The 57,671-nt window shown below is 27.6% G+C and carries 62 protein-coding genes (2 of these 62 cut by a window edge); 55 read left to right on the top strand and 7 right to left on the bottom strand.

The window, feature by feature from the left end; genetic code table 4:
- Positions 1-805: the 3' portion of a 2,3-bisphosphoglycerate-independent phosphoglycerate mutase gene (gpmI, locus tag E7Y35_RS02755; protein WP_283272824.1), read on the top strand. 773 nt of this gene lie to the left of the window's left edge; 805 of the gene's 1,578 nt are visible here — the last part of the coding sequence; its start codon lies off the left edge, out of view; the stop codon is at positions 803-805.
- Positions 806-911: 106 nt separating this feature from the next.
- Positions 912-1,877, top strand: a complete 966-nt coding sequence (locus E7Y35_RS02750) for a CPBP family intramembrane glutamic endopeptidase (RefSeq protein WP_283272823.1) — start codon at positions 912-914, stop codon at positions 1,875-1,877.
- A gap of 36 nt (positions 1,878-1,913) precedes the next feature.
- Here the strand turns inward: E7Y35_RS02750 and E7Y35_RS02745 are convergent, their stop codons facing one another.
- The 3 genes from E7Y35_RS02745 to def all read right to left on the bottom strand — a co-directional run bounded on the left by E7Y35_RS02745 (position 1,914) and on the right by def (position 5,959).
- Positions 1,914-3,302, bottom strand: a complete 1,389-nt coding sequence (locus E7Y35_RS02745) for an alanine--tRNA ligase-related protein (protein ID WP_283272822.1) — start codon at positions 3,300-3,302, stop codon at positions 1,914-1,916.
- A 139-nt stretch (positions 3,303-3,441) separates the two neighbouring features.
- Positions 3,442-5,202, bottom strand: coding sequence for a ribonuclease J1 (rnjA, locus tag E7Y35_RS02740; protein ID WP_283272821.1), 1,761 nt, complete (start codon positions 5,200-5,202; stop codon positions 3,442-3,444).
- Between the two features lie 175 nt (positions 5,203-5,377).
- On the bottom strand, positions 5,378-5,959 hold the full coding sequence (gene def / locus E7Y35_RS02735; protein ID WP_283272820.1) for a peptide deformylase: 582 nt from the start codon (positions 5,957-5,959) through the stop codon (positions 5,378-5,380).
- Positions 5,960-6,039: 80 nt separating this feature from the next.
- Between def and rsmD the strand changes: the two genes are divergently transcribed.
- The 26 genes from rsmD (at position 6,040) to E7Y35_RS02605 (ending at position 25,690) form a co-directional block, all read left to right on the top strand.
- Positions 6,040-6,612 (top strand): 16S rRNA (guanine(966)-N(2))-methyltransferase RsmD, encoded by a 573-nt coding sequence (gene rsmD, locus E7Y35_RS02730; protein ID WP_502957517.1) that lies wholly within the window; start codon positions 6,040-6,042, stop codon positions 6,610-6,612.
- Between the two features lies 1 nt (position 6,613).
- Positions 6,614-7,189, top strand: a complete 576-nt coding sequence (gene gmk / locus E7Y35_RS02725; RefSeq protein WP_283272818.1) for a guanylate kinase — start codon at positions 6,614-6,616, stop codon at positions 7,187-7,189.
- Positions 7,190-7,212: 23 nt separating this feature from the next.
- Positions 7,213-8,484 (top strand): 16S rRNA (cytosine(967)-C(5))-methyltransferase RsmB, encoded by a 1,272-nt coding sequence (gene rsmB / locus E7Y35_RS02720; protein ID WP_283272817.1) that lies wholly within the window; start codon positions 7,213-7,215, stop codon positions 8,482-8,484.
- Between the two features lie 50 nt (positions 8,485-8,534).
- On the top strand, positions 8,535-10,208 hold the full coding sequence (argS, locus tag E7Y35_RS02715; RefSeq protein WP_283272816.1) for an arginine--tRNA ligase: 1,674 nt from the start codon (positions 8,535-8,537) through the stop codon (positions 10,206-10,208).
- Between the two features lie 45 nt (positions 10,209-10,253).
- Positions 10,254-11,768, top strand: coding sequence for a hypothetical protein (locus E7Y35_RS02710; RefSeq protein WP_283272815.1), 1,515 nt, complete (start codon positions 10,254-10,256; stop codon positions 11,766-11,768).
- Positions 11,769-11,858: 90 nt separating this feature from the next.
- The gene (locus E7Y35_RS02705) at positions 11,859-12,095 is read left to right on the top strand and encodes a hypothetical protein (protein WP_283272814.1); all 237 of its coding nucleotides are present in this window, start codon (positions 11,859-11,861) and stop codon (positions 12,093-12,095) included.
- A gap of 249 nt (positions 12,096-12,344) precedes the next feature.
- Positions 12,345-12,743 carry a hypothetical protein gene (locus E7Y35_RS02700; RefSeq protein ID WP_283272813.1) on the top strand — a complete coding sequence of 133 codons (399 nt, stop codon included), beginning with the start codon at positions 12,345-12,347 and terminating at the stop codon, positions 12,741-12,743.
- Positions 12,734-13,066, top strand: coding sequence for a hypothetical protein (locus E7Y35_RS02695; protein WP_283272812.1), 333 nt, complete (start codon positions 12,734-12,736; stop codon positions 13,064-13,066). The genes E7Y35_RS02700 and E7Y35_RS02695 overlap by 10 nt, the downstream gene beginning before the upstream one ends.
- A complete protein-coding gene (locus E7Y35_RS02690; protein ID WP_283272811.1) occupies positions 13,053-13,799 on the top strand; it encodes a DNA-methyltransferase in 747 nt (248 codons plus the stop codon). Before E7Y35_RS02695 ends, E7Y35_RS02690 begins: the two co-directional genes overlap by 14 nt.
- Positions 13,800-13,928: 129 nt before the next feature.
- Entirely contained in the window at positions 13,929-14,306 is a 378-nt protein-coding gene (locus tag E7Y35_RS02685; RefSeq protein WP_283271868.1) for a hypothetical protein, read from the top strand.
- Entirely contained in the window at positions 14,296-14,616 is a 321-nt protein-coding gene (locus E7Y35_RS02680; RefSeq protein WP_283272810.1) for a hypothetical protein, read from the top strand. Before E7Y35_RS02685 ends, E7Y35_RS02680 begins: the two co-directional genes overlap by 11 nt.
- Complete coding sequence (locus E7Y35_RS02675; protein ID WP_283272809.1) at positions 14,588-14,830, top strand: hypothetical protein; 243 nt, start codon at positions 14,588-14,590, stop codon at positions 14,828-14,830. The genes E7Y35_RS02680 and E7Y35_RS02675 overlap by 29 nt, the downstream gene beginning before the upstream one ends.
- Positions 14,831-15,063: 233 nt before the next feature.
- Complete coding sequence (locus E7Y35_RS02670; RefSeq protein WP_283272808.1) at positions 15,064-15,381, top strand: hypothetical protein; 318 nt, start codon at positions 15,064-15,066, stop codon at positions 15,379-15,381.
- Positions 15,382-15,519, top strand: a complete 138-nt coding sequence (locus E7Y35_RS02665; RefSeq protein WP_283271872.1) for a hypothetical protein — start codon at positions 15,382-15,384, stop codon at positions 15,517-15,519.
- Positions 15,507-15,956 carry a hypothetical protein gene (locus tag E7Y35_RS02660; RefSeq protein ID WP_283272807.1) on the top strand — a complete coding sequence of 150 codons (450 nt, stop codon included), beginning with the start codon at positions 15,507-15,509 and terminating at the stop codon, positions 15,954-15,956. Before E7Y35_RS02665 ends, E7Y35_RS02660 begins: the two co-directional genes overlap by 13 nt.
- A complete protein-coding gene (locus E7Y35_RS02655) occupies positions 15,937-16,404 on the top strand; it encodes a hypothetical protein (protein WP_283272806.1) in 468 nt (155 codons plus the stop codon). Before E7Y35_RS02660 ends, E7Y35_RS02655 begins: the two co-directional genes overlap by 20 nt.
- A 155-nt stretch (positions 16,405-16,559) precedes the next feature.
- Entirely contained in the window at positions 16,560-16,727 is a 168-nt protein-coding gene (locus E7Y35_RS02650; RefSeq protein WP_283272805.1) for a hypothetical protein, read from the top strand.
- 317 nt (positions 16,728-17,044) lie between these two features.
- The gene (locus tag E7Y35_RS02645) at positions 17,045-18,286 is read left to right on the top strand and encodes a hypothetical protein (RefSeq protein ID WP_283272804.1); all 1,242 of its coding nucleotides are present in this window, start codon (positions 17,045-17,047) and stop codon (positions 18,284-18,286) included.
- Between the two features lie 18 nt (positions 18,287-18,304).
- Positions 18,305-19,900, top strand: coding sequence for a hypothetical protein (locus tag E7Y35_RS02640; RefSeq protein WP_283272803.1), 1,596 nt, complete (start codon positions 18,305-18,307; stop codon positions 19,898-19,900).
- 11 nt (positions 19,901-19,911) lie between these two features.
- Entirely contained in the window at positions 19,912-20,928 is a 1,017-nt protein-coding gene (locus E7Y35_RS02635; RefSeq protein WP_283272801.1) for a hypothetical protein, read from the top strand.
- 259 nt (positions 20,929-21,187) lie between these two features.
- Positions 21,188-21,880: a hypothetical protein gene (locus E7Y35_RS02630; RefSeq protein ID WP_283272800.1), complete on the top strand. Its 693-nt coding sequence runs from the start codon at positions 21,188-21,190 to the stop codon at positions 21,878-21,880.
- Positions 21,881-21,896: 16 nt separating this feature from the next.
- Positions 21,897-22,211 carry a hypothetical protein gene (locus E7Y35_RS02625; protein WP_283272799.1) on the top strand — a complete coding sequence of 105 codons (315 nt, stop codon included), beginning with the start codon at positions 21,897-21,899 and terminating at the stop codon, positions 22,209-22,211.
- Positions 22,195-22,383 carry a hypothetical protein gene (locus E7Y35_RS02620; protein WP_283272798.1) on the top strand — a complete coding sequence of 63 codons (189 nt, stop codon included), beginning with the start codon at positions 22,195-22,197 and terminating at the stop codon, positions 22,381-22,383. Before E7Y35_RS02625 ends, E7Y35_RS02620 begins: the two co-directional genes overlap by 17 nt.
- 271 nt (positions 22,384-22,654) lie before the next feature.
- On the top strand, positions 22,655-23,650 hold the full coding sequence (locus E7Y35_RS02615) for a hypothetical protein (protein ID WP_283272797.1): 996 nt from the start codon (positions 22,655-22,657) through the stop codon (positions 23,648-23,650).
- On the top strand, positions 23,650-24,033 hold the full coding sequence (locus tag E7Y35_RS02610) for a hypothetical protein (RefSeq protein WP_283272796.1): 384 nt from the start codon (positions 23,650-23,652) through the stop codon (positions 24,031-24,033). Before E7Y35_RS02615 ends, E7Y35_RS02610 begins: the two co-directional genes overlap by 1 nt.
- A 235-nt stretch (positions 24,034-24,268) precedes the next feature.
- The gene (locus tag E7Y35_RS02605; RefSeq protein WP_283272795.1) at positions 24,269-25,690 is read left to right on the top strand and encodes a hypothetical protein; all 1,422 of its coding nucleotides are present in this window, start codon (positions 24,269-24,271) and stop codon (positions 25,688-25,690) included.
- Positions 25,691-25,699: 9 nt separating this feature from the next.
- On the opposite strand, the gene E7Y35_RS02600 is transcribed toward E7Y35_RS02605, so the two are convergent.
- Positions 25,700-26,110 (bottom strand): hypothetical protein, encoded by a 411-nt coding sequence (locus tag E7Y35_RS02600; protein WP_283272794.1) that lies wholly within the window; start codon positions 26,108-26,110, stop codon positions 25,700-25,702.
- Positions 26,111-26,420: 310 nt separating this feature from the next.
- On the opposite strand from E7Y35_RS02600, the gene E7Y35_RS02595 reads away from it, so the two are divergent.
- The 4 genes from E7Y35_RS02595 to E7Y35_RS02580 all read left to right on the top strand — a co-directional run bounded on the left by E7Y35_RS02595 (position 26,421) and on the right by E7Y35_RS02580 (position 27,874).
- Positions 26,421-26,747 carry a hypothetical protein gene (locus tag E7Y35_RS02595; RefSeq protein WP_283272793.1) on the top strand — a complete coding sequence of 109 codons (327 nt, stop codon included), beginning with the start codon at positions 26,421-26,423 and terminating at the stop codon, positions 26,745-26,747.
- A gap of 166 nt (positions 26,748-26,913) precedes the next feature.
- A complete protein-coding gene (locus E7Y35_RS02590; RefSeq protein WP_283272792.1) occupies positions 26,914-27,303 on the top strand; it encodes a type II toxin-antitoxin system antitoxin SocA domain-containing protein in 390 nt (129 codons plus the stop codon).
- A gap of 26 nt (positions 27,304-27,329) precedes the next feature.
- Positions 27,330-27,626 (top strand): hypothetical protein, encoded by a 297-nt coding sequence (locus tag E7Y35_RS02585; RefSeq protein ID WP_283272791.1) that lies wholly within the window; start codon positions 27,330-27,332, stop codon positions 27,624-27,626.
- Positions 27,627-27,718: 92 nt separating this feature from the next.
- Entirely contained in the window at positions 27,719-27,874 is a 156-nt protein-coding gene (locus E7Y35_RS02580; protein ID WP_283272790.1) for a hypothetical protein, read from the top strand.
- Between the two features lie 16 nt (positions 27,875-27,890).
- On the opposite strand, the gene E7Y35_RS02575 is transcribed toward E7Y35_RS02580, so the two are convergent.
- Positions 27,891-29,612, bottom strand: a complete 1,722-nt coding sequence (locus E7Y35_RS02575; protein WP_283272789.1) for a hypothetical protein — start codon at positions 29,610-29,612, stop codon at positions 27,891-27,893.
- Between the two features lie 108 nt (positions 29,613-29,720).
- On the opposite strand from E7Y35_RS02575, the gene E7Y35_RS02570 reads away from it, so the two are divergent.
- The 6 genes from E7Y35_RS02570 (at position 29,721) to E7Y35_RS02545 (ending at position 36,862) form a co-directional block, all read left to right on the top strand.
- Positions 29,721-30,896 carry an Mbov_0401 family ICE element transposase-like protein gene (locus E7Y35_RS02570; RefSeq protein WP_502957516.1) on the top strand — a complete coding sequence of 392 codons (1,176 nt, stop codon included), beginning with the start codon at positions 29,721-29,723 and terminating at the stop codon, positions 30,894-30,896.
- 378 nt (positions 30,897-31,274) lie between these two features.
- Positions 31,275-32,213, top strand: coding sequence for a BMP family ABC transporter substrate-binding protein (locus tag E7Y35_RS02565; protein ID WP_283272787.1), 939 nt, complete (start codon positions 31,275-31,277; stop codon positions 32,211-32,213).
- A gap of 65 nt (positions 32,214-32,278) precedes the next feature.
- On the top strand, positions 32,279-32,539 hold the full coding sequence (locus tag E7Y35_RS02560; protein ID WP_283272786.1) for a hypothetical protein: 261 nt from the start codon (positions 32,279-32,281) through the stop codon (positions 32,537-32,539).
- Between the two features lie 54 nt (positions 32,540-32,593).
- A complete protein-coding gene (locus tag E7Y35_RS02555) occupies positions 32,594-34,312 on the top strand; it encodes an MSC_0882 family membrane protein (protein WP_283272785.1) in 1,719 nt (572 codons plus the stop codon).
- Between the two features lie 73 nt (positions 34,313-34,385).
- Complete coding sequence (hemW, locus tag E7Y35_RS02550; protein ID WP_283272784.1) at positions 34,386-35,465, top strand: radical SAM family heme chaperone HemW; 1,080 nt, start codon at positions 34,386-34,388, stop codon at positions 35,463-35,465.
- A 53-nt stretch (positions 35,466-35,518) separates the two neighbouring features.
- Positions 35,519-36,862: a Sapep family Mn(2+)-dependent dipeptidase gene (locus tag E7Y35_RS02545; RefSeq protein ID WP_283272783.1), complete on the top strand. Its 1,344-nt coding sequence runs from the start codon at positions 35,519-35,521 to the stop codon at positions 36,860-36,862.
- Between the two features lie 63 nt (positions 36,863-36,925).
- On the opposite strand, the gene E7Y35_RS02540 is transcribed toward E7Y35_RS02545, so the two are convergent.
- A complete protein-coding gene (locus tag E7Y35_RS02540; protein ID WP_283272782.1) occupies positions 36,926-37,189 on the bottom strand; it encodes a hypothetical protein in 264 nt (87 codons plus the stop codon).
- A gap of 191 nt (positions 37,190-37,380) precedes the next feature.
- Here E7Y35_RS02540 and E7Y35_RS02535 point away from each other — a divergent pair, with 191 nt between their 5' ends.
- From E7Y35_RS02535 to E7Y35_RS02480, 12 genes are all read left to right on the top strand, one after another.
- Positions 37,381-37,614 carry a hypothetical protein gene (locus E7Y35_RS02535; RefSeq protein ID WP_283272781.1) on the top strand — a complete coding sequence of 78 codons (234 nt, stop codon included), beginning with the start codon at positions 37,381-37,383 and terminating at the stop codon, positions 37,612-37,614.
- Positions 37,556-37,873 carry a hypothetical protein gene (locus E7Y35_RS02530; protein ID WP_283272780.1) on the top strand — a complete coding sequence of 106 codons (318 nt, stop codon included), beginning with the start codon at positions 37,556-37,558 and terminating at the stop codon, positions 37,871-37,873. The genes E7Y35_RS02535 and E7Y35_RS02530 overlap by 59 nt, the downstream gene beginning before the upstream one ends.
- A 13-nt stretch (positions 37,874-37,886) precedes the next feature.
- Positions 37,887-38,330 (top strand): hypothetical protein, encoded by a 444-nt coding sequence (locus E7Y35_RS02525; protein ID WP_283272778.1) that lies wholly within the window; start codon positions 37,887-37,889, stop codon positions 38,328-38,330.
- Between the two features lie 279 nt (positions 38,331-38,609).
- Complete coding sequence (locus tag E7Y35_RS02520; RefSeq protein ID WP_283272777.1) at positions 38,610-39,320, top strand: hypothetical protein; 711 nt, start codon at positions 38,610-38,612, stop codon at positions 39,318-39,320.
- 20 nt (positions 39,321-39,340) lie between these two features.
- Positions 39,341-40,123: a TrmH family RNA methyltransferase gene (locus E7Y35_RS02515; protein WP_283272776.1), complete on the top strand. Its 783-nt coding sequence runs from the start codon at positions 39,341-39,343 to the stop codon at positions 40,121-40,123.
- Positions 40,123-40,722 carry a ribosome biogenesis GTP-binding protein YihA/YsxC gene (gene yihA, locus E7Y35_RS02510; RefSeq protein ID WP_283272775.1) on the top strand — a complete coding sequence of 200 codons (600 nt, stop codon included), beginning with the start codon at positions 40,123-40,125 and terminating at the stop codon, positions 40,720-40,722. Before E7Y35_RS02515 ends, yihA begins: the two co-directional genes overlap by 1 nt.
- Before the next feature lie 39 nt (positions 40,723-40,761).
- Positions 40,762-41,892, top strand: a complete 1,131-nt coding sequence (locus E7Y35_RS02505; RefSeq protein ID WP_283272774.1) for a formate/nitrite transporter family protein — start codon at positions 40,762-40,764, stop codon at positions 41,890-41,892.
- Between the two features lie 399 nt (positions 41,893-42,291).
- The gene (gene pflB / locus E7Y35_RS02500) at positions 42,292-44,277 is read left to right on the top strand and encodes a formate C-acetyltransferase (RefSeq protein WP_283272773.1); all 1,986 of its coding nucleotides are present in this window, start codon (positions 42,292-42,294) and stop codon (positions 44,275-44,277) included.
- Positions 44,278-44,579: 302 nt separating this feature from the next.
- Positions 44,580-44,843 carry a TIGR04570 family membrane protein gene (locus E7Y35_RS02495; RefSeq protein ID WP_283272772.1) on the top strand — a complete coding sequence of 88 codons (264 nt, stop codon included), beginning with the start codon at positions 44,580-44,582 and terminating at the stop codon, positions 44,841-44,843.
- Complete coding sequence (locus tag E7Y35_RS02490; protein WP_283272771.1) at positions 44,833-45,822, top strand: LacI family DNA-binding transcriptional regulator; 990 nt, start codon at positions 44,833-44,835, stop codon at positions 45,820-45,822. Before E7Y35_RS02495 ends, E7Y35_RS02490 begins: the two co-directional genes overlap by 11 nt.
- A 68-nt stretch (positions 45,823-45,890) precedes the next feature.
- On the top strand, positions 45,891-47,459 hold the full coding sequence (locus tag E7Y35_RS02485) for a PTS transporter subunit EIIC (protein WP_283272770.1): 1,569 nt from the start codon (positions 45,891-45,893) through the stop codon (positions 47,457-47,459).
- Between the two features lie 27 nt (positions 47,460-47,486).
- Positions 47,487-49,136 carry an alpha,alpha-phosphotrehalase gene (locus E7Y35_RS02480; protein WP_283272769.1) on the top strand — a complete coding sequence of 550 codons (1,650 nt, stop codon included), beginning with the start codon at positions 47,487-47,489 and terminating at the stop codon, positions 49,134-49,136.
- Here E7Y35_RS02480 and E7Y35_RS02475 read toward each other — a convergent pair.
- Positions 49,109-50,311 (bottom strand): DUF3137 domain-containing protein, encoded by a 1,203-nt coding sequence (locus E7Y35_RS02475; RefSeq protein WP_283272768.1) that lies wholly within the window; start codon positions 50,309-50,311, stop codon positions 49,109-49,111. The two genes, E7Y35_RS02480 and E7Y35_RS02475, sit on opposite strands and share 28 nt — an antisense overlap.
- A 160-nt stretch (positions 50,312-50,471) precedes the next feature.
- Here E7Y35_RS02475 and E7Y35_RS02470 point away from each other — a divergent pair, with 160 nt between their 5' ends.
- The 5 genes from E7Y35_RS02470 to E7Y35_RS02450 form a co-directional block, all read left to right on the top strand.
- On the top strand, positions 50,472-52,340 hold the full coding sequence (locus E7Y35_RS02470; RefSeq protein ID WP_283272767.1) for a prolipoprotein diacylglyceryl transferase: 1,869 nt from the start codon (positions 50,472-50,474) through the stop codon (positions 52,338-52,340).
- 35 nt (positions 52,341-52,375) lie between these two features.
- Positions 52,376-52,900 carry a ferritin gene (locus tag E7Y35_RS02465; protein WP_283272766.1) on the top strand — a complete coding sequence of 175 codons (525 nt, stop codon included), beginning with the start codon at positions 52,376-52,378 and terminating at the stop codon, positions 52,898-52,900.
- A gap of 124 nt (positions 52,901-53,024) precedes the next feature.
- The gene (locus E7Y35_RS02460; protein WP_283272765.1) at positions 53,025-53,732 is read left to right on the top strand and encodes a GntR family transcriptional regulator; all 708 of its coding nucleotides are present in this window, start codon (positions 53,025-53,027) and stop codon (positions 53,730-53,732) included.
- Positions 53,733-53,846: 114 nt separating this feature from the next.
- Positions 53,847-55,721: a PTS transporter subunit EIIC gene (locus E7Y35_RS02455; RefSeq protein ID WP_502957515.1), complete on the top strand. Its 1,875-nt coding sequence runs from the start codon at positions 53,847-53,849 to the stop codon at positions 55,719-55,721.
- Between the two features lie 2 nt (positions 55,722-55,723).
- Positions 55,724-57,671, top strand: the 5' portion of a protein-coding gene (locus tag E7Y35_RS02450; RefSeq protein WP_283272762.1) for a TIM-barrel domain-containing protein. 311 nt of this gene lie beyond the right edge of the window; 1,948 of the gene's 2,259 nt are visible here — the first part of the coding sequence; the start codon lies at positions 55,724-55,726; its stop codon lies beyond the right edge, outside the window.

Raw genomic sequence — 57,671 nt, 5'->3', positions numbered from 1 at the left:
CCGTCCTGACCGTGCAATTGCTATTGCTTCAGCATTAACAAATGTTGATTTTCCTGTTAATGAGGTAGAAAGTTATTTTATGCCAAAATTAAATGATATTTATTTTGTATCAATGATGGAATATGCGGCAACAGTTGGTTCAAAACATGTTGCTTTTCAACCAATTGAAGTTGTTAATGGATTAGGAGAATGGTTAAGTAAAAAAGGTTATCGTCAATTACGGATTGCTGAAACAGAAAAAATTGCGCATGTTACTTTTTTCTTTGATGGAGGAAAAGACTATTTTAAAAATGGTTTAGCAACTCAAACTGAAATTACATTACCAGGAGCATCAGCTGATTTAATTCCATCGCCAAAAGTTGCAACATATGATTTAAAACCAGAAATGTCCGCATATGAAATTACTGATAAATTAATTGCTGAACTTGATCGTAATGAATTTGATGTTATTATTTTAAACTTCGCTAATTGTGATATGGTTGGTCATACTGGAATTTTACCAGCCGCGATTGAAGCAGTAAAAACAATTGATGATTGTCTTGGTAAAATTTATCGAGCAATTCAAAAAGTTAATGGTATTATGATTATTACTGCTGATCATGGTAATGCTGAAATTATGATTGATGAAACTGGTGGACCAAATAAAAAACATACTTCCCAACTAGTTCCAATTATTATTACTAAAGAAGGTTTAAAATTACGTGATAAAGATCCGGGAATTGCTGATATTGCCCCAACTATTTTGGAATTATTGGATGAAGAAATTCCCGCTGAAATGACACAACCATCATTAATTATTAAGTAAGAAGATATTATGGAATATCTTTTTTTATGAAATAATTCTTAATTTTGCCAGTATTTTGGTCAGAATCGGTATATAATAACAAATAAGGCTTAAAGGAGTAGTAAAAATGAATAATAATGAAAATACTTATAATAATTTTAAAAGACCATGATATGAATTAAAACCAACATTAGTTGATCGTGCTTCGCCATTTGATTTTAAGTTGGTTAATGTTCGTAATACTGGTTATATTTTTATAGGAACAGCAATCTTTGCTCCGTTTTTTATTAGTATTTTAATTTCATATTTATTTGCGCATAATCAATATTCTTTAGTTGGAATGAATTTTGTTAGTTGAATTATTGTCGCTGTTGGTTCTTATTTTGTTATTAATGGTGCGCAAAGTCAAATTATGCGTTCTGGCGCAATTGTGTTTTATTATTTTTATTTTATTCCGAATATTGTTGGTTTACTAATTGGTATCATTGCCAATCTATTTCAACCATCGGCTTCTGCTTTAACAACAATTAATTTATTAACAAGTTTAATTGCTGCTGTAGTAACGCTTTTAATTAGTTATAAAACTTCGCCGTTTATTTTTAAGAAAATTAAATTGACTTTTAAACAAGATTATCAACGATTACTACTAGTTAGTTTAGTTGCAATTATTGTGGTTTTTCTTTTTAATTTTGGTTTTGGTTGATTACAATCATTAATAACCTCAAGTTCATCAAAAAATCAAGATAGTTTAATTAAGGGTCTTGATAAGTGATGAAATGTTGTGATTTTGGTGATTTATACTGTTTTTGTTGCGCCAATTATTGAAGAGTTAGCTTGTCGTCATGGTATATTTAGTTTAAGGGGAAATAAATGAATTGGTTTTGTTGCTTCAACAATTTTCTTTGCTGGAATGCATGTTAGTTCAACTGGTGATTGAGAACATATTATTGGTTATTTGGGTGCAGCACTAGCGTTAGGAATGTTGTTTATTATTGTTAATGGGAATGTCACTTATAATATTATTGCCCATGGTGGTTTAAATCTTATTAGTACCATTTTAATTCTTACTTTGCCAGATTTATTAATTAAGTAATAAATATGAGTAATATAAATATATATTTTGGTCTTTTTATTTTGGCAATGTTGTTAATAAATGTTCTAAGAATGCATTAATTTCATTTTGATATGTAAAACTAATAAAAAATGGTGTGCCACCACCAACAATGCTGAAATGTGCTTTATTTGTTTGCAAGAAATTATTAAGATTAAATTCAGTTTCGTTCTTTTTGCTGAAACTAATAAAACCGTATTTTAAAGCGGTATTAACAAAAATAATTAAAGTATTTTGATATTCTTGTACATATTTATTTAATTTATTGCGAACTAATTCAAGTGTTATTTTCTCATCATTAATCATAATTTCGTGTGTTGTTAAGTTATGATTAACAGTAATTGCTTTAAAAGGAAAAGTAATTTCGTCAATTGTTTGCAATAATATTTTATATTTTGCTTTTGCTGTTTCATTTAACTCTTTTTCCAATTTTTCAATTTCAAGATTCAATTTATTTTTTTCAATTAAAGTTGTTGGAACAAGGAAATCAGGGATTACAAAAGTAAAGGTTGGGTCATAACCCTTAATTTTTTTTACGCTTTGTTCTAAAGCGGTTCTTTTCTGATTAATTCAATCAGTAAAGTATGCTTCGGTTGCTGTTTTATTCGTTGAAAATTGGATGCGAACTTTCTTTTTATCAACTCAACAATCTCAAATTTCAAAAAAATTAATTTCTTGTAAATTATTAACATGTGTACCACCGCACAAATCAATTGTTGCAGTCGGAAATTCAACCACCCGGACAATTGGATCATATTCAAAATTTGGATGGACTATTTTTAATTCTACTGCTTTAGCAAGTGGCATTTGATGCTCAATTTTGGCAATGTTATGGTTAATTAAATCAGTAACAATTTTATGACGAGCTGTCAAAACAATATCTAATCAATTATCAACTCTATTCATGGCCAATAACGCATAGTCAATCTTAATTTGAACTGAGTCTGTTATTTCACCATCATTTAAAATTTGTTCAATAGTATATGATAAGAGGTGTTGGGCAGTATGATTTTTAGTAAGTTTAATTCGCCGTTCTTCATCAATTTTTTGTTCTAACATGTCATTAAGTCTAACGGTTGTTCCTTGCGTGTCAACAAGATGTAGATATACTTTTTGATAGATTTGTTTATTAAGATCAAAGACGATAATTTTATTGTTGTCTTTTATTAAAACACCAGTATCTGAAATTTGTCCCCCACCAAGAGCATAAAAAACAGTATGATCAAAGGCAATAAAACCAACTCCGTTTAATTGTTCAACGGGATGACCAGTTTCATTGAAAAGTGCTAAAACAGTTCCGTTATCAGTTGTTTGTTGATATCCGTGAAATTTTGTTAAGGGAAGAGTGACTTTATTGTCTTGTTTTTTTAAGTTAGTTCATAATAATTCAATTTGTTCATTATTCATAATAATATCCTTTCTTAATATATTAATTAAAATTATATGTTATTTTATAAAATAAAACAAGAATAATTTAAAGAAGATAACTCTTAATTTGACAACTATTTTAGGATTTATCAAATTAAGAGTATTTTTAAGTATTCTTTTATTTTTTATTTAAAATTACAGGAATAATTAGCGGATTACGACGTTTATAACGGTAAATAAACGGTGATAGTGATTGTTTGATTGCATTCTTAAGAGCCCCAAAGGTTGGTTTTTGTGTTTTTAAAACTTCATTAACTGCTTCAGTTGCTAATCGAATTGATTCATTTATAATGTTCCCTGATTCTTTAACATAGAAACTTCCGCGTGAAATAATTCGGGGTGGGGTTAATAACTGATTATTTTGTGAATCAATTGAAATTACAACAGCAATTAAGCCATCTTTTGATAAAATCTCACGGTCACGAACAACAGCTGTTGTTTGACCAGACAAGTCTTTTCCATCAACATAAACTGCTTCAGCTTCAATTCGTTTACCAATGGCTGCCGTTCCATTTAACAACTCAATTTGATCACCATTAGCACAAATAAAAACGTTTTCTTTAGGAACATTAACACTACTTGCTGTTTCACCGTGCTGGCGTAACATTCGATAATCTCCGTGCATTGGTATAAAGTATTTTGGTTTTAATAGTGTAAATAATAATTTTTGTTCTTCTTGCGAAGCATGCCCTGAAGTATGAATCTGGTTCAAAGGACTATTTTCTTGTACAATTGCACCAGCACGAACCAATTTATTAATAACACGTTCCACATCAGCTTGATTACCAGGAATTGGTGAGGATGAAAAAATAACAGTATCACCAGGAGTAATTGAAATATGTTGATGTTGATTATTTGCAATTCTTGATAAAGCAGCCATAGGCTCACCCTGACTTCCAGTACAAATAATTAAAATCTCATTGTCTTTATAATTTTTAGCATCATTAGCTTTAATAAAAGCTTTATCAGAGATTTTTAAATGTCCCATTTGGCGGATAATTTTAATAATTCGATCTAAACTTCTTCCGAAAACTAAAATTTTGCGACCATATTTATTAGCAATTTCAACAATATGTTGAATTCGGTGAACATTTGAAGCAAAAGTTGAAATTAAGATTCGTCCTTTTGCTTTCACAAATAATTCGGCAATATTTTTAATAATTTTTGTTTCAGTTTGAGTATATCCTTCAACTTCAGCATTTGTACTGTCTGCCATTAGTAACATAACACCTTCTTGCCCCATATTTGCCATTCGTTCAATATCAGAACGATGTCCTAATGGTGTTCAGTCAAATTTATAGTCTCCTGTTGAGACTACTTTTCCATTTGGGGTAACAACTGAAATTCCAAAGGCATCAGGAATACTATGGTTAACAGCAAAAAAGTTAATTTTAAAGTTTTTAGTTTTAATAACACTCATATTGTCAACTTCTTTAACAATAGTGGTTTGCTCTAACTTTGCTTCTTTTAATCGGTCACGAATTAAAGCAGCAGCTAACCGAGGGGCATAAATGATTGGAATTGTCACTTCTCTTAATAAGTAGGGAATTCCGCCAATATGATCCTCATGACCATGTGTAATAAATAGCGCTTTTATTTTTCGCTGATTTTCTTTCAAATAATTGTAATTTGGAATAACAGCATCTACTCCAAGCATTGTTGAACTAGGGAATTTAACTCCAGCATCAAGTATGATTAACTCTTCATCATGTTCAATACAGTATGTATTTTTACCAACTTCTTCTAAACCTCCTAAGGCAAAGACCTTTGTTGGAAACTTGTTTTTAATAATATTTGGTGCTGTTGTTTTTTGTATTATACTAGCTGGTTTTGTAGTTGTTGTTTTATTTTTATTGATTTCTTTGTTTTCTTCATTCATTGAAATTATCACCTCATAATTCTAAAAATTTATAGTTTTTTCTTTATTAAATTTATTATTTAATATTATTAAAAAGAAAAAAAGTTAATTTCCTAGTATCCAAAAAATTATAACACAAAGATTAATAAGTTTACAAAAAAAATACTTTTTCTCAAAAAAGTTAAAAGTTATTAATTTATAAAATAATTCAAGCAGAATTCTTCAGTCACGGATTTTTTTTATTAATTAAATCATAATATAATTTACCTTCTAAATGTTCTTGTTCATGTTGAAAAACAATTGCTTCATAGCTCCGAACGGTAAGTGTTACTTGCTGTTGTTTTAAATAGTCATATCCATCAATGATAATTCGAAAACTACGCGGAACTAAACCTTCTTTATCGCCATCAACACTTAAACAACCTTCACCTTCTTCAATACAAGCTAATTGTGCACTTTTACCAATAATTGTTGGATTAATCATTGCATGTTCAATTACTTTTTTGACTCCAGTTTCATTATCAGTATCTTCAATTCTAATATAATACATCTTAATATTATGCCCAATTTGTGGAGCAGCAAGACCAACGGCTGGTCTAATTACTTGTTTGTCATTTTTTTGTGGGTCTTGTGAGTATCGAACAAAATCAATTAGTTTTTGCATAACAAGTTCATTTTCAGGCGATAATGGAAAAGAAACATCACTTGATGATTGTCGAATTGATGGTGTATCATCAAATACTAACCAGTTCTTATTTGGAATTTCATTCTGCAACACTAAAAATCACCTCTTAGAAAATTATAACATATACCATAATTATTAAAGAAATTTAGTATAATAAAAAAGATAGAAAAGGGATTAAAAGGATGCGCGTAATTAGGGGGAAATATAAGGGTTATCAAATTAAAACATTAGAAGGAATGAATACTCGCCCAATGACGGCACGAGTTAAAGAAGATATGTTTAATATTTTAGATAACTATTTTATTTATGAAACTAAAACTGGTTTAGATATTTTTGCTGGGAGTGGACAGTTGGGAATTGAAGGTTTATCACGCGGGCTGCAACAATGTTATTTTAATGATTTTCATCAAGGCGCTTTTCAGGTGATTACAGAAAATCTTCAGAATCTAAAAATTGAAAACGGTAGAGTATTGCAGTATGACTATAATGTGTTATTAAATTGAATGATTCAAAATAAAATAACAATTGATATTTTATTTTTAGACCCCCCATTTAAGCAAATTCAATATTATTATGATATTATTACTACAATATTGAAAAACAATATTATAAATAACTATGGAATAATAGTTTGTGAATCAAATCAAGAACTATCATTTGTTCAATTTGACTTAGTGATGTTACGTTATAAAAAATATAAAAAAAAGTATTTATATATACTACGTTTAGAAAAAGGAGAAAATTAATGTGCAAAAAACAGGGTTTTTAATTATCTTCTCTGGCCCATCAGGAGTTGGGAAAGGAACAATTTGCCAGGAGCTTTTTAAATATGAAGAATTAAATTTAGCCTATTCAGTTTCAATGACAACAAGGGAAAAGAGGCCTGATGAAATTGATGGAGTAAATTATTTCTTTGTTGATCGGTTGACCTTTGAAAATGCAATTAAAAATGATGAATTGTTAGAGTATGCAGAATTTGTTGGGAATTATTATGGAACACCAAAATCATATTGTATTAAGCAAATTGAGAATGGAAAGAATGTTTTATTAGAAATTGAAGTCCAGGGAGCAACACAAGTGTTAGAAAAAATAACTGATGCTGTCTCAATCTTTTTAATTCCGCCAAGTTTAGAAGAATTAGAGAAACGAATTCGTGGACGGAAAAGTGAACCCGAATCCGTTCTTCAGGCCCGGTTAGCAAAAGCAGCTGATGAACTTCCGCTACAAAGTAATTATAATTATGTTGTTGTGAATAATACCGTTGATCAAGCAGTGGCAGAAATTAAAACAATTTTAGAGCAAGAAATTGCTAATCGTTTATAAGTTTAACTAAAGGTGGTTAAGGTATGCGAGCGAGAGAATTAGCCTGGGATATTCTGTGGAAAGTTTTTGCAAAAAATAAATTTAGTAATCATTTATTAGCAAAAACAATTGAACTAAACGCCAGTTTTACTGATCAGGATAAAACCTTAATTTATCGAATTGTTTACGGCACGCTTAAAAACAAATTATATTTAGAATATATTGCTAATCAATTTATTGATAATAGAAAAACTACTCAAAAACTACAAGTCATTTTATGAATGAGCATTTATCAATTTCGTTTCTTAGATCGAATTCCAAATTATGCTATTGTTAATGAAGCAGTTGACATTGCAAAAAAACTTAACCCAAAATATGCGGGGTTTATTAATGCTACTTTAAAGAAAATCTTTGAAAGTAGTGAAGATATTTTTGAAATTAAACTTGTTGATGAAACAAAAAAGTTAAGTATTAAATATAGTTTTCCTTCGTCATTATATTTAGTTCTGCGTAATGAATATAATGAGGAAGTTGCTCAAAAAGTAATGGAAGACAATTTAAGAATTCCAAAAATTGCTTTTCGTGTTAATACATTGAAAATTACGCGTGATGAATTATTAGTAAAATATGCTGATTATAATTTGTCAAAAAGTTTGGTTTCACCAGTTGGAGTTATTGCTGAAAAACCCGTTGTTAATTCAGAAATGTTTGAAAATGGTCTGATTTTTATTCAAGATGAAATGAGTATGCGAATTGCGGAAGTGTTAGACCCTCAAGAAACTGACCGTATCTTAGATATGTGTAGTGCTCCGGGTGGCAAAACGACACATTTAAGTCAGTTAATGAATAATAAGGGTATTATTGATGCTTATGATATTAGTGAAAAGAAACTTACTTTAATTAAAAATAATGCGAAACGATTAGGAATTACTAATATTCATCCTCATTTATTAGATGCTAGAAAAATTAATTTATCAGTTCAATATGATAAAATTTTATGTGACGCACCATGTAGTGGACTTGGTGTTATTAAACGAAAACCAGAAATTAAGTATCATACGTTTACAAATCAAAAATTAGCTAATTTAGTAGAAATCCAAGAACAATTATTAGAAAAAGCTTATGAATTATTAAAGCCAGGAGGTATTTTAGTTTATTCTACTTGTACATTTGAAGTATACGAAAATAGATTACAAATTAGAAATTTTTTAGCAAAATATAATGATTTAGAGGTAATTACAGCGGAACAAACTTTTGGTTATGAAAATAATACTGATGGATTTTATTATTGTAAAATTAGAAAAAAAGATAAGTAATTATAAAAAGTATGTAAAATATATATAAGAATAAGAAAGGAAGCAGAGTTATGAATACGAACGTTAAACTAATTGAAGATCTTTTACAGCAATATTTAAAGGCCCATAATTTAACTAAAGAAGTGATGATTGAAAAACCACGTCAAGAGGGGTTTGGAAATTTATCAACAAATCTGGCTTTGTTATTAGCAAAGGATCTAAAAAAAGCACCACACAAGATTGCAGAAGAAATTATTACTTTTATTGAAAAAAATAATAAAACTTATTTTAAGAAAATTGAAATTGCTGGGGCCGGATTTATTAATTTTACATTAGCTGATGAACAATTACATCGTATTATTAATGATGTTCTAAAGTTACAAAAAAAATATGGTCATTCAGCACCAAAAGATTTTATTTATAATTTAGAAATTGTGTCAGCAAACCCAACCGGGTTTTTACATATTGGCCATGCACGGAACGGGGCAATTGGAGATAGTGTTGCGCGGATTTTACGGGCAGCTGGTTATAAAGTTCAAACGGAATATTATGTTAATGATGCAGGTAATCAAATTAATAATTTAGCGGTGACTGTTTTTGTTAGTTATTTAAATTTACTAGGCAAAAAAACTGAATTGCCACCAGAAGCATATCGTGGTGATATGTATGATGAAGTAGCACAATATTTTGTTGATCATTATCAAGATAAGTTTATTGATTTAACTTTTAGTGAAGATTATAAACTTAGCGATCCAGAAGTGCACGAAATGTTTCGTAAGAAATCGGTTGATTTATTTTTAGATATTATTAAAAAGCAATTAAAATTATTTCGTGTTGATATTGAATATTATTCATCAGAAGCTTCGATGTATGAAGGTGGTAAAATTCAAGCAACATTAGAGCAATATGCTAAATTAAATAAAACATATCATCAAGAGGGGGCATTATGATTAAAGACGACTGATTTTGGTGATGATAAAGATCGTGTTTTAGTTAAATCAAATGGTGATTTAACATATATTACACCTGATTTAGCTGCACATAATGAACGTTTAATGCGAACAAAAGCTGATAAATTAGTTAATTTTTGAGGTGGTGATCACCATGGATATATTATTCGAATGTTAGCTGGTTTACAATTATTAGGTTACAAAAAAGATATTTTAGACATTGATATGATCCAAATGGTGCGTTTAATTAAAGATGGCGCTGAATATAAAATGAGTAAACGAAAAGGAACGGCAGTTTGATTAATTGATTTAATTGAAGAAATTGGGGTTGATCCAATTCGTTATATGTTAGTTTCAAAAAGTGCCCAAAGTCATATGGATTTAGATATTGGAGTTCTAAAAGAACATTCGTCAAAAAATCCTGTTTATTATGCACAATATGCCACAGCACGTTGTAATAGTGTTTTACAACAAGCTAAAGTTAATGATATTAAAATTGATGATGTTAAAACTTTTGAGTTATTAACATCACAAAAAGAATTAGATCTTTTAAATGATATTGATTTGTTTAATCGTTGTATTGAAGGGGCAGCAAAGTTGCGTCAGCCGCATCTAATTTGTGATTATTTACAAAATATTGCGCGTCAATTCCATTCATATTATAATGAATCAAAAGTTATTAATTTAGATAACTTAGAATTAACAAAACAACGTTTAGTTTTTATTAAAGTAATTTATCAAATCTTAGCAAATGCCTTTAATTTATTAGGGGTTAATGTTATTGAACAGATGTAAATTAAGTTGTGCTATAATTTATCATAGAAGAAAGAGGGTCTAGGCATGTTAAAGAATAATTGAGATGTTTTTCTATTTAATCCGTTAATGTTATTATTGTTATTTGTTCTTTACATTTTAATTTTAGCAAAAAACATTAAGATTAAACATGCTAGCCAGAAAGCATTTTTTGTTCAAACTTTTTTATATTGATTCGCTTTATCTACAATTATTGGGGATAATTTTGAATTTAGGAATTTATTTTTCACAGCTTCAATTAACAATTTTGAAGGAGTTGCCTTAATTGCAGTTACTTCTCTTTCATTTTATGCTTTTTTAGCAATGATTCCTTATGTTTTTTTACATAAGGTTTTTTCTCGTGTTGGTTGGCATTTTGTCCAATATGGACTTTTTGCCGGGTCTATGTTAGGCATTGTTATTTTAATTGCTTATCCCTCGTTACCAACTTTAATTATTGCAGCGATTTTTTTAGGATTTGGAATTGTTAGCAAAGCTAGTTATTTTTTATCATATAATGAAGTTTATGGACGCAAGTTTTTTCCGTTTAAAACTGTTAGTTTAATTGCTCCGCTAATGACATTTGCCCTTATTTTTGGAAGTGAGTTTAATAATTTAGTTACAACAAGAGGTAGTGGTTTATCTAATCATTTACAAATTGTAATTATTGGGGTGATTGCCATTTGTGCTATTGGAATCGCAGCACTGTTATATTCGTTATTTTCACATAAAGAATTTACTTCGCAACCTTTTACAATTGAACAACAAAAAATGTTTGAACCATTTAAATGAAAAAAAGTTTTAATTATCTTTTTTATGTTTCTTTTAATTATTGCCTTAAAAGAACTATCCCAATCAAATATTTATATTTGATTATTAGGCCAGCGGACTTGGGAAAAGTACCATGATGTTTGAAAAGTTAACCAATTTGTTCATTTGAATGAGCAACTGTTTTTAATTCCGCAATTTTTTGGTGCTTATTTAGCATGTCATTTACTTTATAATAAAATTGGTGTTAAATATTGTTTTGGCTTAGGATTATTATTATGGTTCGTGTTCTTTAGTGTTGCTGCTTTTAATCATTCGCCAGATGCTTATTTGTTTTTACAAGTAATTAATGGTTTAGCTTATTCAATGTGCTTTAGTATTCTATTTGCAATGACTTGTGAATGAAAATATCGTTCTCCAACCAATCAACCAATTGTGGCCCAATTTCAATTATTATGGTTTGGAGTTGAGTTTATTACAAAATTCTTTGATGACTTTGCACGGGATAAAAAGATTGGGATATTTAGTAGTTATATTCCGGGGCAAAACTATATTCCAGTTGATAATTTTGCTGGTCAAATTGATAATATTACAACAATAATTTTTACAATTTGTGCATCGACTGTGCTAGTTATTCTGTTAATATTTTATTATACTTCAGACCTAATTTTAGCTGAATATCGTAATCATTTACGATTGCTAGTTCCTAAAATTAACTTATTGTTACGAGAAAGTTTTATTAGCCGTGTAAAATCAAATATGGCGATTGAGGCAGATGAAAAAAATAAAAGTTAACATAATATTATAAATTATTCTTTGGTTTAAGAAGTATTGTTTTTATCTTTTTAAAAGGAGTGCATAATGAGAAAAATAATGAAGTTTATAATGGCTCTGCAAATAATTATTTCTTCAGCTAGTTTTTTAACAGCTTGTTTAAAAAAATACCATTATATGAGTAATATTTGAGTTATTAGTAGTAGCACCATTAATGATAAATCTTTTAATCAGTCAGCATGAGAAGGAGCTAGTAAATATATTGTTTCACAGTTCGAACGACCTGTTCGGGTGAGTAAAAAAGATACGGGTTTTTCCGAAAAGGAAGGATCCGTTTTTATTTGTTAAAAATAAGCTTGTTTATTATACATTTAATTAATTTGTTGGAATAGTAGGTTATTCCACTGAGACAAATCGTTTTCAGTGTTTTTTCTACCCCAACATGTTAATTAACATGTTAATTAACAAGTTAAAAAATTAGTTAAATAATATGTCTAATAACATGTTATCTAACATGTTAAAAAACACTCTATTTTTTAACTTAGACTGGAGGTTTTAAAAATTGCAGATTATAAACAAAAACTAGTATATGTTTATATGAACCATAACTACGTCAGAGACTGAAAATATGATACGTTTAATTGTAAAAATTGCATATCGCCAAAAACTTATGGTTCCAGTTGATTACAACCAAAAAAATTAATTTGGCCGGGAAAATTTCCTAACCAGGTAAGATTAGGAATCTATCCAAATCAACTTTACGAAGAATTTACTTTTAAGAATAATAAGAAAATTATTACCTCACATATTTTAGGTTCTGAATTAATAGAACTAATAGAAAAACAAGCAAGGGGTAATCAATCAGTTTATTTGCGTCAGACAAATGATTTGGAAAAAGAAAGTCAATTAAGTTATTCAGAAGATAATAACAAAAGTGCAATAAATACTGATTTTAATATAAGTTTTAGTGATGAGGATGGAACAAAATGGGATTAGTTAAAAATTTATTGTATGCAATATATGACGTAAATGATGATTTAGTAGGTATATATGAATCAGTTGAGGAAGTAGTAATTAATTACTATAAAGTTGATCCGGATAACCCACTTTTTGAAATTAAAAAAATATGTTCATCAAGTTGTTTATCGCACAAAAACAATCACATACACAAAGCATTAAAATTTATTGTTATAAGGAGGAATAAGAATGGAATCAAAACATTATTTTTGGTTAAAGGCATTAGCAAAAAATATAAGGATGATGAAATTATTTCTAAATTAGAAACTATTAGAAAAGAATTAGAAGATGACGGATGTTAATCATAAAACTTTGTTAGGCGAATTATATTTAGGTGATTCAAAAGACTTAATTAAAAATATACCTGATAATTCAGTAGATTTAATTTTAACCGATCCTCCATATTTTTATGAAAGTATTAATAATAAGAAAAAATATGAATCAAAATCAAAAGTAAATGCCGTATTTAATAAATTAAATGATGATTTAAATTTAATACAAGCAAATAAAAATATTGATATTGATTTTTACTTAAATGAATTTAAAAGAATTTCAAAAAAACAACTATTTTTAATTTGAATGAATAAAGAACAAATATTTTATTATATAAAATGAGTAAAAGAAAATGGATATTATTTTGATTTTTATATTTGAGAAAAATTAAATCCGTTACCATCTAATAATTTTATTTATCAGGATAAAGAATTTTGTATTGTTATTTATAAATATGATTGAAATATGCGTGTTCCTAATTATTTAACTGAATATGAAAACAAGAAAACATTTTTTCATAGTCCAATCGGCCAAGAATCAAATGGACATCCTACGCCAAAGCCTATTAAGGATATAGAATTTTTAATTCGTAAATTTTCAGAGAAAGGTGATATTGTATTTGATCCATTTATGGGGAGCGGTACTACTGCAGTTGCTTGTGAAAATTTAGGCCGTAAGTGATTAGGAATTGAAATTATTCCTAAATATTTTGAAATTGCAAAAAATAGAACCACAAACATACAACAAAGATTATTTGAATAGTGAAAATAAAAATTAAATGTTGTTATTGCAATAAAAATATTAATCACGGAAATATTGTAAATAAAAATAATAAGAAATTACATTATTTATGTTATAAGAAATTATTAAAAATTAGAAAGGAAAATAAAAATGAAAATTAAAGTAACGAGAATAATGCGAGGTACTGAACGACCTGTACATAATTTTGAAATAGAAACTAATTTAATAACAGCCTATTTTCCAAATCCATATGGATTTGATGAAACATTAATAATGCTTAAACCTTTTGGAAATAATCCAATAAGTGTTTTAGAAACAATAGAAGAGTTAGAATCTAAAATAAATGGAACATTTAAACCAACTCATTATGTAATTATGAGAACTTATAGTAATGGGATTAAAGAACATGGTATTTATAATTTAGATCAAAAATTAGAAGCGGAAAAAGAATGTCAAGAACAAAACAAATTTGGTCGTTTTAACTACTGAATTGAACCAAGAATTTTAAAGGTATCGTATGAAAATTAATTTAGATATTAAAAAAGAAGATATTGTAATTGAAACACCGAAAAAATTAGGTGGAGATATCATTACAAATCCGCATTGACATATAAAAGCATTATTAGGCCATGAATGGCCTTTAATTGAAAGATTAGATGAGTATTCAAATTGTAAAGAATGTGAATTAACATTTAAAGTAAAAGTTAAAGTTCAAACTGAATTTGGAGAACAAGAAATAAAAATTGCTGTTCCATACGAAAAAATTAGACCAGTAATAGAAGAGTACTCAAAGGAGGAACAAATAAAAAATGAAGGTAAGAAAATATGCACTAAATAATAAATATATTTATGTAACAAAAGATTTTGACGGGTCAAAATATATATTGGCTAATATTTTATGTAAAAATAAAAATAATGATAAATATATTACTAATTATCAATACTATGGTTGTGAAATATTATTTTGTAAGGAATTTGCAATTATTATTAATTCTGAAAATAGAAAAGTATGTGAAAAACATTTAGAGAAGGGGAAAAATGAAAAAAGTTAAATGCAAAGTATGTAATAAAAAATTTCAAATACATTGGAGTTCAGTATCATACGCTTGTTCAGATAAATGTTGAGAATTATTGAAAGGAAAATAATTTATGTTAAATATTAAATCAGTAAGGGAAATATCAGGAAAAACTTATTGCAAATGTTGTGAAAAAGTTCTTTGTTATTGTAATTGTAAATGAGATAAAGAGCAAGTCTGCAAATTGCATGGGAAGAAGGTAGAATATTATGTCAAAAAATAGTTATAAAATTATTCATAAAGGTAAAACTGTTCAGGATATATTAGAATATCAAAAAAAATCTATTCGCTTATGAAATGATGAAAAAACTATAACATTTTGGAAAGATAAATTTGATGATTTTGCAGATGAAGTATTAAACAGACATCAACAAGAAATTGAAAATGCAAATGTCTTAGAAAATATTAATAGACTTGTTTGGCAGACTAACGTTGCAGGGGAAATTATATTTTATGGTAAATTAGATTATGAAATTCAAGATAAAGGTAAGACACTAAAAATATTTGAAACAAAGGAGAATGATTAAATGGAAAATAAAGAACTATTAGAACAATTAGTATTGTGCAGAAAATTAATTGTTTTGCAGTGTGAGTATATTAAAAAAATGGAAGATGAGAAAAATACAAATATTACTCAAAAATTAGTTGAGTCATGAAACAAATAAATTTCATAATTTCTATCGATCCTGCAGGAATTGGTAAAACAGGAATAATAATTTATGATGTTAATCAAAAATGTATTTGTCAGCATACTACTATTGAATCAAAGTCAGATGAAAATGCTGTAGAAAATATTAATAATTGGATTGATAAATTATTGGATATAAAAGATGTGTTAGTTATAATTGAAAATTTTCAAATTCGGCCAAATTTTAAAATTAAAAATGTTTTATCAACTCCATTATGTATTGGTGGATTAAAAACTCTATTTAAATACAAGTTTAATTGGCCCATTGTTCTGCAAGAACCAAATGTTAGAGGTACAATTACAACAAGGTATAAAGGAAATATTAAAATGTCAGAGCATGAATTAGATGCTTGAAAACATTTACAATATTTCTTAAAAAAGGAGTTGGATAGGGATGCCAAGAGTTCAAAGTAACTTAGTAAATAAAAATATCAAGTCATCAATAAAAAAGAAACCAGTTATTAAAAAAGCTACTAATCCTAGTGTTAAAAAAAATGTAGTAAAAAAAGAAGAAATAGAAAAAAAGCGAGAATGAATTAATAAACTAATAATTGATGTTAAAATTCATTCTGATCCAGTAAAAACTAAGATTGTAGCCAAGACAGCCGGTGGTGTGGAAATAGATGCAGGTTCTGCAGGATGTAGTTGATTTGGAATGAATTATAGTACTTTATCAGTATATGAATCTATATTATTAACTGAATTCTTAAAACTTAAAAAAGATGATGAAATTAGAGTAACTGGTAGTATTTGAAATACATTAAATAGAATGACAAAAAAGTACTTTCATTGTATTAGAGTTGAAAGTTTTGAAATTATTAAAAAAGTTCCAAGAACTCGCACCAAAAATAATCAAAAATAAAATCATAATATATAATTTTAACAGTAGCAGTAATGTTACACCCTAAACGAAACGACTTCTCTAAATCAGGAGTTTTTATAGAAAATGCAGATTGTGTTCTGCATTTTTTCTTTTTGCATTATACAATCATCATTGAAAAAGGAGGAATTCAAAATATGGCAATTAGATATGTTTTAGTTAACGATAATAATGAAGCAGTTGTGAATGAGGATGGTAGTTTAGCAATCCAAACAGCAGAATTTGTTTTTGCAACACAAGATGAATTAGATGCACATAATGCAGAATTATTAAAAGTTAAAGCAGAACAAGAAAAAAAGAATTAGTGAATTAGTATCCATTTCTGAAAAACAAGCAGAAGAATTAAAGCAAATTGATATTAATAACTATATTAATTCTTTAACAAACGATGAAGATATTAAAACTGTTTTATTTAAGGCTAAGTATGATTCAAAAGAAGATATTGCTGTAATTAAAGCACAAATTGAAAACAATTATCAAGACTTATTAAAAGTAAAGCCTGTTAATACAGGGGGAGTTATTGATAACTCAAATGTAAAAACGGATGATGATAAAAATAACGATGCTTCATATATTGAAGATGAGCAAAAAAACAAAATATATTTTTAAGGAGGAATAGAAAATGCCAACACCAAACGATATAAGATTAACACCCGGTTTAGATAAAGTAAAAATTAAATATTTAGATAAATTTGCTGGGATTGTAGCAAAAAAATTAAATGAAAGTCCAATCATGCAATGAACTGCAAAAACAGGGATTAAAATTGAAAATGGGAGTTTAATTTATTTTAAAGCAGGAGCAGATGAGGAATTAGAAGCGGCTAGATCAGCAGTTGATGTTAATGCATGAAGTAATATAGAGGGGGAATTAAAAATACCTTTCAATACTGAGTATTCAACGAAAGCAGTTTTATTAGATAAAAATGAATATCAGCAATTTAATTTAGACGGTAATCCTCAAGCACTAAATGATCAATCATTATCAGTAAAAGCAGATAAAGTTAGAAAACTAATAGGTCGTGTAACAATGGGATTATGAATGACAGGAAAAACTGAAGATGGTTTAGATTGTGGAGATGGTCCAGTTACTACACATTCATTTGAATGAAAAACAAATTTAGCAAGTAATACCCGTCAAGAAATTGCTGAAGATTTTGATAAATTCCAAAGATTTATGGATTTAAAAATTGAAGAGATCAAAAGAATTGGTATTAATGATGCAACTGGAAAAAATGTGCAAGACCCGTATAGAACAGGTGTCACTGTAGATAAAACTAATTACAAAGTTGCAACTTCACCTGATTTTCGTAGAAGATATCAAATTTGAGTTTCAGTTTATAATCAAACAGTTACAAATTTACAACAAGATTCATATGGAAATTTAAACGGTTTTGATTTATATGAAGATATATTTTTACCATACGTTGGAATTACAACAAAAGGAATGACAGCAAAAAGTAGTTATGGTAATACTAATAAAATTGAAATTATTGAGGGAACTCAATCAGTAGAATTTATGTTTATTAAAGTTGGAAATTTAATTAAAGGTAATGTTTTTGACTTTATGTGAGATAAAAAAATTGATAGAACTGAGGCTCATTTAGTTGGATGAAGTGGTAAATTAGGTGCAGGAACAATTTTTCCTGATGAAATGTTTGCAATAGATTTTGCAAAAGTAACTCCGCCACCTGCACCAACAAAAGGAAAAACAGATAAAAAAGGAAAAAGTGAAAATGATACAGGATCAAATGAAAATAGCAATGAAGATGTAAAAACTGATATGCAAGATAGTGAACCTGTATCTAAATCGGATACTAATAAAAGTAATAAGAATGTAGATAAAAACAAGGCTACTGGTAAGTAGTCTTTTTCCTTTTAAAATATGCCACTTGGAACAAGCAACACAGCTACTGCATATCCGGTAACGAAACCTGTAAGAATTCCAATTAAACAACAAGAAGATGATTTTCTTAAAGAATTATTTAAGTTTCTAGGAATTCAAGTTTTAGCATTAGCACTATCTACAATTACTGGAGGATTAGCATCCGCAATAGGTTTAGGAGCAGGGTTGTCAAATTTCGCCGCCGCATTTATATCTTTTGGTGTAGAAGTTTTAACAGATTTTGCTGTTAATCAAATTTATGACAAATTAACTTATGGTATTACAACAAAAAGTACAGCATTGAATTTGTTACCTGCAGTTGTGGGTATTGGAAAATTAACTCGTGGGTATAGAACTACAAAAATATTGAAATTAGCACAGAATACAAAATTATTAACCAAATTAGGTATTAGAACTGCAAAAAATTTAGAAGATATAGTAAGACAAGTTAGTGGTAAAAAGATATTAACATCAGAAAAGTTCTTATTTAATTTTACTAAAAAAACAACTAATGAAACAGTACTTTATAGTTTAGGACAATTAGCAAGAAAAGATTTTTACAATGGTTTTAAAAATTATGGTTTTAATCACATAAACGATTTATTAAAAATTGAAAAAAATATTCAAAAAATAAGTCCTAATTTATTACAAAAAATTCCTAGATTAAAAGAAAAATATGCAAATAAAATACTTAGTCAATTTGGACTTAACTCAGATCAAATAACAAAAATTTCAACTGATGAATGATATTATGTTATGAATAAGTTACATAAAGCAGGTATAGGAAAAAATTTAATTTTATATGCAAATTCAGTTAGAACTGCAAAAATATTTAATAGTAAAGTAATTAATTTTTTAGGAAACACAACTCAAAAAATTAATAAGATACTAACATATATTAATCCAAATTTTTATATTAAAAAAATAACTAAAAAATTATTAGCACCAATTGAAAAAAGAATTTTATCTATTAAACAGAAAATTATTTCACAAGTTCATAATAAATTACAAAAGTTATATTCCAAATTTGAATTAAAAGCAATTAAGAAAGGAAAATTATTACCTTTCGCATTTGGATCAGATGTATTTTTGGCAGTTCGTATTGAACCATTATCTATTGTTGGCGAAGTTGCATTAACTATTTATTATAAGAATCCAAATTATGAACCAATTATAATAATGACTACTGCTATAAAAGCCGAAAAATTTGTTTTAGCAAAAGAGCCATTTATTTATTACATGAATAGTGAATGATTTATTGGTTGAGGAACAGAAAGTGGGGGCTTATTTAGTTTAGTTTCATTAGCACCTGACCCGGTTAGAAAAGTTGTATTTGACTCTTTTAAAATTTATAGAGCAATAGCAAAAATTTTAAAAATAAGAGAAGAGTTTAAAAATAACTTTAATAAAAATAAACTTAAAAAAACTGCAGAAGAAAGTATTTTTCAAAGTTTATTAGGTGGTGGTTTACTTTTTGAGGGATATAAATTATTTAGAGAAAAAGGTAGTTTAAAGAATTTCATTAAAAGAAAAGGTATATCAAGTAGTAAAAAATATATTACTAAAAAAATAAATTCTAAAAAGAATAAGTGATAGGAGGTATTAGAATGTTAACTGAATTATGAGAGGGTGTATCATTAACGGCATATACAGATTTTTTTCCATTAACAGGAAAGATAACTGCTGTTCCTGCAAGGTATAATAAATTTTTTAAAGGTGATTTAGATTTATGATTTAAAACGTTTGCTTTACGTGCACAAAATATGATTAATTCTTATTTGAATTATCCATTTTCAAAATTAAAATTTGAAACATTTAAAGATAGATTTTTGAAAAAGACATGTAGAGATATGGTTTTTATTACTGTTGAGCATTGAACATTCAATAGATCTCCTATTGAGTTTTTTACTTCTGCAACTTTAAACTCAGGGGATATTAATTATTCATCACAAAATGACCCTATGGTTACTTGGCAAGGGCTATTACCAACTTATGGTAAATCCTTAGCAAATTTAACTAGTTTAAAAAAGATGTTTAGATTTTGTGATCAAGAGGGAATAGATTTGTCTGAAATTGATTTAGAAGCATACTATACTATTTTTGAGGTGGATGCTATTGTTGAAATTTTAGTAAATGGTGGAACGTATATAGATACTAATACAAATAAAATAATACTTAAAGGTTTAAAAGAATTAGATAAAATTACAACAGATCATGAACTTAGAATAAAAGATAATGAAGAAAATATTAAAGATAATTCTACTGAAATTAAGACTATTAATAAAAATATTGGTGATGTAAAAAAATTGGAAACTGTTAATAAAATAATAGTTCCCTCAATAAATGAACTTAATAAAAATGTGACTGATTTAGCTAGTGTAGTAAAAGTGGGTGGAGATTATAATAATCAAAAGTATATTGGTGAAGACAATTTGCAACCTAAAAAAGATTTAATTAGAGACATATTTATAAAATTGGTTGCGGGTCCAAATATTAGCATTGAATATATTACAGATGAAGATAAAATAAAAATTTCAGGTACAAATGATTTCAGAATTGATTTATCAACTATTACATTTATAGATCAAGATAAAGAAGATAAATTCCTAAATTTAGTGATATAACTGATAGCAATGTGCAAATAGTAGTTAATGAAATTATTAGTTATGTTGATAATGAAATTAAAAATACAATCCACAAGCAACAATTAATGTTGATTGAACTATGGATACATCAGATATTACTACTTCAAAATTAAAGGAATTAGTAGGAAAAATATAATTGAATTACAAATATTAGCAATAGAAGCAAGTACATTTATTAGAGGAAAAATAAAATTAATATATTATTTGATATACCAATTCAACCACCTTTACAACACCATTGTATAGTGGAACTCCAAATACTCAAGTTGAATCAGTAGCATCTAATAGTAATAATGCATATATGCAAATAAATGATGATATTTATAAAATTATTGATCCAAATACATCAATAGTAAAATTTCCTAGTTCAATGTATAAAGAAATAGCAGTTGACGATACAGACAAAATATATACAATACAAAATGATAAAATATACTCTTCTGATAATCCAAATACTCCTATTGCAACATTACCAAGTGGAGGACAATATAACGCTAGAATAGCAGTAGCAAATAATAAAGTTTATGTAAGTAATGGGTCAAATATATATTCTTCTGATAACTGAAATACTCCAATAGGAAATTGAAATGTCGCCTATATTTTTAGTTCAAATAATAAAATATTTATGGTCATTAATGCAGGTAATAGTAAATATAACATTGTATCCTTAGATGATCCAAATACAATAATTTTTACTTACACAATTACAATAAATTTTCAACCTAGTTATTTTGCAACAGCAGATGGTATTGTATTTTATTTACTAACTTTTGCATCTAATAATACAGCACAAATATATTTGTCTAATGATATGAATAATCCTATTAATATTCAAAATGGAAATTATGGACCAAAAGGAATGTCAAATATGGGAACTAGAATAATAGCAGGAATAGGTGTAAACGTTTATACCTCAGATAATAAAATCTAAGAAAGGGATAATAATTATGGACTGAAATGAAATAATTACTGTAATTATGAGTTGTATAACTGCACTTCTTGGTGGGGGTTTTGGTTATCAAGTAAAAAAATCAAATAAAAGACAAATAGAAATTGAGAAAACAAAATCTGAACTTGCAGAATTTAAAAGTATTGTAACAAAAGATTTAGCAATTCAAATTGAAAATACAAATAAAAATATTACTGAAATTAAAAAAGATGTCAGAATGTTAATAAAAAGTTCTCTTTCAAATAACAATTTAAATAATCAAGGGAATATTGATATAAACATAGGAGGTAAAGAAAATGAAAAAGATATTTAAAAAAATATGAGTGTATAGTTTAAACATAACTTATAACTTAACAGCCGGAATTATAACAAAAATTTTTGTACCAAAAATTGATGCTAAAATTCAAGGTTGATTGTATAAAGCATTTGATTGACTAGATAATGGAAAATTAGATAATTCTTTTCAAAACGAAGAAAAAGAATAGAGGTGTTATAAATGGGAATGTTACCATCAAAAAGAAATTGGATAAAAAAGTACGAGATTGAGAATTATTACTTAAATTTAGAAAATACAATTAAGCTTAAAAGGGATGTAGTTTCTCAAAACATAGACGAATTTTAGAAAAACGTATTTATGAAGATAATGCAAATTTTCTTAATCCTCGTGAATTAGATATTTACATTTATGATCCCGAAACAAAAGAATTTGTAGATCCTATAAAAATTAAACAGTTTTTAATGAAACGTGATTTTTTAATGAAAAATTTACACAATGAAAATAAAATAAATGAATTTGGAAAAGGTCCTTATTTTATATTTGCTAATGATAATGAATTAAACTTTATTACAGTAGATATTTATAATGATGAATATGACGAATTAGGAAATTTGGTTAAAAGTACATTTAATTATGATCCATATAATAAGGATGATAATAAAGTTATGATTACAGAAACAATTAAAATTATTAATAAAAAAATGGTGCAAATTACACGAGATTTAAATCTTAATCAAGACGGAAATATTACAGATATGTATAAAGACAATAATTTATGAAAAGTTTACACAAATTTAGAAAGAACTCAAAATTTAGAAATTGATTTTATGCCGATTGTTATTATTCCTAATCCCAATTATGAAAAATCTGCACGTTATGGTTCTGAATTTGCAAGTATTATGGATATTATTGCTGGGAAAATAATGTTAGACCCGTTATTAAATAGTGGTAAATTTACAATTAATACTAATGGAGTGACTGGTGTTGTTGATAATGAAATTAGTAGAATGCTAGCCGCTTTTATTGAAAATGATGTTTTATTGGTTGAGGGAGACCCTGATAGTAATTTTCAACCTGTAGACTATATTCCAGGTAACTTTAAAGGTGAACAATTAACAAGAATATATGATTGGTTACTGACAAACTACTATAAAATGAACAGACATCATGTGCCGGCAATTGCCAAGGGAGCCCAACAAACAGAAACGGAAGTTGTAGGGGTTAATATTCAGACAAATGCGGCCTATGAACAAATGATTTACATTAGAGAGGTTAAATTAACTGAATTTATAGTTAAATTAATAAAATATGATAATGCTATATTAAATTCCAAAACATTTGACTTAAAAGATATAGATAAATTAGTTGTTGATGTACGTTTGCCGGTTAATGCAACGTTAGAACGTCAATTAAATAATAAGGAAAACGTGGTTAAGGAACCAAAACAAGAAAATAATGAAAGCGGGGAAGAATAATGAAACCATCTCAAAAAATGATAAATCAAGAAAAAGCAGAGGAGTTTGATGATAATGAGCCAATTGATTATACAATACCTAATATTCCATTAGATTTTGCGGAACAGTCACAGCAAAGTAGTCCTGATTTATCAGAATTATATTCGTATGATCGCCTTAGAACCCTTTATATTTATAAAATTAATAATCTTGTTAAGTCATCTAAGAAACCTGCTTTAAACTATTCCCAAAATAGTTTAAAAATAGGTTTTATTGATAAAGACGATTTTATTAAAATAGATGCTTATGAGATAAGTGATTTTAACCTAAAATTACAAGTTCAGCAAAATACTACAAATCAAGATAACTCAACAACATACGTTATGATTGATGAAAAGATATAGTATTCAATGAAATTTCTAAAAAGATAAAGAATTTTTAGAATCATATGACTTAAAATTAATATCTATTAACGAGCCAATTACTGAAGATAATAAAAATAATACTTTTATTATTGAAGAATACAATAGGGCATATTCACCTGATGGAATTACAGTATTTAAAACTACTCATTTAGTTAAAATAACAGATTTTAAATGAAAAAATCAAAATAGTATTCATATTGTTTTACAAAAACAATTGTCCGAAGAAACTATTTTTAAAGGAATTAAAATTAATTATCCTAAATCAATGTTATTAGGAAATGTTAAATGTTGAGGAAATAATAACAATTATTATTCATATGCAAAATCGATAATTAAAAATGCGCAGTTATTTCCTTTATTGTCAATGCCTATTGAAACTGAACCAAATTTAAGAATTTTTGAATATTGATTAGGTAAAAGTTTCTTAAATTGAAATTTATCAAAAAAGTATATTACTGAAAAAGACATATTAGATTTAGTGAGTATAGACAATAAAACTCCCGCAAAACGTCAGCAAACATTTAAAAATGCAAGAATTCAAAGAGGATTAGTTGGATGACAAACAGTCGCTTTTGATAATCCCCCAAACTGGCCATTAAATGAAAAAATATTAGTTGAAGATAAAATAGTTAAAAAAGTATTAACATATTACGTTGGTGCTCAATCGTATACTGCATGAATGTCAAGTGTTAGCGACAATGAATTTAGTGATGTGACTTTGGAATTCTCTGAAGCACCAGTTAATGGCGATTTACAAGATGTTTTAAAAAACTTTTTAACTTATCGTTATAATTATGACCGAAAATTTCCTGGTGCAGAATATGACGAAAAGGGAAACCCCATAAATGATTCTGCAAAACTTAGACAAAAATTCGAAGGGCAAAAACCGGAAGATGTAATTGATGGTATTTTTGAAGAATGAAAATTTAACAACCCAACATATTTATTGGATCCAGCAGTTGAAAAATTTAAGCAAATTATTTATATGTTATCTAATTGAACATACAGTAAACTAGCAGTAAATAAAGGTTATAATGATGATATTAAAATTTTATCTCCATATTATTTTGATTTAATATCTAAACCAGTTGAAAAAGAATCAGGATATTGAGAGTATACAGATTGCATAGTTAAATTAAATTCGTTATATTTTGATTTTTCAGATGGAAATAATATTAAATTAATTAATAAAGATATATCTACAAATGAAATATATAAATTAGAAGCAAATTATTATAATTGATTATCTATTACTAACGAATTAGAATCAAATAAAATACCATCTCTTATTCCTGGCGAATTGAAATTAAATGATGGTGAGTATGGTAAATATTTAACAAACTTAGTCATAAAGGATAAAATAGAAGACTGTTTAAACATATTTTCTACATTAGATAAAAATTTATTTTCTAAATTTGATTTAGTTAATGTTATTGGAAAATTTAATGAAGAATTGGAAATAGATTTTATTACGGAACTTACAGAACTTAACAATATTGAAATATCTGGAATTTGAGGGTATGGAAAATATAGCATTACACTTATAATTAAGGAAAAAGAAGAAATAATTATTAATGATTTATTATTATTTGATAAGCATAATGAGAAACTATCTTTAATTTCCTTAGAAATATAAAAGGATCCATTAATTATGGGATCCTTTTTTTATTTTTATTAAATAATAACTTGTGAGTCCCGTAGACGAAATTGCCATAATAGGAGTTAATATTATTGCAAATATTACTCCAGGGCGCACACAATAGTACATATTCATCATTTTATCAAATAATATTTTTTCTTCATCAGTTTTTGCATAAAAATCTTTATTTTTTACAAGGTCATTTAAATTATTATCTCAATCTTTTGACAAAATGAAATTAATTGGTGTTGTGTTGTAGAAGACAGGTGCAACATCGCTTTTTAATATACCATATCCATTCATAGTATGACCTCCAGGTATCATTATTGCTTTTGCTCCTAAGCACCCTAGTCCTATTATCATAAATACTATTGTAGATATTCATAGTCCTATTGCAGTTCATAATATCCTTTTCATTATTAATGTTCTCGCTTTCACATAATAGTAGGCGGTGGGCTCGCAAAATTCCGAAAATTTGAAAAAAATTTTTGGCGCCCCTTTTCAATTTTCTTGGGAAAACCTCCAAACGTTTAGTGAGGAGGTTTGTAAGGGTTCCCAATTATGTTTGAAAGAATTCCAAAATCTTTTTTTAAATGTTTGGAATTTTTGCTCGCCCAGAATTTTTATTTTTTATAATTATGTCAATCATTTTACCATGTGAATATTAAAAAATCAATATTTAATTATTTAAAGAATGATATAATAAAATTAGATAAAGAGGGTTAAAATGGATAATGATTTGAAATTTAATATTTTAGAAAGTTTAGGTTTAGATTTTTCAAGTAAAGATAAATTAATTGCTTCTATGAAAGCAAAGAAAATAGTCGGTAATGTGGAATTAAATAACATTTTTACAAATGTAAAAAATAATGACTTTGGTCTAGAAATTATTATTAAGTTACTTTTTGAAAGAATTAATAATTTAGAGGAAGAAATAGAATTATTAAAAAATAATCACCATAAAATAATGTTTCATAATCATCTTCAGGCATTGTTGGATAAGATATATTTATATTATTGTTATCAAATTTTAACTCATTTAAATATTTATTAACTTGAATTAAGTGTATAATTAGTATATAAGTTAAGACAATAAGGAAGGTGTTGAAAATGTACGATTCTATTGATATAGCAAGATTATTAATTAAAAAAATCGTAATATGTTTTGTGATGATACATTGTTAACATTTAATAATATGTCAATGTATAAAGGAGAATTTATGCTTTATAAGATAATGCATTTAGCTCAAGTGTTTTTTTTAATTTTAAACAATGAACCATTATTTGATCCTAACGATGAAGAAGCCTGAACAAATGGCCCAGTAATTAAAAAAGTCAGAATTTCTAAAACTGAAGTATTTAACTTTACTAAAAAAATGTTGCTTAAAGATGAAAAAATCATTAAATTTATTGATAAAATTTATGAGTTTTTTAAAGATTCAGATAGTGAAGATTTATATGAAATTACTCATTGAGATCCTGCTTATAATGAAGTAGATGAGAAAAAAAGAAAAATTCCATTTTCTGATCAGAAAATGGACGTTACTAAACATTTAGATTTATATAAAAAAGAGTTTAAATTAGCAATAGAATATTTTAAAAATATGTAGATTTAAGAGAAAAGTGGTTAGACTGAATGATAAGCAAAGAAAATTATAATGTTAACGAAAAATTAGAAATTAAAGATGATAGTAAAATTAGTGATTTACATTTAGGAAAAGTTTATAATTTGGTTCTACCTATGGATGATGAAGATACTAAGTCTCATCCACATGTTGTTTTAAGATGCTCAGAAGCTGATAGTATGATACTATTATGTAAAATAATTACTTTTAAACCCGATAAATTACTTCCACCATTTCAATATACTCCTTTATATAAAAATAAATATCCTTGTTTAAAAAATAATTCTATGATAAAAAGTTTGATGTAATTTGAACTGAATATCATGATTATTTATGAAATAAATCATTATTTTGGAATTGTTCATATAGTGATTGCAAAAATTGTCCTCATAGAAGTCAAATGAAGTTAAATTATTTAGAAGATGAATTTAATAATCATTTGGAAATTGTTTGTGAAATAATGGATTATGAATTAAATAGTACAGATTGGAATTATAAATTAAATCCTCGTTTAAAATTTTTTAATAAAGAATTAATTGAAAAATATAATAAATAAAAAAATAGTTTGTTGCTTATATATTCATTTTAAATCTATACGGGTAAGAACCATAAAATAATGCGTCATAAGGATCTTGATACATTTTTGGATCAGGTATGTTTGTATTATTATCACCAAATTTTAGTTCACTTAAACATTGATCTAAATGTGGGAGGGATTCTAAATTGCCGTATACTTTATTTTGGGAAAACATTTTTCTTAACCAGGTAACTCTATTATTAAGACCGGCATCTTTATTTAAAGTACTCTTATGTTTAATAGCCTTAAACATTTTTATTTTATATCCAATATATTCATAAAGTTCTGTTTGTAGTGTTTGCATAAAATCATGTCCATTAATATCATAGTGGAATGTGGCCTCTTCAAATCTATCAAATTTATCAAAACAATCGATAACTCACTGGCCAAAATATTCAATAGTTGTTGATAAATTAATTCTATTTTGAGGTGTCTCTACTTTTTCTTCTATTAAATATTTATCGTATGTTCCATCTGCATTTAATTGATATCCTGAAAATAAAAATACTGTGTCATCTTCACTACCATTAGCATAATCAATCCCAATTGAATACAAATCAAATTCGTATTGTTTAGTTTCTTTATTATAAAAGTTATCTAAATTAAATTCTTTTATATATTTTCTATAATTTCTCAATACATAAATACTTGGGTCGCTGTCGTTATATTCAAAACCGTAATATTCAAGTTCATAAAGATCAGGTCTTTCATCTTTATTTGCTAGTACTAATTTTTTTGTAATTTGAGGTATGTTATCTCAAACAGCACCCATAGTTAAACGCAAATTAAAAACTCCTAGTCCATTAAAAGCTTGTTTATTTTCAGAATAAATTTGATTTTTATCTTTTAAGATATTTTTAATACGATCATTTAGTGGGAGAAATGGAGTTACAAATTTTTTATAGAATATATGGTATTTGTCAAATGGATTGAAAGTAAATTCGTTAGAATATGTTTTATGAAAATATGTAGTAACAGTTATATATTCTTGCTTCAAAAAATCTCATTCTTTAAAAGTTCATTCTCATTCTTCAATCGGGATAGGGGAATCAAGATCATATTGTTCTACACCATTTTCATCAATATATTTTTCATACGAAACTTTTAAACTTTTTGATCTAAACATAGAAATTCGTAAATTATTATAACGTTTATCTAATTCTTTATCTGTTAAAATTTCTTTTTCTTCGGCATGTATCATTTCATCAGTTCATGCAGATAGAATCCCGGTTCCTTTTCCTACTTTTCCCATAATCTTATTACCATTTGCATAACCGGCAAATGCTATCCTTACACCGCTAGGGAATATAATTTCGCCACCCTCTTTTAAATTTTTAGGTCATTCAATGCCGTTTTCATTATCAGGTCCTAAATCAATCCCATATTTATCATATAAAAAATTACATACATTTATAGCGTCACCGAATGTTGTATCGTCGTGAGTATTTGCGTATCTTCTTAAAATATTAGATGATGTATCAAAAAAATTGCATCCTAAAAAGAATTTATATCCTATATGAACTCATGTTTTATTTGTCCCACGACCTGCAGAGACAAATTTAAAAAAACAAGAAGATGTAAAATATCTAGCATATACATCAGGGACAAAATCTTTAAATACTTCTCAATCAAAACCAAAGTTGTAATCACTAAAATTAAGATCATATTTTTTATTTAAATGATAATAACTAGTAGTCTTTTTTTTATTATATGTCATTTGTTTCCCTCCTTGAACATAGAGTTATAATTACTAATGGTTAATATTAATATATTAACTCCTGATTTAGAGGTGTGATTATTTTGTTAGAAAAAAAGAACTGATTTTATTAGTTTATTTTTTGCTAAAAAGTATGAAGAAAGTAAAATTCTATTTACAGAAAATATTAAAAATATGGATGATGTAATATTTTCTAAAAAAGAATATAAAAAATATGGATGATCTGTTAAAGAAAAACGATCTAGAAGAATAGTAGATGAATGTGGCGAATTAACTTATACCCGAAGAATTTATCGTAGATGAAATAAAGAAAATGAGGAATGAGAAAATAAAGCCTTTGTAGATGGTAAAATAGGGGTTTTAAAAAGGAAAAAAATAACATTAAACTTAGAATTAAAGATACTGGAATTAGCAGAGGGAAAAAGACAAAAAGATATTTTGCATTGTTTTCCGTATATTAATTTAACTAGAATGACAATTTCAAATATTATTAGAAAATATGATATTGAACATTTTAGTAGTCAATTATTAAATAATTTTGAAAAAGTAGATTTAAGAAATGACTTATATCTTTATATTTTTATGGATGAGGGATTTGTTACTTTACGAGATGGCAAAAATATTAAGAAATTTAGATGTAGAATAACAACATTTAATACTGGATTTAATTTCAATGAATGTAAATATAACAGAAAAGTATTAGCAAATAAAAGAGGTTTTGTTATATTAAAAGAGCAAAAAACAGGCGAAATTAACACTCAAGATTATGTTCAAAGAATATTAATGGAATTAGATAAGTACTATATTCTACCTGAAAAAATTAAATTTATTGTTGGTGGCGATGGGGACGGTTGAATTATGGAAACTGCATCCTTTTTGGGAGCAACTTACGTTTTAGATCGTTTTCATTTTGCCAAAGAACTAAGAAATGCCTTTTTAAAAGGAAGAAAAACTCAACCTAAAATTGATTTATACTATAAATGTTATAACTTATTTATACACGGTAAATGTGATCAGTTATTGAAGATTGCTAAGATTTTAAAAAAAACTGATTTAGCAAGATATATTAAGAATCATCGGCAGGGAATTCAAAATCAAAAATTAGAATACAATATTGGAGTTTCGGCCGAAAGTGATATATCTTGATTTATTAAATCAACTTTGGGATATGGGGCAAAAGCCTATGCATATAAAACATATAAAAACTTATTGTACTTAAAATTAGCAAAAATGAATAAAATTAATGTGCTATTAAATATCAAAAAATTTTACAATTTTGGATAATTTAAACAAAATAAGTTTAAAAATTTATTAATTTTTGTCGTGTTCTTTAAAAAATGTGTTAATATAATCTTAACAAATAAAGAGGGGTTGTTTCGTTTGGGAACAATAGTTTAATCCTTGTAAGAAAAAACCCGTATTCAATTTATTCATCCACCTGTTCCATCAAATTGACAAGATAGTAAATTACGTGCGAGCTATTTTGAACCAGTCGGGTTAACACCAGCAGAATTCAAAGCAGCTTATATTACCGCAAGTATTGCTGGAGCAAAGACTTTAATTCTACCTGGATTTATTCATGGGAATACAATTGGTTGAGCAGCAACATTAGCAGATAATGTAATTTTTATTGATGGTAGTGGACAAAATGTTCATAAAAATATGGATCAAAAAGCACCTTGGGCAGATAATATTGTGGGAATTTTGTTTCAAAAAGAAATTGCTGGTTTTTTAGCTGGTTTTGTGTCAGCAATGTGACTTAATTTACACCAAACAGAATTTAATCGCCAGTTAAACATTGGAACTTATGGTGGAATGGATAATCCAATTGGGGTGTCAAATTATTTATGAGGATTTTTATTATCAGCGGATGTTTTTAATGAAATAATTAATAAAAATAGTGTTTATTCTAACTTACAACAATTAAAGCAAGATATTTTGAACCTTTTGCAAGCGATTAATCCAGATATTATTGAGTTGCAACCCATTAAGAAAGTTCAAACAGTATTAAATAAAAATGAGTCATGGTTTTCACAATCATTTAATCAAGGAGATGGAAAAGTTATTTCTGATTATTTAATTAGTAAAAAAGCACATGTTATTTTTCCAGTAGCAGGACCACAGACACAAGATACAATTGATCGAATTAAATATAATCAAGCAAAGACAAAAGTGGTTGGTGTTGATACAGCCCAATCAAAAATTTATGGTGATCAATATATTATTACGAGTGGTTTATTAAATATTGCTCAAGCCACAGAAGATACTTTAACTAATATTTATTCACCAAGTTGTGGTTATCAAATAGATAGCAAAACATGAAATAAGGATAAAAAAACTAACAATTGTTGAATTAATACTGACCAGTCATCAAAAACAAATATTAATTGATTGGGCGTTGAAAAAACAAAATGAATTGATAATAAGATTATTACTTACATTAATAAAGATGCTAAGTTAACCAAATTAGCAGCAGCAGTAGGAGCAGTTTATACTAAAATAAAACAATTGCATTTTGTTGATACCCTAGCTTTAACATATGAAACACAACAGACCCTTAAAAAAGCGGTATTATTGATGTTAGAAAATAGTCTGAAATAAAAAAATATTTTTTCGTAAAAATTAAAAAATTATAGTATAATACTTTTAGATAGTGTGGTGTTTATATGGGAGGAATCTTAGCTATTAGTATTAAAATCTTAGATTTAGAAATTCCAATAATCGGGTTAGTTGGGTTTTTACTAGGATTCGCAACGCTATTATTATTTATTTATTTTATTATTACTTTTTCTTTATTTCGAAGTAAAAAGGGTAATCAAAATTGAACAAATATGATGAAATTAAAAGAAGAAACTAGTTTTAAGGAAAAAATTGAGTATTTTGAACAAGAAATTATGCTAGCTAAAAAAACGGGTGATAAAAACTAGATAATTCTTTTTTTAAATAAATTAATCTTCACAAGTAGGGTGGTGAAACAAAGTATGGGTTTTTTTAATACAGTAAAATCTTTTATAACTAAAGATAAAGAACATGATAAACAATCACAAATGCAACCAGGTAATGGTTTTAGTGATAATTTTAATTCTGAATTACAAAATCAAAATGATCCAAATTTCATCCAACATCAAGTAAATAATAATGGTATTGCCCAAAATCAATTTCCACAAGATCAGTACTTCCGCCCCAATGAGGCCTATAAACAAAATCAATTAAATAATACAGAAATGTTATATCAAAATAATAATACAATTCGTCCAGCACGAATGAATTTAAGTAATCAATATAATTATTATGCAAATAATGAAAGACAATATCTTGATGAAGAACGTGAGTTAATTACAACACCAGTAACAGCACCAACTCCACCAGGTTATGTGGAACCTTATTATAATCATGATGCAGCTAACAATTATGCCCGTCCAATTCAATCTCAAATTTTACCTCGTAGAATTCATCAGCCGATGTCGAATCCTATGCAAGAGCAATATTTAGCAGGTCAACAAAATTATAGTGGGTATTCACATCCAGAAGCAATGAATTATCAACACAATCGTGATGGTTATTTTAATGATGAACATGTTTATGTCAATCAATATCGTCGTCCTTATCAACGTCGTGTTGTTAATCCATATAGTCAGCTCCAGTTTAATGAACAATTTAACCAGTCGGAATTATCTTATGATGGAAAAAACTATTATTCGAATGTAAATCCACAACCATATTTTGATGGAAATCAAATGATGGCAAATGCAATGCCACCAGTTCCACCAACTTCTTATCAAAATAATAGTTATTTACCTGCACCTCAATTAGAAGGCCAGATTTTAGCAAATAATTTTGAAAATAATCGTTATGCTTATCAACCACAATTACCAACAAAACATCGCCGTCGTCATTTTAATCGTGAATATGCTAATAAATTAATTCCGTTAGAAATTGCCCGTGAAATTCGTTCAGAAAAGGTTCGAACATTAATTATGATTACATTTGGTCTTTTTGGAACAATGTCAACAAGTTTGTTTATTGCTTTATATTTTATTACACATCAACAAGGGTTATCATCAATTATGGAAATTCAAGCAAAATATATTCCGCATCCATTTCTAACAATTACTTTCTTATTAATTTCATTGGGATTGTTATTTGCAGGGATTTTTGATTTATCACGTGTTCGGATTGAAACAAACAATTACATTTCACATTTAATGCGAGGTAATCATACAATTCCGCACTTCTTAATTGATAATTATAAAAAAATGACCGTTCGTAGTATTATTTTAAATTGATTAGCATTCCCAACATATTTCTTTGGCGGTATTATTTTAGGAATTCTTTATGGTTTTCAACAACATGCTGGTGAAGAATTTCGTTTTGGATTTTGAAGTTGAGGAATTGTTGATGATTTAACAGCAGCAATTACAATTACAATTGCAATTTTAATTGCAACATTAGGAATTCATATTGCTAATATTGTTTTAACAAAAAAAAGAAAGGCAAATATTATTGGTTATTATGGATATGAAATTGTTAAACCAGAAGAATTAGCTGCTTTAAAGAAAAAAACGAATCGAATTTGCTTAGTTATTTTTATTATTTTTTTAATTATTTTAACATTAGTAATTTCAATCCCATGATTAATTGCGCGTCGTCGTAAACGTCGTGGTGAACCATTATTTGGTCGTTGGTTTAATCGAAATTAAGAATTGTTTTTAAAACAATTCTTTTTTCTTTAAAAATCTTTTATAATTATTACTAAAGAAATGAGGATTAATAATGATTGAACATTTATATGTACATATTCCTTTCTGTGACCATATTTGTTTTTATTGTGATTTTTTTAAAATTAAGAAATCTCGAGCAGAAATGGTTGACGAGTATTTATTCTCATTAGAGCAAGAAATTTTACAGCCACAACCACAATTTAAATTAAAAACAATTTACTTAGGGGGTGGTACACCTAATAGTTTAAGTGACAGTCAATTAGAAAAACTCCTCCAATTGCTGCAAAAAATTGATCAAACAACAATTGTTGAATATACGATTGAGTTAAACCCTGAAAAAATTACTAAAAGTCAATTACAACTTTTAAAAAAATATCATGTAAATCGTTTATCAATTGGCGTACAAACATTTAGTGATCAATTATTGAAAAAAATTAATCGTCATCATAGTGTTGTTGATGTTGTTGCTACCTATAATTTAGCGCGAAGCGAGGGATTTGATAATATTTCTTTTGATTTAATTTACAACTTATTTGATCAAACAACAGCTGATATTGAACAAGACTTAATAATGGTTTCGCAATTACAACCTGATCACATTAGTTGGTACTCGCTAATTTTAAAAGAAAATTCGTACTGAGGAAAAACTAAAGTTAAATTACCAGATTATGATATTGCTTTTGATGAAATTATTAATGCCGCGCTTAAAAAAATGGGTTATGTTCGGTATGAAATTTCTAATTATACTAATAATAATAAAAAATCACAACATAATTTAGGATATTGAACAAATAAATCATTTTGATTACTGGGACCAGGAGCAACTGGTTTTATTAATGATGATGGTTATTATTTATTAGAAAATACTCGAAAATATACCAATTGAACCCAAAAGAAAACGGAAATATTATTAGCAGATTATTATTTTCAAATTTTGATGATGGGACTACGAATTTTAGAAGGTATTAATTTACAAACAGTTAAGGATGCTCAACAAGCAGTTATTTATTATGAAACCAAAATTGCTGCTGAAGTTGCAAAAAATAATTTGGTTTTTGAAAATAATCATTTACGTTGTACACAGCAAGGATTAAATATTTTAAATGATATTTTAGTTAATATTATGGAATAAATTTTATGTTATGATATGAGTATCAAGACCCGTAGAAGGGAAAGGAAAATAAAATGGAAATAGATGTTATTAAATTACAAGAAAAATATTTTTCAGAAGCACTAACAAAAATTCAAGATATTATTCAAATTCCATCGGTGCGTAGTGCAGCAGAACCAAATGCACCATTTGGTGCAGGAACAAAAGCTGTGTTAGATTATGCAATTAATTTAGCAACCGAATTGGGTTTTAAAACTTATCAGGATCCTGAGAATCGTTATGGTTATGTTGAATATGGAACTGGCTCAGAAATCTTTGCTATTTTAGGCCATTTAGATGTTGTTCCGGCGGGAGATCTTAAAAAATGAGATTTTGAACCATTTCAAGCGCAAATTAAGGATGGCAAATTATTAGGGCGGGGGTCATTTGATGATAAAGGACCAACCATTATTAATTTGTATGCTTTAAAATATTTAAAAGATCATAATTATCAACCAGATTATTGTATTCGGTTAATTTTTGGTTTAACAGAAGAAACTGATTGAGCATCAATTAACGCATATATGACAACCGAAGGAACCCCAGCGTTAGGTTATACCCCAGATGGTGAATTTCCAGTTGTATATGCAGAAAAAGGAATTATTAATGCCGATATTATTGGCGAAGTTGAAAAATTTATTTTATTAGGTGGTGAAGCATACAATTGTGTTACTGATGTTGTTCGTTATCAAGGACCATATCTTGCGGAAATTAAAGCTAAATTAGACCAAAAGCAAATTGAAACAACGCTTGAGGATGGTTGATTAATTGTAAAAGGAAAAGCATCACATGGTAGTCTTCCTGAACGAGGAATTAATGCGGCACTAGTGACATTAGCAACATATGCTGAATTAACAACTGATTCTCCGATTGCTAATTTTGTGAAAAAACATTTATATAATGATTTTAATTTTAGTCAGATTTTTCCAACAATGAAGGATGAGACTGGTTCATTAATTGTTAATAACGGAATTGTTGAGATTAATGCCAAAAAAACGCGCTTGACCCTAAATATGCGTGTACCAATTTCGTATCAGTTACAAGATGTTGAAGAACCATTAATTGCTGAATTAGCAAAATATCATTTACAATTAACAAAGATTTCTTGAGAAAAACCAATTCATATGCCGCTTGATAGTTTTATGATTAAGAACATTATGCAGGTTTATCGTGATGTCACTGGTGATCAGGATGCAAAACCAGTTGCAATTGGTGGTGGAACTTATGCCAAGGCAATGCCAAACTGTGTTGCCTTTGGTGCTGAATTTGATATTAATGAATCAACAATGCACGCATATAATGAATATGTTAAAATTAGTGATTTACAAAAAATGTTAGAAATTTATACAAAAGCAATTTCATTGTTAACTACAAAATAACATTGAATGAAAAAAGTTTTAATAAATATTGCTGTAAAGCATATTTATTAAAACTTTTTCTTATTACATTAATTTAGCAAGACGTTGAGCAATTGATGGTTCTCCTTTTGCTCAGAAAATAATAACGAAGACTGTTCCAATAATTGTCGCCATTAAAATCCATTGTAAGAAAGAACATAATCCGTAAACAAATTTTCCTTTGCGAGTATTTGGACAATCAGTTCCAAAAAGCAATGTCCCGACAGGATTCACATTAAAAATTCATAGAATCACATTTAATCAGCAAAACAAGATGTTGAAAAGTGATGATAACATTCTTTTAGCCATAAAATAAACTCCTTTCACAATAAAAATAGTTAATACATATAACAATTATACTATAAAATTTCTAAAATCTTTGTGCCAAATCTATTGAACTCAGTGCTTTAGTTCTAGTAGTAGTTAACATATAAGTTCTTAATTTCTTGCTTCTAATTTGTGTTATAATTAATTCATTGAATTCTTTGGAGGACATAATAATGAAATTAGAAGATTTACACGATCACACTAAAACAGTTACTGAAAATAATGAACATAATAATGAAAATACTGTTAAGCATCATTATGAATATTGAATTAAGTTTAAGAATCAATTATTTGCGTATTTACACGAAATAATTAAAATTGGTAAAATTAATGCTTTTATTGTAATAATTGTTATCAGAAAAAGATATTGATGATTTAAATATTTATGATCTTTTTTTTGGATTTAGTTTTAACAAAATTAATGTAGCAAAAGAAACAATTGACCAGTTTAATGTTAATTTATGTAATAAATGTAATCAAATGAATGATGCTACTAATTCATATATTAAAGTTTTACAAAATAGTGTGGCTTGCGTTTATTGCAAGAAATTACTTTATCAAGATGATGAACATTTAGTTCTTGATAATAATAATAATAATAATAATAATAATAATAATTGCTCACGAGAATGTTTACGCAAATATCTTAATAAAACAATTAAGTAGGGAGAAAAAAGAAATGAATCATAAAGTTTTAAGTAATAACAAATGGTTAGATAAATTTGCTGAATTAATAGCAAAAATCCAACATTTGGCAAATATTCCATATGTTGATTGTGAGACTTGTAATTATGAAAACCAAATGTCAAATTTAGTTTTTGCTAATTCCTCATATGAAATTTTATCTGTTTTAATTGAAACAGCTTGTGGTCACGATGTTACCCAGGGCGTTAGTTTTTTGCGAATAGTCAATGACAATGGCAATAATTTTGAATTATTAGGTCAAGAAATTACTGAGTGTTGAGTTCATAAAGAAAAACCATGTTCTCATCATTTAAATGAGTCAAAAGAGTTTGTTTGTTATCAGTGTGATAAACTTAAATCAAAAATTATGCGTATTGATAATGTTAATGTTTGTTCGCTAAAATGTCTAAAAAATTACTTGAATCAACAAGCAAAATAAGGTTTTTGTGATAAATTTAAAGTATTGTTTCAAATAGAATTTAAAATGTATTAAATAATTTAATAATTACTTTTAAATAAAGAAGAAAGAAAAATTTAAATTCTCAAAATAATTAAATTAGTTTCTTTCTTTTTTAAATTATAATATTTGCGGGTGTTTAACGTTTTAAAAAATTTTTAAAGAACAGATTAATTTATAATTATCCTTTACTTAACGAATTATAAAAGTTAAAATTATAATTAGTTAATTAATATGGTTTAAAGAAAGAGGTTTATATTTATGCCATCATATTATGCAGAGCATATGCTAAAATTAAAGCAACCAAAATTAAAAGCACCATTAACCGAGAATGAAATTGAGACGATCGTTAAAAGTTTCAAACATTTAGTTTGCAAAATTAAAAAAGATGCGGTTATTATAAAACATGAGAAATTTGGATATGAGCTTTTCCGAAGTAAAGCTGATAATAAATATTGATCATATGCCGTTACTTTTACTGAACCAATGGATCCTTTAAAACCAATTTATAAGCATCATTGAATAGGCAATGCTTTTATTGGTTATGGGTATGATACTTTAGCAGAAACAATTGCTCGAACTTTTAAAATGATGGAACAAGGTCCAACTTCACAAACAAATTTTCGTGATTATTTAGATAGTTGAGATGAAGAGAAAGACCGTATTTTTTTGACATGAGAAGAAAAAGAATGAAGTTTTGAAAAATATTTACAATTTCAACGTTGATATAAAAAAAATAAAATTAAAATTATGGCAAAACAAGTTGGTGTAAAAGATGCTGAAGATTATAACAAAGAAAGTAATCAGCAAGATAAGCGAACAGGATTGTCAGTTTTATTAGGAAAAATGCAAGATCCACCGAAACGGCCACGAGCAATGGCGGTAGCAGTTCGCGAAACAGGAAAAAGTAAAAAACAATGAGATGACCCTAAAACAAAAAAGTATCTTGTTGGTTTTATGTATGTTAATTAAGAGAGAAAGAAAGTAAGTAAATGGCGTATCGTGAAATTAATTCAACTCAAAATGAACATATTAAATTATTGGCAAAGTTAAAAGAGAGAAAATATCGTAAAGAGTTAAATTTGGCACTAATTGAAGGTTGAAATATTCTTGAAGAAGCTTTGCAACAAGAACTACTAGTTGAGATTTTGACAACAGCACCAAACAGGTTGAAACTAAAAAATATTTCTGGTGTTTTATTAACAATTTGTTCAGAACCTATTTTAGCAAAATTAAGTCAAAGTAAAAATAGTCAAAATATTATTGGGGTGATTGATTTAAATAAGACTAAGACTAAAAGTGATTTTGAGATTAATCAAAATATTTTGTTATTAGAAAATATTCAAGACCCAGGAAATTTGGGGACATTAATTAGAACTGGGTTAGGTTTTAATTTTACTAATATTATTTTATATAATCATACGGTTGATATTTTTAATGATAAAGTATTACGCGCTAGTCAAGGGGCTGTTTTTCGAACTATTATTAAAGAACTTAATTTGGAAGAAATTAAAGTTTTGCAAGCAAATCAATATAAAGTAATTACAACTAATTTGAATCAAAAAAGTACTTTTTTACAAGATTGGCAATTTCATAAAACAGAAAAATATATTTTAGCTTTAGGAAACGAAGGACATGGTCTTTCGCCTGACTTACAAAAACTTAGTGATTATAATATTCAAGTTAAGATTAATCCAAAGTTAGAATCATTAAATGTTGCTCAGGCGGGGACAATTTTAATGTATGAAATTAATCGGCAATTGGAGGGAAAATAATGTTTAAGTTTAAAAATGCCAATTACCTTACTTCGGCAGTAAATAAAGCGGGTTGAATTAACGATGATTTATCTGAAATTGCTTTTTTAGGAAAAAGTAATGTTGGAAAATCAAGTTTTTTAAATATGTTAACAAATCAACGACAATTAGCAAAAGTTTCACAAACACCAGGAAAAACAAGAATGTTAAATTTTTTTGCAATTAATAATAATCAATTTCGAATTGTTGATGCGCCAGGTTATGGTTTTGCAAGAGTGAATGATAGTTATAAAACTGCTTTTGCAAAAATGATGGAAGAATATTTAACAGAACGAAATAATTTAAAATTTGTTTGTTTATTAGTTGATTTACGTCATTCCCCGACACAAGATGATTGTGATATGTACCAATATTTAAAGCACTTTAAAATTTTGACAATTATTATTGGGACAAAATTAGATAAGTTAAAAAAGAATGACATTCAAAAACAAGAAAAAATTATTAAAGCAAAATTAAGTTTTACTGATAGTGATTATTTTATTAAAACATCAAGCAGTAAAAACATTGGACGTGATGAATGCTGAACATTATTTGCAAAATTATTAGGATTTAATGTATAATTTAAACCAGAGTTTATTTTAAAAATAAAGGGGAAAACAATGAAAAATACTATTAAAATAGTGAAATATCAAAATGAAATTGATAAGTTATCAAAAATTGATGTATCAGTTTTAGAAGGTCATTTATCTTATTCTGAACAAGCAATTATCGGTGCTTTTGCATCATCTGATCGTAAAATTAAAGCGGGAATTATTAATACATTATTAAATGGTTTTTTAGGTGGATTATTTATTTCAATTGGATATATTGCTGCATTATATGCTATTCAAGGAATTACAACAACCGGAATCAAACAAGTAATTTTTGGGATTGTCTTTCCAGTTGGGTTATTGTTGGTAACCTTTTTGGGTGGTGGAATTTATACTTCGCATTGTGTTGGCTTTATTAATGCAGCAACAGGACATGCGAATTCATGATTATTTGTTCGTAATTTATTATTAGTTTTTTTAGCTAATTTTATTGGTTGTTTGTTTGCGGCTGTTATTATTTATTATGCTGCTGTTTTTGGACACCAAACAACAACTGATTTAAATAGTTTTGCTGGTCAAACAATGAATATGATTCAACATAAGATTGGTTCAATTGGTGGAGCGTTAGCACATGGTCAAACCGTAACTAGTAGTGATATGGGAATAACTTTTTTAAATAGTTTTATGTCAGGGATTTTTTGTAATATTTTAGTTGCTGCAACATTATATGTGACTTATTCTTCAAAAAGTCCAACTGCTTCAATTTTATGTATTTTCTTTGTTTTATTAGCATTTTGTATTTCTGGATATCAGCATGTTGTTGCTAATTCATTTATTTTTTGAATGAATGTTTTAATGTTAGGAACTCCAATGTTTGGTACCGAAGTTTTACCGGGTGTATCAGTCGGATATTTTGCAGGTTTTAATCTATTACCAGCTTTTATTGGTAACTTTTTAGGGGGAGCAGTTATTATTCCAACTGTGGCGTATTTTATTGTTCATAAAAAGGTTATTGCAACTGCTGTTAATTTGAAAAAGGAAAATTATGCAAGTAAAATCAAATTATTACAATTAAAAGCTGGTTTTGCGGAAATCATTGATAATAATTTTGTGCTAGACCAAGATAAATTTAATAACGCAATTAATAATGTTCAATTACCAGTAAAAAAACAATGATTTATTAAAAAAAGAAAAAATTAAGTTTAAGAAACATATTTTGGGTTGTTTAAGAGTTTTCATTTATTTTTTGAATCAAGTAAAACTATGTTCAGTAGTTTTTTTATTTTTATTTATTATTTATGAAATAAATAGTATACACTTATAGATAAAAAGGAAAGACTAAATTTTGGAAAATTTTGGAATATTAATAGTATAATATTAGTGATTATGTATTTTGCAAAAAATAAATAATATTAAAAAGTATAGGGTAATAATATTCTATTTTTTTAAAAAATATATTTAATCAAGAATGTAGCAGTTAAAAATAAGAACAATAGGAGTTGATCAACAATAAGTACTAACAAAATATGATTTCCAGAGTGGGAAGGTTTTCAGACGGGTAAATGAACAGATGAAGTAGACACACGTTTATTTATTCAAATGAACTATAAACCATATACTGGAGCAGATGATTTTCTGGTTGGGCCAACTATGGCAACAGAAAAATTATGAGCAAAAGTTATGGATTTAACAAAACAGGAACGTGAAAATGGTGGTGTCTTAGATGCTGATGAAGATTTACCAGCAAGTATTACTTCACATGGTCCAGGTTACATTGACCAAGAATTAGAAAAAGTCGTGGGAGTACAAACTGAAAAACCATTTAAGAGAGCAATGATGCCAAACGGTGGAGTTCGAATGGTTGAAGCAGCGAATGAATCTTATGGGTTCAAAGTTTCACCACGTGTAGTTGAAATTTTTACAAAATATCGTAAGACACATAATCAAGGTGTTTTTGATGCTTATACTGATGATATGCGCGCATGTCGTAAATCACATATTATTACGGGGTTGCCTGATGCCTATGGACGGGGACGAATCATTGGTGATTATCGTCGTTTAGCGCTATATGGAGTGGACTTTTTAATCACTCAAAAAGAGGATGACAAGAAAAATACATCAACGGTTATGACTGATGAAGTAATTAGATTACGAGAAGAAATTTCAGAACAAATTAGGGCTTTAAAAGACATTAAAAAAATGGCAGCATCTTATGGTTTTGATGTGTCAAAGCCAGCTAAAGATGCAAAAGAAGCATTTCAATGAACCTATTTAGCTTATTTAGCCGCTATTAAAGAAAATAATGGCGCTGCAATGAGTTATGGTAGAACAAGCAGTTTTTTAGATATTTATATTGAGCGTGATTTACAAAAAGGGATTTTATCAGAAGCAGAAGCCCAAGAATTAGTTGATCATATGATTATGAAATTAAGAATTGTTAAATTTATGCGAACACCAGAATATAATCAATTATTCTCTGGTGACCCAATTTGAGCAACGGAATCAATTGGAGGAATGGGGTTAGATGGTCGAACATTAGTGACGAAAACAGCATTTCGTTATATTCATACCTTAGCTAATATGGGACCTTCACCAGAACCAAATCTAACAATTTTATGATCACAAAATTTACCAGAAGGATTCAAAGCCTTTTGTGCAAAGTATTCAATTTTATATTCATCAATGCAATACGAAAATGATGACTTAATGCGTGTTACCCATGGCGATGATTATGCTATTGCTTGTTGTGTTTCACCAATGAAAGTTGGAAAGCAAATGCAATTCTTTGGTGCTCGTTGTAATTTAGTTAAAACATTATTATATGCCATTAATGGTGGGATTGATGAAGTCCATAAAAATCAAGTGTCGCCACGTTATGAACCATGTCATGGTGATGAAAACACACCATTAAATTATGAAGAAGTTTGAAATAAATTTGTTCAAATGGCAAAATGACTAGCGGGTGTATATACAAATGCACTAAATATTATTCACTATATGCATGATAAATATTTCTATGAACGAAGTCAATTGTGTTTTATGGACACTGATACACACCGTTTCTTTGCAACCGGAATTGCTGGTTTATCAGTTGTAACTGATGCTTTATCAGCAATTAAATATGCTAAAGTTTATCCAATTCGTGATGAGAATGGAATTGTAGTTGATTATCGCACTGAAGGAGAATTTCCAACTTATGGAAACAATGATGACCAAGCTGATGATATTGCAATTTTAGTTGTAAAAACATTTATGAATGAAATTCGTCGTCAACATCATTATCGTAATTCGGAACCAACAATGTCAGTGCTAACAATTACATCAAATGTTGTTTATGGAAAGGCAACTGGTAATTCACCAGATGGGCGAAAAGCGGGAGTACCATTTTCGCCAGGAGCTAATCCAATGAGTGGCCGTGATAAAACTGGGGCTGTTAACTCATTAGCTTCTGTTTCAAAAATTCCATTTAAATATGCTGCAGATGGAATCTCAAACACATTTACAATTATTCCAAACGCATTAGGAAAAGACCAAGATTTAATAATTCATGGTGATTTAGAAATTGATAATTTAAAAGAAAAATAAAAGAGATTTTAGTTAAAAAGTATCTTTTGAGTTTAAATTTCTAATCGAAGAAAACTTAAATCATTTAATTTTATTTAAGATTTAAATTAAATAGGAGGAAAAATATGTTTTATAAAACATATTTTTTTTGATTTAAAAAAAGGATTCTAAAAAAGAACTTAAATATGCAATAATGATAAAAGAAGTTTTAGTAATATTTTTATTATTTTAATAAAAAATTAAATTGCTGTTTAAATAGAATTTTAATAAATTGTTAAGATTCTTAATTTAGCATATAATTAGATAAACAAGGAGTGATTTAAATGAGTGTTTTTTCATTATCAAAAGAAAAAAGGTTTTGACAGAGGATTTTTAAAAAAATCCCATGGTTTTATCATAGTATTTTTATTATAACTGGATTAATTACAGGACTTTTATTTCAATTTTTATACATTAAGCGTTGAGATTTTCCATATTTTTTTATTTTTATCATTGCAATTTTCGTAATTTATTGTGTGTTATTTTTATTATTTAGTCCAATTATTAAGCAAAACTGATTTTGAAAGAGGAATTTAAATGAAAAATAAGAAGATTTCAATTAAAACAATTGCTGAAGAATGTGACGTTGGGGTTGGCACAGTATCACGTTATTTTAATGGTGGTTATGTTAGTCAGGAAAAACGTGCTTTAATTCAGAAAATTGTTGAAAAATATAATTTCCAACCAGATTTTGCAGCACATTCAATTAAAAAGAAAATTTTAGAAGTATATATTTTAATTCCTGATTTAACAAGTAGTAATACTTTTATTGTTAAATCAATTTTGAAACAAATTAATGATAACTTTGCAAAAATAGTACCATTTGTAGTGGAAACGACTTATAATGAGGAACGTTATTTATTGCATTTACAAGAAATAGTTCGGCGTAATCCAAGTGCTTTAATTTTATTTACGATTAGTAATGATCAAAATATTCGTGCCTTTTTAAAAACAATTTCAATTCCAATTATTGTTTATGGTCGTCAATGGGGAGATACGGTATTTATTAATAATGATAATGAAATGATGTATGCATTATTAGAACAGATGGCAGCTAACGGTGAATTTAATCATCAATATGAAATTATTTATATTGGAGAGAATCCAAACACTAATTTGCCAACTGGCTTTGCGCGTTATGATACGGTTGCAAACTGATTTAAAATGCATAATTATGCTTTTGACAGTTATTTTTTTGATAAGAACCAGGACGATGTGATTTATGAACTTATTAAAACAATTGATTTAAATAAGAAGATTATTATTTGTGGAACACATACTTGTTATAAAATTGCTCTTGCCTTCTTGCTGAAACAAAATATTACAAACAGTTTAATCACCGATATTTCTAATATGAATAATTTCTTTCTGCCAATTTTGGACAAACAATATTGTATTGCAATTAATTATGAAGAATTAGCAACTAAAATTGTTTTTAAGTTAAAACAAATTCTAGATGGTAAAAGTAACAATAATGAACAAACAATTGAATGTTTAAATTATGAAATTAAAACTTTTTTAAAATAAAGTTAGATTTTAGTTAAATGTATGTTATATTCTTATTGTGGAAACAATTCCATATTAAGAGGTGAAAAATGGCAAAAAAAACATATCTTAATGAAATAGAAGCATTAATTCCATTATTAGGAGGAATTGACAACATTATTTCATATACACATTGTGTATCGCGGCTTAGATTAGTGTTAAAAGACAATAATAAGGCTGACTCAAAAGGAATTGAAAAATTAGCAAATGTTAAAGGAACAGTTCAACCAATTGGACAGTATCATGTTGTAATTGGAGCAGATGTTAATAATTATTTTACAGAATTTAAAAAGTACTTAAGTTCTAAACAAGACCCTGCTAATGCAGAACAAACAAATTCTTCTGCGGGTAAAAAAGCAAAATGATATCAACGCTTATTACAACATTTTTCTGAAATTTTTATTCCTTTAATTCCAGCGTTAGTAGCGGGCGGTTTAATTTTAGGGTTTCGAAATATTTTAGAAGCTAATTGAAATGGTCCAGGAACTTCGTTAGTTAGTATTTCTGTTTTTGCAAAAGGGTTAAATGAATTTTTATGAATTCCAGCCCAAGCAGTTTTCTGATATATTCCTGTGACAATCTGTTGATCAATTTTTAATAAAATGGGTGGTTCACCAGTAATTGGAATCATTATTGGGTTGACATTATTATTACCACCACTAGTTGATATTTATTCCATTGCTGGCAAAGCCGGTAATTCATTATGAATCTTTAATGTGGCACCAACATTTGACTTTGGAGCATGAAAGTTTCCTTGAAAAGTTCAGTATACTGGTCAAGTAATTCCTGCCATTGGTGTAGCTTTCTTTGGCGTTTATTTAGAAAAAGGTCTAAACCAGGTTATTCCCGCGGTTTTAAAACAAATTTTTGTGCCTTTAATAACTATTTTATTATCTTTCACAATTGGATTATGTCTAATTGGTCCCCTTGGTTATATTATTGGTAGTGCAATTTCAGTTGGATTAAGTTGAACCTTAATTAATCCAATTGCTAAATACTTTTTTGGTCCCATTTTAGGATTGTTATATGCCCCAATTGTTATTACTGGAGTTCATACAATGTTTAATGCTGTAATGATTCAAAATACTGCACAAATTGGAGGGTCATTTATTTTTCCAATCTTATGTATGTCAAATATCGCACAAGGAAGTGCGACTTTGATGTTTACTATTAATAATCGGAAAGATCCGAAAATTAAGGAGATTGGAATTTCTGCAACAACTTCTGCTTGATTAGGAGTAACAGAACCAGCAATGTATGGGGTTAATTTACGCTTTTTTTATCCGTTTTTAGCCGCAATTATTGGTTCAGCTAGTGGCGCTTTATTATTAACTGTTGCTGGTGTAACTTCGAACGGAATTGGTAATGGTGCATGATTGGGTGTGTTATCAATTCAACCTTTTAGTCAAGTCAATGGTGTCAATACATTCGTTGGAACAGGATTTACTTGGTTTATCATTAGTGGTTTATTAACAATGAGTATGAGTATGACTTTAACTTGGTTTTTAGAAAAAATTCCGCGTTTTACAAAATTACGAAATGAAATATTAAATATTAAAGGAAAAAGTTTAATTAATTTAAAAAAACAACCAAAAGTAGCAGAAAATATTAGCAAGTAAATATTTTAAGCAATAAAGGAGAACATAATGAGTAAAATTAATTTTCAAGAAGCGATTGTGTATGAAATTCATCCACAATCTTTTTATGATAGTAACAATGATGGGATTGGTGACTTACAAGGAATTATTCAAAAGCTAGATTATTTAACGATGTTAGGGGTTAATTATTTATGGTTAAATCCAATTTATTTTTCACCGCAAAAAGATAATGGTTATGATGTTGCGGATTATAAAAAAATCAATCCCTTATTTGGAACAATGGCTGATTTTAAAAAATTAATTAGCGAAGCAAAAAAACGTAACATTTATATTATGATGGATATGATTTTTAATCATTGTTCAATTGAACATGAATGATTTCAAAAAGTTCTTGTTGGGAATAAAGATTATGAACAACGTTTTTTCTTTTTGACCGGAGATAAAACAATTCCTCCGAATAATTGACAAAGTAAGTTTGGTGGTTCAGTTTGAGAGTATCATGACAAATTACAAAAGTTTTATTTACATTTATTTGATAAAACTCAAATTGATTTAAATTGACGCGATGAGAAACTCCGCCAAGATATTTATGAAATTATTAATTATTGATTGCAAGAAGGAGTCCAAGGTTTACGATTTGATGTTATTAACTTAATTGGGAAACCAGAATCATTTGTTGATGATTTAACTGGCGATGGGCGAAAATATTATACTGATACACCACAAGTGCACACTTATTTACAAGAAATGGGTCAAAAAACATATCATATGAATAATAATATTATTACAGTTGGTGAATTATCTTCAACTTCAATTGAACAAGCTATTTTGTACACTAAGCCAGAATCACAAGAACTAAACATGGCATTTACTTTTCACCATTTAAAAATTGATTATTTAAATAATGATAAATGAGCACTAGCAGCTTATGAACCAGCCAAATTAGTCACAAATATTAAAGAGTGACAAAGCTTGGTTCAAGCAGAGGGGGGATGATTAGCAACCTTTTTGAATAATCATGATCAGCCACGAGCTTTATCACGATTTGGTGATCCTCAAAATTATCGTTTTGAATCTGCCATTGCTTTAGCAGCCGTTGTGTTATTATTAAGGGGAACGCCGTATCTTTATCAAGGTGAAGAATTTGGAATGGAAAACAATAATTATCAGGATATTAACCAACTTAAAGATATTGAGTCAATTAATTATTATTACATTTTACAACAGAAGGGTTATGAAATGTCAGCAATTTTAAAAATTCTTAGTGCTCGTTCACGAGATAATGCCCGAACTCCAATGCAATGAAGTGATGAGCAGTTTAGTGGATTTAGTTCACATCAACCATGAATTAATGTAAATACAAATTATTTAAATGTTAATTGGAAAAAAGATTATCATAATCCTCAATCAATTTTTAAAGCATATCAATTTTTAATTCAATTACGGAAAAAAAATTTGGCCTTTAGTTATGGCCAAATTGATTTTCTTGATCTTAATCCTGTTGTATTAAGTTTCTATCGTTCTTATCAAAGTCAAAAATTTTTAGTAATTATTAATTTATCAAACCAAGAAATTATGGTTGATGATAAGATAATTGATTTTAAAATTATTTATAATAATTATCAAACGCTTGATAAAAAGATTAAACCATATCAAGTAGTGATTCTTGATTATTTAATATCAAAACCATTCAAATAATCTAACCCTTTTCTTAGATGAGTTAAATCCAACTCAATTTTAGCAATTAAATCATCAATACAGTTTTGAATATTTTTGTTTCTTGCAATAATTGGTTTTCAAATTTGATCTTGATGATGTGCTTTTTTACTATAGTAATACTTATCAAGTAGTAAAGTAAACTTATCTTTAACAAAGGACATTGATAAAACTTCTTGGTATTTGGTGCTATTATCAATTAAATTAGCCATTGCTTTTGGTGTTAAAATTTTTCGTAGTTCAACAGGATCGGTTGTATTAGTATCAAATAAATTGGGAAATTCTGTTCCTTCTAGTTCAATTTCTTTGTTATTTAAAATAAATTTTTTAAATTTATTTTGATGAGGAACAATATTTGCTTCAATTTCAAAGTTTTTTGGCAATGTAGCAGTAAAGAAAAAGTAGTTTTCTGAACGCTTCATTTCAATTCATAATAATATGTAAGTCATATTAATACCATTTGCAATGCTATTTGATACTTTTGGATCTTTTGTTTTTTTATTAGAAAGACTAGCTAAAATAATTAAGCCAATAAAAAGACAAAAAATTAATATTTTTAAAAAAACCATTGTTTTGCGAACAGTAATAACACCTAGTGAAAAGGTGTTATTTTTTGTTGTTCCATTAATAACTTTATTATCTAATTTTTCTTCCAAACTGCTTACTCGAATTAAGCTTTGTTGCAAAAGGTTATTTTTTTTTGGATTTTTACTAAAACTAGTAAAATTTGGCTCGGGAATAATTTTAAAGTTATTACTTATTTCATCGAGAGCAATTTCATCTTTTCAAAGATCTTCAATGGCAATTCGATAGTATGCATTGTAATCTAATCGATTAAGAAAAAGATTAATACTAACAGCACCAGCTTTAATTAAAATATAAATGATCGTTGTGATTACCAATAATGTTAAAGTAAGATAGACAAGATAAAATTGTAATTTATTATTGCTAATATTGAGAATATTAAGAACAATTCCTACTAGTAATGCTGTGGCAAAAATTGTAATTAAGATACTAAAAATAATATCAATTACAACTGACTTTCGTCAAAAACTAGTAATTTTTTTATAATGTTGTTGAAGATGTTCTTGATGAAGAGTCTTAATTTTATTAACTGCTGTATCTGATAACGCAGTATTATTCATTTTTAATTTCACTTCACTTTCTATGTTATATTCATTTGAATAAATTGTAATTTAAAAAACGGAAAATTACAATTATGTTTCAAAAATAAGTGAACTTTTTTATTATAACTTGGTGTATAATTGTTATGCATTGATTGCTAGCAATTATTTAATAAAAGGAGTGAAAAAATTAATGAGTAGTATGTTATTAACAAGTGGGCCGCCTTCTCCAGATTGAATTACTCCCACTAATACACCACACAATATTTTAGCAACATATGGTGGTTGAGTTCATATGTATGCTGTATTTATGACATTGGCAATGATTTTGTCTGTTTTAGCCTGTTTTATTCGATTAAAAATTAAAAAGGTTCCAATCGAACCTTTAATTTGATCAATTTTTGTTATTATTCCTTTTTCATTATTTGGGGCTAGTTTTTTTGGAAAGGTTAATAATGATGTCAATAATCCTTGGGTAACAGAACCAGGAGCAGTACCATTTTGATCATTATTTGCCTTTTGAAAAGCAGGAATGAGTATTCATGGTGGTGTCTTGTTTGGAACCATTACTGGTTTAATTGTATTTGGGATTGTGGGACGAAAATCAAAAGTTTCACTGTGAGTTTATACAGATGCTATTATTCCAAATATTTTATTAGGGCAAGTCTTAGGACGTTGAGGTAATTTCTTTAATCACGAATTATTAGGGAGTGTTACTTCATATGATTCATTACGCTGACTACCAGCATTTATTCGTGATAACTTATGACAATGAGATGGCTTATCACCAGAAACAAGTGGGGGTGAAGTTGTCTTTCGTCAACCAATCTTCTTATATGAATCTTTCTTTAACTTTTTAGCATGATTATTCATTACTTTCTTTATTCCTGTTGCTGGTCAATTATTTAGCAAAAAACCATGGAAAAAGAATCCAAAGGAATATCCATTTGATTTAAAATATAATTTTGTTCATTTTTTTAACCGGAAATATCTTAAAAAAGATAAAATGACATGAAAAGAAGTCTGAGATAAAGCATATTTTAATTATGTACCAACGCAGAAACAATTAGATGAAATGCCAAAAAGAACAATTATTGAAACTAAATCAGAAGTTGTTAATACTTTTAAAAAATGGTGACATAATGATAGTGCTGAATTAACAAAATTAAATAATCCTGGTCGTTATACAATAACCCGTAGTGGTGTGCAAACTGGTTTTTATTTCTTTTTATGAAATTTAATTCGTTTTGTCCTTGAAACACAACGGGATGATCTTTCAACGTTATTTATTAAAAATTATCGGGCATTAGATTACGCGGTTCTAATCTTAATTTCAGTATTAGGATTAGTGTTAGCAATTTATGCGCAGTGAGGTGCACCAAGAAAATTCCGTAAGAATGGTTTTATTTATGAAAAAGAATATGTTGATTTTGAGAGTTTACAAACTTGAAAATTTGATAAATATTTAACTAATAATATTGTTATTGGTGAAGATAATTATATTGATAAATTACCAACAATTATTAAGGCAAAAGTAATGGAATTCTTGGGTTATCAAGATGAATCTTTTGATAAATATTTTGAATTAAAATATTTTAAAGCCAATGATCAAGTTTTAACTAATAATGAAATTACTAATTATGGATTTAAAATTGTCGCATTACCAACGGCAAATAATAAATTTGTTGATGATTTAGTTGTTAATCAAACATATAAAATTGATTTAAGTAAGGTTTTAAAACAAGCAACGTTAAATTTAACAAAACCAGCTAACAACCAATATTTAACATTATCAAGTCAACAATTTGGAACATTATTAAATAATCTTGTTCATCAAGATGAAATTATGGGACAAATTAAAGCAATTTGAAATAGGTTTTATCCAAATATTAACGAGAAGAAAACAACTATTTTTGACCTTAATCTTAATGAATTTATGAATTTTGATGAATTAAAAATTAGTCCAATGGCTAAAAAAATTGAAGTATCAAAATTTAAATTTAAAGAAAACCAATTTTATTATTTTAATAAAAAAGTTTGTTTTAAATTAAACTGACAATAAAAAGTGTACAATAGTAGTAGAAAGAGGGGGAAATTATGTTAACAAAAGATATTGAAAAAGATTTACAACAATATATTGATGAACATCTTAAAATGCAATTTTTTTGCTATAATTTAAGTTCAGCTGCTGAGAAACTAGGTTTTCCTGGTTTTAGTCATTATTTTCAAGTCCAAGCACAAGATGAAGTTTTACACCAACGTCGCATTATGAATTTTATGTCAGATCGTGATGGTCATTATCAGGTAAAAAATATTGTTGAAGAATATCATGATATTAAAAATATTACAGAACTAATGGAAACCTATCAAACAAAACGGGCATATTTTGCCGATTTAACTAATAAATTAGCACATCATGCTCAAGAAGTTGGGGATTTAGTAACTTATAAATTTTATGATTGATTTATGATTGATTTTTATGAAGAATTAGCAGAAATTAAAGATATTATTGATTGAATTAAAATGTCAAACAATAGTTATTATAAAATTGATCATAAAATGGGGGCAAAAGAAGAACCAGATACTTTAACAGTTATTGATCCATTTAGTTCACATGCATAATAATGTTTGGCATTTATCCCATTATTGTAGGTAGATAAAATATGCTGAAAAAAAGCAATTTTTATTGCTTTTTTTTTTTTTTTTTTTTTATAATTAATGCAAATTAAAGAGAGGAAGGTTTAAAGTGAAAAAAATTTTTCAATTCAAGACTTTAATTAGAACTAATACTATGGAAAGTAAAAAACTAGAAGATGTTTTGAAAACAATCATCAGTAAAAGTAAACCAGGTTTAAAATTACCATCCGAAGCAACTTTGATGAAAAAATATCAGATTAGTCGTACGACTGTTCGTGATGTATTTAAAAAGTTGATTAGGAAAAATATGGTTTATAGTCTTCAAGGAAAAGGTTATTTTACTTTGAATCCTGCTTTTTGAAGTACAGAACTATCATTTAAGAAGAAATATGATAATGCAGTTAATAAATTGTATGTTGTTAATATTCCACTTGATTCATATTTTATTAATACTTATCAATGTGAGACCAATGATTTTATGAGTTTAATTAAGGTTCGTTATCAAAATAATAAGATTAAGAAATATTCTATTATTTGAGTTAATAAGACGATTTTAAAAAATCTGAGCTTCAAAGACTGTGAAGATAGTCTTTTGTCTTATATTAATTCGCGCAATATAACCTTAGTTAATAATCTTAAATATTTTCGGTTAGAATTACCGAATGCTTATGATAAAAAGTTTTTGCAGTTAAGTTTTAAAACATATTTACCTAAAAAATATTCAATTACTTTTTCAGAATATCATGAGGTTGTTGAATGTAGTAAAGAAATATATCAACCAGAGGCATTTGAATTTTATAAAGTAAATTATTTTTAATAAGAACTTGTTACAACAAGTTCTTATTTTTATTTTGCTACATAAAATTAAAATAGAAGGGAGAAGTTAAAAATGACAGAATCAAAAAATTTGAGGCAAAAAGAAAACTATTTTATGAAATTAAAAAATAAAATTAAAGCGCCTTTTGAAGGAGGCAAGAATTCACGGTTTAAAATTGGGATTAATAAATTTGCAAAGGCAATTTTAACAATGATTGCAATTTTGCCAGTTGCTGGTTTATTTATTGTTGTTGGGAAAGTTATTGGTCCATTAGGTTTTGGTCAAATTACTACTATTGCCAAAGGGGCAAACCATATTGGCCAAATTATTGAGACAATTGGTTGAATGCCTTTTCGTCATATTGGGTTGTTATTTGCTATTGCGATTGGTGGGTCATGGGCTAAAAACAGAGCTGGTGGTTGTTTTGCCGGAGCGGTTGCTTATTTAACATTACTAAGTGTTGGAGCAACATTTTTCGTGACGAGAACAGGAACTGATGGTACTGAGTTTATGAATTATATTTTAGGAGGAAAATGAACTGACCAAAAAGATTATTTTAGTAACCAAGAAGGAGTATATTCTTTGCGATTTGATGCATTGGGGGGGATCATTACTGGTTTTATTGGTGCTGGAGTTTATAATAAATTCTTTGCTTTTAATCGATTGCCTAATGCTTTATCTTTTTTTAATGGACCACGTTTTGTTCCATTAATGGTAATTGTGATTTGTTTACCAATTGCAATTACTTTATCGTTATTTTGACCTCTAATTCAAACGGGAATAAATGTTATTGGAAAGAGCATTGCTTTAAATAATAAAATTCCATTTATTATTCCGTTTGGTTATGGTTTTTTAGAACGTTTGCTATTGCCATTTGGTTTACATCATATGATTACAATTCCAATGAATTATACTTCATTGGGTGGCGTTCTAGATTATACTAGTGTTAATACTTTTTCAGACAATTTATTTGAAAATCAGACTCTTACAAAAGAAGAACTAGTAGCTTTCTTTGATTATGCAGTGGCCAATAATTTAGTTGATAAAAAAAGTCTAGTTTCAGAAGGACAAGAACAAATGTGATATACCTGAGTTACAGCTTTAAATTTAGTTAAGAATAATTGAACTGAATATGCAAATAATATTGTTCCTAATCCAACGGGGGTTAATAATGTTTATTCAATTGTAATGAATGCCTTCGAACCGGTTCGTTTTAAAGTTGGCCAAATGATTACTTCAACGGGATCATTAATTGGTGCTGGAATTGGAATGATGTATGCAATTAATAAAACTAAGCGTGTGAAGTATAAGTCAATTTATATTTCGGGTGGATTAGCTTGTCTTTTAACGGGAGTGACAGAACCAATTGAATTTATTTTTATGTATACAGCACCATTATTATATTTAGCTCATGCTGTTATGACAGGAATAGCATTTGGGATGGCGGATTTAATTCCAATGCGAATTCATGCTTTTGGTGCAATTGAAATTATTATGAAATACTTTTTAGTATTGGGGCCAACTACATTAATCACAGATAATATTAAAACTAATTTATGATTAGATGGTTGCTTTTTTATTTTAGTTAGCGGTCTTTTCCTGGCAATTTATTTTGGAATTTTTTATGGATTGGCTAAAAAGTTAAAACCAAATATTCCAGGAATGGGTGAGGAAGTTGCTTTTGTAAATGCTCCTTTAGCTGATCAGAAATCAGGTTCTGGTGGTGTTAATGATCAACTAATTCATAAAATTGTTAGTTTGCTTGGAACAGCAGCAAACATTGAGGAAGTTGATTGTTGTATGACGAGGTTACGAGTTGTTGTTAAAGATGATAAAAAAGTGGTTGATAAATTTAAAGACGAAACAAATGCGTTGGGGGTTATTAAACAAGGTAACTATTATCAAATTGTATATGGACCAAAAGTAAGTATTTATAAAGAAAAAATTGATGAATATTTAAGTAATCAAATTACAGAAGGGAATGAATAATAATGATTAAAGATAAAAAATTGTTAGCATATTCATTTCCGCAAAAGGAACCGATTTTTGATCTTAATTATGAATATGCTGTTGCCAGAAAAATTAGTGACTTTTGATGACAAGATAATAGTCTTTATCTTGAAGTTACTTTAAGTAATTTACAAAAATCAACTTTAAAAATAACATTATATTCTAATGGAATTATTAACTTATACTATTATCAAAAAAAGATAGGTAATAACCGATTTATTGAACATTTAAAGCCCTTAAGTATTAGTAAAATTAATTTAATTAATCATTCCAATTATTTTGAAATAAAATTACTAAATGATGAAAAACTATTAATTCAAAAAAATCCTTTTCAAATAACATTAGTTGATTGTCATGACACCATTAAATTTAAAACTAATACTCGAAAAGGATATGAAATGTTTGAAAATTATCGGACTCCTCCCTTGGGTTGAAAAATTAAAAAAGGTAATGAATGACAACCGTTTATGTCGTTTTGGTTAATGAATGATGAAAAAATATATGGATTTGGAGAAAAGTTTCGTTTTTTAGTTAAAAATGGGATTGAAACAACAATTTGAAATAGTGATAATTCTTGTGTTGCTAACCATGATTTAGGTTATAATGGCTTGCCATTATTTTATTCAACAAAAAAATGAGGAGTATTAGTTAATACTGGTGAACAGACTAGTTTTGAAATTGGTTCACCAGTAACTGATGCCATTAGTTTTCTTAGTTTTGAATCCTGTTTAGATCTTTATTTTTTCACAGGACAAACAATGAAGGAATTAATTAGTCAGTATACTGATTTAACGGGAAAGCCAACTGAAATTCCTGATTTGAGTTATGGAATATGATGTAATCGTTTGTATTATCATAATAAAAATGAATTGTGAGCAGAAGTTGAAAAAAGTATTAAAGCCAATTTTCCCTTAGATATTATTTGTTTAGATCCAAAATGATTGGAAAATCGTTACACGAAAAGTTGCAATTTTGAATATAACAACACAGCCTTTGGCTCTTTTCAAGAATTATTTGCTCAATTAAAAGCAAAAAACATTGCTGTCTGCTTTTGAATTAATCCTTATTTACAAGCTGATAATAGTGTGAATTGACAAATTGCTTTTAACAATAATTATTTGGTAAAAACAACAGATGATAATTCATATGCGCACCCGCTAACAGGGACAGAAACGTATCAAACAAATTGTGGGATTGTTGATTTCACTAATCCAGCTGCAGTTAAATGATATCAAAATGAATTACAGAAATTATTTAAATTAGGCTTGCGATTTGTTAAACCAGATTATGGTGATGGGGTCCCACCAAATGCGTATTTTAGTAATGGTTTAACGGGAAAAGAACTTCGGCAGTATTATCATTTTTTATATTGTAAAACGGCATATGATGCTAGTGCCAAATATTTTGGGTCAAATGAAACATTAACTTTTTGTCGGCCAGGATATATTGGAACACAACGTTTTTCAGGAAAATGATCTGGTGATAGTTACTCAAATTTTACTGAATTAAAAATTCATTTAAATGCGGGGTTGTCTTTAGGGATGAGTGGTGAAATGGCATGAGGAATTGATATTGGTGGTTTTTATAGTGAAGAAGCATTTGACGAAGACTTGTATTTGCGGTGAACACAAGTGGGAATGTTATGCCCGTTATCACGGTTCCATGGCATTGGTCCGCGCGAACCATGAAATTTTTCACCGGCCGCTTTAGCTAATGCCATAAAATATGCCAAATTGAAACGAAAGTTATTACCATATTTTAAAATGTGTGAACTAGAAGCAACAACCACGGGGGTGCCAATTTTACGAGCAATGGTTTTAGAAAATGAAGATGATCAAATTGCGCAGTTAATTGATAACCAGTTTTATTTAGGAAGTAACTTATTAATAGCTCCGGTTTTAACACCACAAACAACAAAGCGGGAAGTTT

This window comes from Spiroplasma sp. SV19, assembly GCF_030060925.1.
In the GTDB taxonomy this organism is placed as follows: domain Bacteria; phylum Bacillota_I; class Bacilli_A; order Mycoplasmatales; family Mycoplasmataceae; genus Spiroplasma.
This window is presented reverse-complemented; position numbering and strand designations above follow the sequence as displayed.